Source organism: Fluviicola taffensis DSM 16823, from assembly GCF_943372375.1.
Lineage (GTDB): Bacteria > Bacteroidota > Bacteroidia > Flavobacteriales_D > Crocinitomicaceae > Fluviicola > Fluviicola taffensis_A.
Window position 1 is genome coordinate 1 of sequence record NZ_CALRYJ010000023.1, and the last position, 48,428, is coordinate 48,428.

Consider the following 48,428-nt stretch of genomic DNA (forward strand, 5'->3'; position numbering starts at 1 on the left):
TTAGCGCTGATGGTACTGCCCTTTTGAGGGTGGGAGAGTAAGTCGATGCCACTTTTAATAAGCCGTTCCCCAAAAAGGAACGGCTTTTTTGCGTTCAATAATCTCTGGTAGATGGATTTTACCAAGCTATTTCAATTAAAAACATTTAAGGAGTTTATGACTTTAATAAGTCAATTTGTTCAAGCAATTGATAAGGCTCATTCCCATTTCTTTTTAATAGAAGTACTGATTCACAAGTGAAACGCCCATTGTAGTCATAATCAGCAAGTGAAAGTTTAGTGAGAGATCGTTCCGGAAGGTTTCGGGCGATTGTCAGATGCGGAGTTTTAATCACCCCTTTAAAAACAGCTGATAATTCTTGCTGAAATTGCCGGATGCGCTCATCCTGATGGACTTTTAGTATGAAGGTTCCATTCTTCCATTTCTCACAACCCACTAAAAGAATATCAAAGGGCTTAATGGAAGAAATGGCTTGTTTCATTCTGGAAAGAATTAGTTCCTCAGAATAATTATTTGCTTCAAAGTAACATAAACTGATGTGTGGTTTCGATTGTAAGGAATCTGTCGTTAATGAAATTGTCTTATTCAACAACTCCTTCATTGCAATTACTCTATCTGTTGTTTTCAAATCGGGTTCGATAACAAGCAAGTACTCGTGTTTTTTTGTTCCAAAAATGTCTAATTGATTCATCGTTAAACCATCAATTTAATTCAGATAATATCAGTGCATAAAAAAAGCCTCACTAAAAGTAAGGCTTTAATTATTTTGAAAGAGATTTAATTAGAAAACCTCTGAATCAGCAAAATGGAATTTACCTTCAATTGCAGCGTTCTCATCAGAATCAGATCCGTGAACTGCATTTCTTCCTTTTGACTCTGCATAATATTTACGGATAGTACCTTCAGCAGCTTCAGCTGGATCTGTAGCACCAATTAATGCACGGAAATCAGCAACAGCATTGTCTTTCTCCAAGATTGCAGCAACGATCGGTCCGGATGTCATGTACTCAACCAATTCACCATAAAACGGACGTTCAGCATGAACTTCGTAGAATTTTTTTGCTTGTTCCTCCGTTAAACGAGTAAATTTCATTGCTTTGATCGAAAATCCTGCTTGGATAATCATATCAATAATTTTTCCCATGTGACCATTTTCGATCGCATCCGGTTTTAACATTGTGAATGTTCTATTGCCTGACATCTTAAATTGATTTGAATAATTTGGTGCAAAAATACAACTATTTTCTCAACCTGATAGCTTCGAGACCACTTAATTAATTGTGTTTTTAGACAAGTCTAAAAAAAAGTTTTATATTTGTAAAAAAAAAAGAAGCGTGTTAAGATTAACTCAGAGCGAAGAAAATTATTTGAAGGCTATTTTCACACTAAGTCAGGACATTGAAGGAGCAATCTCGACAAATGATTTAGCAGATAAGATGACTACTAAAGCCTCTTCTGTAACAGATATGCTAAAGAAGTTATGTGAAAAGGATCTGTTAGAGTATCAAAAATACCAAGGTTGTGCTCTAACGAATTTGGGGAGTTCTCACGCATTGGCAATTATTCGTAAACATAGGCTTTGGGAAACATTTTTGGTGGATAAGCTCAGTTTTGGCTGGGATGAAGTTCATGAGATTGCTGAACAATTGGAACATATCCAATCCACCGAGCTCACAGACAGACTTGATGAGTTCTTAGGCTTCCCTAAAGTTGATCCTCATGGGGAGCCAATTCCAGGTAAGGATGGTAGAATAGAATTTGTTTCGAATCGGATTCTTTTATCTGAAGCTACTATTGGCATGAAAGCCATCATTATGGGAGTGGAAGATGACCAGACAGAATTTTTGCAATACTTGAATAAGATAGGATTGCATTTGGGAACTCAAATAGATGTGATGGACAAACTAAGTTTTGATGGCTCCATTATGATCCAGATGGATGGTAAACAAGTACAATTTTCAATCACAATTGCCAAACAAATAGCTATAAAACCACTATGAGGAATTTAGCTTACATAGTAATTTGCATTTGTTTGCTAATAGGCTGCAAGGTCAGACAAACGAAAGAAAATGAAAAACTGATTGTTTGCTCCACTTCTATAACTGCAGATTGTGTGCGACAGGTCGTTGGGAATAGATTGACTGTTAAATCCCTAATGGGTCCGGGAGTCGATCCGCATACATACAATCCGAGGCCTAGTGATGTGGTTCTGTTGAATGATGCGAAATTGGTTGTTTATACCGGATTTCACCTGGAGGGAAAAATGGCTGAATTATTTAGTCGTTTGTCTGAAAGAAAAGCGGTAGTCTCCTTTCAATTGGATTTTCCAAAAGATAAGGTTTTATACACGGATGGAACAACACCTGACCCACATGTCTGGTTTGATACGGATTCCTGGGTTCATAGTATGAATGGGGTAGTAGATAAATTGGTCGATTTGTATCCGGATTATGAATTGGAATTCAGGGAAAACTACTATCAATTTCTTTTGAAGGTCCAGAAAAAAACAAGGGAATTGAAGTTGAAACTGAGCGAGGTTCCGAAAGAAAGAAGAGTCCTGATCACTTCGCATGATGCGTTTCATTATTTCGGGAGAACTTTTGATATTCAGGTGAAGGCATTGCAAGGAGTATCGACTTCACAGGAACCTGGAATGCGGGATGTTGTTGACTTGGTTGATTTCATTGTTCAAAATGATGTGAAGGCCATTTTTGTAGAAAATTCGGTAAGTCCGAAAGCCTTAACAAGTGTCTTGAGTTCTGTTGAGCGCAGAGGACATCACGTGAGAATCGGAGGAACCCTTTTTTCAGATGCCTTAGGTTCCAAAGGAAGTGGCGCTGATTCCTATATCGGTATGTTGAGTCACAATGTGAATTCCATTAAAGAAGGATTGAAATGAGAAAGGCAATTGAAATAAGTGGTTTAACAGTTTTATATCGGGACACACTCGCTTTAGATGATATTTCACTATCCATCAGTTCCGGAAAAATTACCGGGATCATTGGTCCGAATGGTTCCGGGAAATCAACCTTGTTGAAAGGGATTTTAGGAATTATTCCAATCAAGAAAGGGGAAGTGACTTTTTTTGGTGAATCATTGGAAAAATACCGTTCGAAAATTGCTTACGTTCCGCAAAGGGAATCCATAGATTGGGATTTCCCAATAACAGTGGAGGAAGTGGTGGCAATGGGAAGAATCATCCCTAAAAAATGGTGGGCACGAACCACTTTGACAGACAAGGAAATTGTAAAAGAAACATTGAAGAAAGTTCAATTATCCGAGTTTTCCAACCGACAGATCGGGCAGCTTTCGGGTGGTCAGCAGCAACGTGTTTTTTTAGCTAGGGCACTTGCACAGGAAGCTGAATTGATCGTAATGGATGAACCGTTTGTTGGAATTGACATGGCTTCTCAAAATTCGATCCTATCCATCGTTCAAAAATTAAGGGATTCAGGAAAAACGGTAGTAATCGTCCATCATGATTTATCTGTGGTGGCTCAATACTTTGATGATGTGATTCTGCTGAATAAGAAATTGATTGCAAATGGTCCGATCGATGAAATTCTGAAATCTGAGAATATTGAAAAGGCTTATGGAATGACTCTTTTGTTGAATAGAAAATAAGATGGATTTAAGTATTTGGATTGTATTTATTGGAACAGCACTCATCGGAGTTTCTGCGGCTTTGGTTGGAACGTTTACCTTCCTTCAGAAGAAATCGTTGATCGGTGATGCGATTTCTCATTCCATTTTACCCGGAATTGTTCTGGCATATATTGTTTCAGGGCAAAGGAATACCATCATCCTGATGTTGGGCGCATTTATAGCCGGTTGGCTTGCTACCCAGCAGATATCCTGGCTTCAGCGGAAAACAAAACTGAAGTCTGACACCATTGTGGCTGCTACCTTGAGTATTTTCTTCGCATTGGGATTAGCAATGCTTTCCTATATTCAGGGAAGACCGGACGATGGACAAGCGGGACTAAGCGATTTTCTCTTTGGTAAAATAGCGGCCTTGAATATCGAAGATCTTTACTTGTTTTCAGTGGTTTCTTTTCTGATCATCGCAATTACCTTTTTTAGGTACCGTGTCATGTTCAGTTTTGCCTTCAATAAGGAATTCATGATCAGTAAGGGGTTTTCCCTCCGTTGGAACGACTTTATTCTGAATTCGATGACCATTTTGGTTGTAGCAATGGGAGTTCAAGCAGTGGGGGTTGTCTTGATGTCAGCTCTTTTAATCATTCCGGTTTTGACGGCCAGAATGCTCACCTACAAGCTACGTTCATTAATTAGTCTATCGCTAATTTTCGGAACGTCTTCTTCCTTGATTGGTTCCTATATATCAATCCTTGGAAAAAATATCCCCACCGGACCTTGCATTATTATGGTTTTGAGTGTTTGTGCAATTTCAGTAGCTCTTTTGGTACGGATTCCATTTAAAAGTAGAAGAATAGGATGAACGATGTGTTAATGATATTGACCGCTTGCTCCGTTGCCATACCGGCATCTTTACTCGGAGTCTTGCTTGTTTCAAAAAGTATGGTTATGGTTGGCGATGCGATTTCTCATGCGGTCTTACCGGGAATTGTAGTTGCTTATTTGCTGAGTGGGACGAAAGACTCTGTTCCGATGCTTTTCGGAGCTGCAGTGACAGGTTTCCTGACGACTTTTTTAATCGATTTCCTCAGAAAGAAATGGCGAATCCAGGAAGATGCAGCAATTGGATTTACCTTCACCTTCTTATTTGCTATTGGAGTTTTGATGATTGCGCTTTTTGCGGGGAAAAATAGTGACCTGGATCAGGAATGTGTTTTATATGGAGATTTGGAAACATCTATTCTGGATCAGGTGATTGTGGGGGAATACCTTTATGGAACCCGTGCAATTTTACAATTATTACCTCTGACTGCAATTTTACTTTTGGTGATTACAATTGGATTCAAGGGATGGAAAGTTTGGGCATTCAATCCACAATTTGGTTCATTCGTCGGGATACCTATTCAAGCATTCCAATTGGTATTGATGTTGCTTTTAAGTATTCATGCCGTTTTGAGTTTTGAAAGTGTCGGAGTGATTCTCGTAGTAGGATTATTGGTGCTGCCGGCTGCAACAGCTTTGCAGTTTTCCAAAACTTTGGCGAAAACATTTTGGTATTCTGCATGTATAGGAATAGTATCTTGCGTTGTTGGAGTGTTTCTGGGAAAGTGGATCAATATTTCTATCTCTCCATTGATTGTATGCGTTAACGGCTCGATTTTTTTGATCTCTGTCCTGGTTTCTCCCTATAAGAAAAGCGGAGTTTCGAACCGAATTTGAGTCAAATACCTTTTTCAAGAATTCAAGAATAGAAGCTTTATTTGAATAAAAAAAAGGAAGATAAAGTTGTTATATCAATAATCCGGCTTACCTTTGTTTCAAGAACAACAATTTCATAGTTGTTAGTTTTGGGTTTTATAGTTTTAGCATGGTTTAGCAAAAAGAGGAGTAAGTTCTAGTGAATTTACTCCTCTTTTTGTTTTTGCATCTCATTGTCCACTACCGCGGATAAATTTATCGAAAGCAGTACTTTCTCTTATTTTTTTTGTTTCTTTAGGCTTCAAACTACAATTATGAAGCTAAAACTATTTCTGGTATTTCTACTTACTTATTCATTTTCATTTTCCCAAACACAGGGCGTTGCCTTTCCAACAGTTGGAAAAGGAGTTGCAACTCCATTCGTGACAGATTATCACTCCCTTGGGATCAATACTTCAGCACTTGGTTGGAGACCGCGTTATGCAGGAAAAAAATTCACGACCGGAACTTCGGAGTTTGCTTTTGGAGTTTCATCTCCGTCATTAAATTCCAAAAAACTTCAGAATCTGACGAGTACTTTGTACAATGCTGCTCAACATAAGAATCCGAACGAAGTGGATTACAAAAGACAATTACAGTCTGCCGGTGACTATGCAGAGTCGGGTGTTGCAATCAATTTTGATTACAACTGGCTTGGATTTTCATACTATGGAGAAAAATTTGGTGGAATTGCCTTCAATATCCGGGAAAACTACAGTTGGTATTCTAAAATGAATTCGCAGACTACTGATTTGTTATTCAGAGGAAAATTATCCTCCGTTTTCGACTCACTTACGGTTGTTTATGGATCAGATACTTCCAGAATTGCCAATAATGCGAGCCTTTCCGAAGATTCAATGGGACATGTTGTCAGCGGTTCATTGAATGTTCCGATCCGGATCAGTGAATTGACCAAGGGAACCCAAATCCAGATGGTCTGGAATAGAAGTTATAATGTTGGCTACGGACGAAAACTGTTCGGTAAGGATTCCGTGTGTGAAGTATATGCAGGTGTTGGCGCGCGATTGATCACTTCCATGGCGATGTTCAATATGACTTCGGATGACGACGGTTTAAGGATGTATTCTGCCATTACACCAACATTCGATATTGATTATGGAAATATCAGTGGTTCCAATTCGATCCCCAAGAAAAGCAAGGGAAATGCACCTGTTATGGGGTATGGATTTGGAGTAGACCTTTCTGCAAGTATCATCCTTTTTAACAAACTACGGATAGCTGCTGCTGTGAATAATATCGGTTCGGTAACGTATAAGCGAAATGTTTACAAAGTGAAAGATACTTTGTTTGCAAGCTTTAATGTAGGCGGCGTAAATAGTGATAACATTACCCAAACAGTCAATCAGTTGGTGCGGGATAATGGATTGCTGACCTTGGAGGGAGAACAAAAGTATACGGTGATCAATGCGTCTGATTTCAGATTTGGAGTAAGCTTTGAACCGATTAAATACCTTCGTTTAGGATTTGATGTGGTAGCTCCGTTCAATAAGGAAAATCCGGGATCCATTCAAAATCCGGTTTATTCATTCGGTGGAGATATCATTCCTGTGAAATGGCTTCAATTGAGTATCGGATATTACGGCGGCGGAGTTTATAAAAACAATATGCCACTTGGATTGACCTTCATTATCAAGGATGGAGCCTATGAATTCGGTGTAGCCTCCAGAGATGCGTTGAGTTTCTTTTTAAAGGATGGAACAAGCGTTTCAGCTGCATTGGGTTTTGCCCGTGTAAGATTCTAGGATAAAATATCCTTTAATTCATTTAAGATAAGAGCAGTTGCTCCCCAAATAAGAATGTCTCCCTGCTTGAAGTGGGGAACATTTTTCATGGTGAATTCCAGGTTGATTTTCAGATCGATGGTGACAACTGATTCGGACTTGTAAAGATCGAGTAAGTCCAGCTCGTGTATCGCCGCTACTTCGCGTTCAGAACGCATGTAATCGAATGATTGGTTGGAGGAGTAGAAAACGTAGGGAGTGATTAGAAACTTGCTTACAGGAACAAAAAGCGGGGTTAGTTCTTTTAGCAATTCAAAATTGCTTGCGTGAACCCCGATTTCCTCATAACATTCTCGAATTGCAGTTTCAAGCAGGTTTGCATCATCCAATTCTTTTTTTCCTCCCGGAAAGCTTATTTGTCCGCTGTGAGAGCCATCGTATTCTTGTCTTCTGGTTACAATCGTGCAAAGTTTGTTTTCGGAATTGTGGAATAGAATAATGGCAACTGCTGCATCCCGGAAGGCAATCCCTTTTTTAATTTCTTCCATCGAGCTGCCTCTGAATGGCATGAATGACAAATGCGATTTCTCGCCGGGTAATTCTTTTTCGAACCGCTTAATTAAATCCGCGTGTGTCATTTTGATTTCCTTACACTTTTCAAGATCTGTTCGAAGTCGTCATAAGTGTAATTCATGACCGGTTTGCTTGTAATCCATTGAAAAACATAGTAGTCATCCCCAACTTTCATGGTAGATGTGACATAATATGCCTGTCCTGAATAGGTTCCGTCACCGGAAATGGTTTGGATGACCCCTTTGTGTTTATACGTTTTCGGAAGTTCTTTCTTGATGGACACGCCGGAGTTATCCAATGATTCATACCTGCGCCAAACATACGCATCCTGAAAGGTGTTCAAGAGATCATCTTCGACTACAAAGTCGTAAACAAAATCCCGGTTTAAGTCAGAATCATTGAAGCGTTCCACTGAAAAATAGATGTTCAATGCATTGCATGTCCGTGTTAAAGAAGAATTCTTGATGGTATAATTATGCGAGTAATTTTTCTTGAAGTGTTCCGGAATTTTAAATGAGATCCCTTCGTATTTAAGGGTTTTATCCAATTTGAAATTGTAGTGGTTGGTTTTGAAAGCTTCCCTGATCTCCTTATTTTCTTTGTCATAATCAAAACATCCTGCAACCAGGAAGGTTGGAATTAACAAGAGTAATAATCGATGAATCATAAGACGGGTTTCGTTTGACTAAAATTGATTTGGATATAAATATAAAAAAAAGCCCTGATCCCGTACGCACGGGATCAGGACTTTTCGATTAGATATCAATTTTTGCGTACTTCGCGTTCTTTTCTATGAATTCACGTCTTGGTGGAACTTCATCTCCCATTAACATGGAGAAGATCTGATCACACTCGGCTGCATTTTCAATGGTAACCTGGCGCAATGTCCGGTGTTCCGGATTCATGGTCGTATCCCATAATTGCTCTGCATTCATCTCACCCAAACCTTTGTATCGTTGAACATTTACAGAAGAATCCGGACCGTTCCCTTTTAATTGTGTAACTAAAACGTCACGCTGATCTTCATTCCATGCATATTCAGCTTTCGTTCCTTTTTTCACCTGGTATAACGGTGGAGTTGCGATATAGATATAACCATTCTCGATCAACTCTTTCATGTATCGGAAGAAGAACGTTAAGATCAGTGTCTCAATATGTGAACCATCGACATCGGCATCACACATGATGATGATCTTGTGATAGCGTAATTTGTCCAGGTTCAGTGCTTTTGAATCTTCCTCTGTTCCGATTCGTACTCCTAAAGCAGTGTACATGTTTTTGATTTCCTCGTTCTCGAAGATCTTATGCTGCATGGCTTTCTCCACGTTCAAGATCTTTCCGCGAAGTGGCATGATAGCCTGGAAGTGTCTGTCGCGACCTTGTTTCGCAGTTCCACCCGCCGAATCTCCCTCGACGAAGTAGATTTCGCATAATGAAGGGTCTTTTTCAGAACAATCTGCCAGTTTTCCAGGTAAACCGGAACCGGTCATTACATTTTTACGTTGAACCATTTCACGTGCTTTACGTGCAGCGTGACGTGCTCTTGCAGCAAGAATTACTTTATCAACGATTATTTTCGCTTCAGCCGGATGTTCTTCTAAATAAATAGATAACATTTCTGAAACTGCCTGAGAAACCGGTGCTGTAACTTCACGGTTACCCAATTTTGTTTTCGTTTGCCCTTCGAACTGTGGTTCCTGAACTTTTACCGAAACAACAGCTGTCAATCCCTCGCGGAAATCGTCCCCGTCAATTTCGATTTTTTCTCTTGCCAACATCCCACTATCCGTAGCATATTTTTTCAAGGTATTTGTCAAACCACGTCTAAAACCGGAAAGGTGAGTTCCACCTTCATGTGTATTGATATTGTTGACGTAAGCCTGGATATTCTCTGTGTAAGAAGTATTGTAAGTCAATGCAACTTCAACTGGAATTCCTTCGCGTTCTCCTTCGAAATAGATTACATCAGCAATCAATGGCTCACGATTGCGATCCAGGTATTGCGCGAACTCACGAAGACCTCCTTCGGAATGGAATACATTCGAAACCGGTTTTCCATTCTCGTCAACATCTCTTAAATCCGTAATTGTAATGGTGATTCCCTTGTTCAGGAAAGCCAATTCACGCATACGTGCACATAGCGTGTCGTAATTATATTCGGTATAATCAAAGATGGTTGCATCCGGTTTGAATCGGACTTCCGTACCGTGATCAGGTGAATTCCCAACTTCACGAACTTCGTACAATGGTTTACCAATGCTGTATTCCTGTTCAAATATTTTTCCGTCGCGGTGAACAATTGCATGTAAGTGAATGGATAATGCATTCACACAAGAAACCCCAACCCCGTGCAATCCTCCGGAAACCTTATAAGTGTCCTTGTCAAATTTACCACCGGCGTGAAGTACCGTCATAACGATCTCCAATGCAGACTTTCCTTCTTTCTTATTGATACCGGTTGGAATCCCACGACCGTTATCCTTAACTGTAATCGAGTTGTCCTCATTGATCCAAACACCGATCGTATCACAATGACCAGCCAAGGCCTCATCAATCGAGTTGTCAACGACCTCATAAACAAGGTGGTGAAGACCTTTTACTCCAACATCACCAATGTACATGGCAGGACGCTTACGAACAGCTTCTAAGCCTTCTAATACCTGAATATTATCCGCAGAGTAATCCTGATTCTTTTTTTCTTCGCTCATAAATAAGTTGCTTAAAAAGTGCATTTTTCAATGCAGAACAAATATACGAAATTCAAGGCTTTTTTCAGAGCCAAAAAGGGTTAAGGCACCAGTACTTATCAACAAATTATTAAGAAAATCGAAAGAGGATGGAAGCTCCCTGATCCAAACCTTTTTAAAACAAAAAAGCCTCAATCACTTGAGGCTTTCGATGCAGTCTTTTTAGAATTATTTTGCGGTAATCCACGAAGTAATCTCTTCCGATAAGGGCTTTGTTCCCGGTGCGATTACTTTTTCCAATTTCCCTTCTTCATTGATCAGGTACTTTTGGAAATTCCATTTCACAGAGTTGTCTGAGAATCCGTTTTTCTTTTTCTCCGTAAGGAACTGATACAATGGATGCATTTCTTTTCCTTTCACTTCGATTTTACTCATCATCGGGAAACTCACCCCGTAATTTTTCTTGCAGAATTCCTTGATCTCATCATTGGAACCCGGTTCTTGCGACATGAAGTCATTGGATGGGAACCCGACAATCACAAAGTTTTGCCCCTTGTATGTTTCATACAACTTTTCCAATTCCTCATATTGCGGTGTCAAACCACATTTGGAGGCTGTATTGACAATCATGACCTTCTTTCCTTTCAGTGAAGCCAGGTCGAACTGGTTGCCATCGATATCCGTTACTTTGAAGTCGTAGATTGTCTGGGAGGAAGCAATTGCGCTTAGAAGGACGAAAAGAGAAAATAGTATTGCTTTCATAATCAAAATTTTATTGGTGATAAGCGACCAAAAAGGCAACTTTTTTCTAAAATTAACGAATAAGTGAACATGAAGTATCAACTTTTCATTTTTTCAATGGTTGTATCACTCATTACCAATGCTCAGGTAACCGGAGTTTGGAAGGGTGTATTGATTCGTGACGGTCAGAAAATGGACCAGGCATCGATTATTTATTTTGATTTCGGAAAGGAAATAAGTACCCGGGAAGAGTTGAACGGAAAGGATGCGTATGTGGTTCGGGTGCTTAAAACGGAAACGAAAAACGGAGTCATTAAAGGAAAGCAATCGACCATCATAAAAAAGAAGGATCTTTATGGAAATCGCTGGTGTGCACTCGATTTCGAACTGGCTTACGTGGATTCAACCGGTTATTTGCAAGGGAAATTCTATAGCCTGGAATGCAAAGGGGTAAGCGGGAAAATAGTCTGTTTTAAAGTAAGTGAAACGGTTTCACGGGAAAAAACAATTGTTGAATTGCAATCCTGGAGACCGATTTTTATAGAAGATCTGAAGAATGGTCGGAAGTCGAAAGAGATCCGGGATTCGGAGCGGAAAAACTTTCATTTTGAACCGATTTATTTTGATTATGACCAGGCTGAAATTCGCCCGGAATACGATGCGTTCCTGAAACGGATTGTCTACGTCATCAACAGTCACACCGACTTACGTGTTCGGGTGACGGGACACACGGACGCAGATGGCTCTGATGAATACAATGTCCAGCTCTCTGAACGCAGGGCTCAGGCAATTATCGACTTCTTCGTGAAAGCAGGACTGAAACGGGATCGGATCGTAATCGATTTCAAGGGTGAAAAGAACCCGATAGGCGACAATAAATCTTCCGAAGGAAAACAACTGAATCGAAGAGTAGACTTTGAGTTTATTTAGCGGTTAAACCACTTTAGAATCAATCCAGGAGTTCTTCACTCATTGACGAAGAAGAACGATTTGCTTTGTCCAGAAGCGCATTGATACGTGGTTGTATAAACCAAATTCCGACAGGAAAAATCCAGATCAGGAAAAAATACCCGACAAAGCTTGAAAAGCGTGCATTTATTTTCAGCTCCGCACTTCGAATGGTTTTCGCTGCAAAATAGATCGTATGAAGGATGCAGAAGATGCTTAAGAAGTGAAGGATGAAAACAAGAATTCCTAATAGACCTAGTTGCAACATTTGGTTAGCACTTGGATCAGATATGGCGGTTGTTTTGACTGCAAAAGCGATGAAAAACGGAAACACGCAGAAATAAATAATCGGAATAAAGAAAAACAGCTTGATTCTTCCCATTGGAAATTTGCCTCTGCGAGTTGGAACCAATGCGTTCAATTTGGTAATAACATTCCAGAACCAGGCAAATTGAATAAATCCACAAAGAGCAAAGATAAGAGGGAAAAAGTAGAAGATCCAAACAGCCTCCTCAGGTCCTCTTGGATTGCGATTGTGTCCTAATAGGATCATGGCAACTGCGAAACCAAAAACAAGCAAGGTGACAAATGGAATTGCTATCAGTGGGATAAATAATTGCCAGTGTTTCGCGCGAAGGAAGATTGAGTTCATCGGATGTTGATTTGGTATTGTTGGATTAAAGATTAAATGTAATAAAAAACCCCGATCCCGTATGTACGGGACCGGGGTCTATATTTAAGAAGTTAATTTCTTATTTGATGAAAGACATAGAAGCGTCTTCAGCATACTTCAAGAACTCACGATCTTTAGCAGCTTTAGCTTTCCATGCAGCATCTTTACCGATTGCATTTTTCAAGTTGCTAACCAAATCAGTCAATTTGCTTTGACGAGCAGCAGCAATTGCTTTCAAGTAATACCCTTGACCTGATTCTTTATCGTTAGAATCATCAATAGTTTTGATTGCAGCAGCAGCATCACCGTTCAACAATTGAGCTAAAGCTTTGTTGAAAGAAGCAGTTCCACCGAAAGAACTTACTGCATCAGCATACTTACCGTTTTGAATCGCCAAGATACCTTTGTTGTAGTTCACTTCGTCACCAGCACCACCAGCTTGACCGAATAGATCAGCAGCTTTTTTGCGGTCTCCGCTTGCTCCGGCAACAGCACCTAAGTTGTTTTTAGAGATTGCATTGTCTTTCAATCCGTTTGCTTTTTCGAATTGAGATTTTGCTTCTGCCATTTTACCTTGGTTGTACAATACAACACCAACGTTGTTTGCAGCACGGTAATCAGAAGGATCTTTTTTCTCAGCCTCACGGTATAAACGACCTTTCTCGTTCAAATCTTCTGTCAAAGTAGCTGTGAATAACAACTCCTCTAAAGTTAATTTTTGTGGATCTGAAGCAGAGATTGATTTCAATTCGTCATCAGAGTATCCTGTTAGATCGTAAACAACGCTAACTTCAGCACGACGCAACAATGGGAAAATTGTTTTGTCCAATTCTGTAAATGATTTACCTAAGTTTCTCATTTCAGTCTCACGTTGATTTGGATCAGCATACATTTGAAGTACACGTAAGATCAAATCTTTATCTTCTTGTTTGATAGAAGTGTTTTTAGCTAATTGAACTTTGAAACCGTCAAAATCCTCACCACGACCAGCCAAGTTGTAAATTTCACCTGAAGCTTTTTCGTTTTTAGCTTTCTTAGCTACTTCCATCATACCACCTTTACCAGAATTAGCACGGTCAGAAGACAATGTCTCATTCTTAGCAACTTCCCCTTCCGGAGATGCGTAACCAGTGATGTTGATAGATTTGATATTGATTTTAGGATTTGATTGAGCAGCAGCCAACCAGTTTCCTAAATTCACCATATCAGAATCCTTATATTCTGTTTTACGAACATCAAATTTACCTTTCAAATAGTTGAATTGAGCAGGAGCTGTGTGCTCGATTACTCTCTTGAACTCATCTTTCGCGTAAATACACTTGAAATCTTTGTTTACCAAGTAAGGAGTGATGATGGTACCTTTTGCGATTTCTTTATCCTCAAATTGTCCAGCTTTTTCCTTACCACCTTTGAATACTTTACCAGTTACGATTAACTCAGTATATTCAAACTCCGGTTTGTAAGCAACAACATCCGTATATGTCATTGTACCACCTGGTTTGTACTGAATTACTGTACCATTTGCTGTTGCTTTCTCTCCTTGTACTGTTACCGTTTTCAACGATGTTCCAGCTAATTTCGGAGTGATTTCAGCATATGCTTTTTTCTTAATTCCTTTCTCAGGGAATTTGACATCAACTTTTACGCGTACACTGTCAGCGTGCATCTCAAGAGGGCTAGGAGTTACTGTGTACTCTAGATCCTTTAGAAGATCACAACTTGATACAAGCGAACCAGCTACAGCGAAAAAAGCTAATCCTTTGATACTTTGCTTTTTCATATTCAATTGTTAGTTACTACCTTAATAAAATTCCTTGCAATAATAAACATTATTTTTTAACCTATGAAGATTAATGTGTATTTATTCATTGACAAGTGGTGGGTTATAAACGACGAATGGAAATTCCGGGTTTTTGAATTTAATTTTTAGGTCTTCAAAACTGCTCTTGAGTGAATGAAAGAAAAAGGAACCGGTCAGCTCGTGCATCGGGTCGATTACAAACTGTCTTTCAGTAATATAGGTGTGCGGAATTGTTAATTCGGGGAAACTGATTTGTTGATCTTTATAGAGTAAGATATCCAAGTCAATAATTCGGGATTCGTAACCTTCTTTAATGGTCTTCTGTCTGCCCATTTTTTTTTCCACAAATTGAAGGGCTTTTAAACAATCCATTGGTTTTATTGGGCTTTCGCACTCAAATACCGCATTTAGGAATAAATCGCCGGATTCAAACCCCCAAGCAGGCGTCTCGTAAATGGAAGAGGTTCGGATAACACGGATTCCCTGGGAGCTTATCTCCTTTATGGCAACCTTTATATTATCCAGTCTATTCCCCAAATTTGTACCGATACCAATATAGATGAGTTCGTTATAAACGCTTTCTTTTTGACTTACCATTCAAATCAATATTTATCCTTTTGATGGAGTAAAGATAACTTACATCATTAAAGATGAGAAGACTTTTTATTTGGGCGTATATTTGTTTCAAAGTTTAGTATCTATGTCTACAGTTAAAGTTTCTTTTTGGCGCATATTTTGGCCATCGTTATTAGCCTCAATGATCTTATCCGTTTTCGGTTGGATTTTTTGGCTGATTGTTTTTGGATCTCTATTTGGTGACGAACCAAATGCAAAGGATTCAAGTGTTTTACATATGACTCTTAGCGGCGCAATCGGAGAAAGAAGTTCATCGACGTTGAATGCTCCAAGCTTTTCAATGGATAAAACAACTGGTCTGTCCGATATCCTGACCGGTTTGGAAAAAGCAAAAGAGGACAAGCACGTGAAAGGGATTTATCTGGAGTTGGGGAATGTACAATGCGGTTATGCTACAGCAATGGAAATTCGCAATGCATTGAAAGATTTTAAGAAATCGGGAAAATTCGTAGTTGCCTATTTAAATGGTGAAGTGATCACTCAAAAACAATATTACATCAGTTCTGTTTCTAATGAAGTATATGGTTTTTCCACTTCCGCGATGGAATTCATCGGTTTGGGAGGCGAATTGATATTCTTCAAAAATACCTTTGATAAGTTGGGAATCGAGATGCAGGTTATCCGCGGTTCAAACAACGATTTTAAAAGTGCAGTTGAGCCATACTTCAGAACAAACATGAGTGATTCAAGTCGTTTGCAAACAGAACGTTATATGAGCTCCATTTGGTCGGATGTCCGTTCTCAGATTGCGGCAGACCGCAAAATAACGGTTGCTGAGTTGAATGACATTGCTGAGAACGCAAAAATTCAGCGCGTGGATGATGCCGTGAAATTCAAATTGATCGATGCAGCAAAATACCGCGATGAAGTGGAAGCTATTGTCTTGAAAAAATCCAAATTGAAAGATTTGAAGGATATCATGACGTTTGAGGAGTATGCAAAAAAGTCATTTAAAAACAAGCAATTGGCTTTTAGTGATGACTTGTCCAGTGCAAATGTGGCAGTCATTGTTGCGGAAGGTGCAATCACCGTTAATGGAGATGAGATGACTTCCGAGAAGATTTGTAAATATTTCCGGGAAGTTCGCAACAATGATAAGATCAAGGTGGTTGTTTTCCGGGTGAATAGTCCGGGAGGAAGTGCTTTGGCATCAGAAGAGATCTGGAGAGAAGTTTCGCTTACTACAAAGAAAAAGAAAGTGATCGTTTCCATGGGAGATGTTGCTGCATCCGGAGGATATTACATTTCAACACCGGCAAGCACCATTTTTGCGGAACCAACAACCATTACCGGATCAATTGGTGTATTTGGTGTGATTCCATACACAGGTGGTTTCATGGAAAACAAGTTGGGCTTAACGTTTGACCGTGTTCAAACAAATAAACACAGTGTGCTGTCAACCAATAGAAAATTGACCCCGGAAGAAATGAGTTTGATCCAGGCTGAAGTAGACCAGATTTACACGCAATTTAAAAAGCGCGTTGCAGATGGAAGAGGTTTGACGACGAATCAGGTTCAGGTAATTGCGCGTGGCCGCGTTTGGACGGGTACAGATGCATTGAAAATCGGATTGGTTGATAAACTGGGTGGAATGAATGATGCATTGGCTTTTGCAATCAAAGAAGCGAAAATCAAGGATGCGAAAGTTCAATACTATCCGAAAGTGAAAGAAGATCCGTTCGAAGATATTTTGGAGCAGTTGTCTCAAGAAGATCAGGAATCGGTAAAAATCAAACAGCAAGCCGTTCCGAAAGTAATTGATGATTTGACGAAAAGATTGATGAAATTGGAATCTTACAGTGGAATTCAGATGAGAATGCCTTACGAGATTGACTTTCATTAAAAATTGATCAGATATCACATAAAAAACAGTCGGGGCGAATAATTATTCGCCCCGACTGTTTCTCGACTGTTTTTTTAATTCCTTACTTTTGCGGCATGATTGAACACAATATTTCTTTAAAGCCTTATAATACGTTTGGAATTGACGTCAAAGCAAAGTCATTCGGACGTTTCGATTCAATTGATGGATTGAAAAGTTTATTGGCAAATAGAGATCCTGAAACTCCTTTGTTTATTCTTGGCGGCGGAAGTAATGTTTTGCTTACGCGGGATTTGCCGTTTTTCGTTATGAAGAATGAAATTTCAGGAATTGAAGCGGTCAATGAGACAGAAACAAGTATTGTCTTAAAAGTAGGATCCGGAGTAGAATGGCATTCTTTTGTTCGATACACGGTTGAAAAAGGATGGGGTGGAATAGAGAATATGAGTTTGATTCCCGGGAGTGTCGGTGCAAGCCCGATGCAAAATATCGGTGCTTACGGATCCGAGATAAAGGATTCATTTGTTTCGTTGGAAGCACTTCATATCGATTCATTGGAGTTGCATACCTTCAATAAGGAACAATGCCAATTCGGTTATAGAGAAAGTGTTTTCAAAAGAGCTTTGAAGGATCAATATGTCATTGTTTCTGTTTCTTATGAATTATTGAAACATCCGAAAATGAATACCACTTACGGAGCAATCCAATCTGAAATAGAAGTGATGGGAGTGGAGGACATTACGGTTGATACCGTTAGTCAGGCGGTGATGAATATCCGCAGAAGTAAGCTTCCGGATCCGAAAGAACTGGGGAATGCAGGAAGTTTCTTTAAAAACCCGGTTGTTTCAAAATCGGATTTTGAAAAGATCGCGACCAATTATCCCGATGCACCTCATTATCCGCAAGAATCCGGAGAAGAGAAACTGGCTGCCGGTTGGATGATCGAAAAGGCAGGATGGAAAGGTAAACGCATCGGAAACTGTGGTGTTCACGAGAAGCAGGCTTTGGTTTTGGTGAATTACGGAGGTTCAACCGGACAGGAAATTTTTGATCTGTCGACCATGATCATTGAAGATATCCGCTCCAAATTCGGAGTGACTCTGGAGCGCGAAGTGAATATTTTGTAGTCAACTAAATCCATTTAGGTATTAAATGAGCAGAACCCATTTGCGGATGAATATTTATGCTTGCATAATGATTAAAACTTGATTTAGGATGAATTGCGTGTTTTGATGATTGTTTTGCAACTATCAGTAAATATGCGGTTTGTTTCGCTGAGTTGATTTGTTAGAATTCCCACAGATTTGATTCCTACTTAAATAGTTTGTAGCTTTTAGATAGTTAATAATGAAAGCCATTATTAAGATCATCTTAAAACGCACTGCTATGAAAACTACCATTACCATTTTAGCTTTTCTCTGTATAAGCTTAGTAGGATTCTCTCAAACTAACACCATTACCCTTGTACAAAAATTCACGGATTGCGCACCCGTTACCCAGCGATTGATCCAAGTGAATTTTTCAACTGAACAACGCGCTGAATTGGAAAAGGATACGCGTAAGCTGGCTAAATTGAATTATGTCATGGCACAATCTTATCGTTTTGAAGACAATCAGATGGTTCTTCGTTCACAACGACAATTATTTGATGCCAAATCGTATGAGTCGTACCGCAAAAAAGATCGCCGTGTAACTATTTTCGATTCAACTACCGGATTGTATGTTGAATTGTATTCCTGGAATGAAATGGATGTCCAACTTTCTCAGATCGATATCCAATATGATATTGTCTCCTGTAATTAACTCTCATAGCGTAATTAATTGGAAAAGACTGTTTGGAAAGACGGTCTTTTTTTTGAATTACGAATTACGTCCCGATAGCTATCGGGATACGAATTACGAATGTATTTTTACACTTGTGAGAATTTTTTGGGCATTAGGATTTTAGGATGTCAGGATATTAAGACTTTGGAATAAGTTTAAAAACAGTAAACATTTATCTGAAGCAGACTAGTATATGTGTTAAATCCATAACATTTTCATACTCTATCTATGCTCTATCCATGCTCTATCCATACAGTATCTGTATAGTATGAGTTTGGTATTCTTTTTGTGACTAGCTAAGTATGTTTTGGTTTTACATTTGTGAGAAGTGAGTTGCCGCTCCGACAAAAAATCTCTTAATTCGGAATTCGGCACTGGGAATTCGTGATTAATTACCAGCTATCACTGGTTCCGTCTTCTTCATTTGCCTCGTCCAAGAGTTTCTTCCAATCGTAGGTCAAATCTTCCGTATCTCTTAGAATGGCGGAGTAGTCTCCTTTGCTGATTACAATTTCTTCGATATCGTATCCTAAGTACAACTCAAGCTCTTCCAGAATTTTTTCTTCGTCCTTGCTACAGAAGGAAAGCGCTTGTCCTTTATTCTCACCACGACCTGTTCTTCCAATCCTATGGACATATTGTTCCGGTTGATCGGGTAAGTCGTAATTGATGACATAATCAATGCCCTGGATATCGATACCTCTTGCAGCAACGTCTGTTGTGATGAGCACTTTGTTTTCGCTTGATCTGAATCGTTCCAATACTTTGAATCGTTCTTTTTGCTCCACATCACCATGCAATGCTTCAGAGTGAATTCCTACGCGTTCCATTGCGGCAACAACGCGTTCGCAACGAACTTTTGTCCGGACAAAAACGATGTATTTGAAGTCTTCATACTCCTTGATGATATTCTCCAGGAAGAAGCGCTTGTCATCCATTTCCACTTTGATGTATCCGTGCTCAATATTCTTTGCAACGGGATCTTTCGGGGAAATTTGAATCCGGATTGCATCCCGCACCAAATCATACGCTAAGGCCTTGATCTTTTTATCAATGGTTGCCGAGAAAAATAAGGTTTGGCGATTTCGCTGAGGAGAAAGTTTGTGAATTGCCTTCATATCGTGTGCGAAACCTAACTCTAACATGCGATCAGCTTCATCCAAGACCAAAAATTGAATGGAATCCAATGAAAGAAAACCTTGTGAACGCAAGTCGAACACACGACCGGGAGTTGCAACCACCACATCGGTTCCTCTTTTCAATTCCTGAATCTGTTTGTCTTGTTCCAATCCACCCAAAATTGCTGTAATACGAATGTCAGAACCTTTGGCAATACTTTCGAATGCCTGCTTGATTTGCTCTGCCAGTTCTCTTGTCGGAGCCATGACGATACATCTGGGACTTTTCGATTTTGCTTTCGAGCTGCTCAGTTTATGAATAATCGGAATGGCAAAAGCCGCCGTCTTTCCAGTTCCTGTCTGGGCGATACCAAAGACATCTTCTCCATTCAAAATAGGCGATATCGCCTTGAATTGAATGTCGGTTGGTCGTTTAAAACCTAAGACTTCTAATTGAGCTTTGATTTCTTTGGAGATGGGATAATCCGAAAATAACATGAAACAGTTTTTTACAAAGTTAACCCAAATTTTGGTCTCCCGCTGATTGCGCTGATTAGGCAGATGTATTGTTACTTTCTTGTTTGGATGGAATGTTCATGAATGCGTAGTTCTTATCAAGGTTAATTAGAAGATTCAATTGCATGAAGTTTATTTCTGTAAATGAGTTATTAAAAATACGAGTCCGTTAGGCGAGTCACTGATGAAATCTGAATTCGTGAATTCGTAGCTGTATTAGTTACTCCCGAAATGGTATATTTGCTTTATGTATATTCCCAAGGACTTTGAGTTGAAAGATCAGGAGTTGATTCTAGCATTTCTGGAACAACATCCATTTGGGTCTTTGGCTGTAAATGGTCCGGATGGAATTCCTGCAATCGTTCACATTCCTTTTACGGTTGAATTCGTGAATCCGGGCAAGTATCTGGAGTTCCATGTAGCGAAAGAGAATACCATCGTATCTGCTATTTCAGAAACAGGTCGCGGGAAAATGATTGTTTTGGGATCTCATGGATACATTTCTTCTTCGGTCTATACACATCTGAATGTTCCGACCTACAATTATGAATCGGTTCATGTATCCGGGAAAATAGAGCAGCTGACCCAATCGGAATTGAAGAACCATTTGACGAAGTTGGTGGATTCCTTCGAAGCAAACCGGGAAAATAAAGTACAGATGAGTCAGTGGCCAACCGATATGATCGATGCATACATGCAAGAAATTGTTGGTTACCGGATAGAAATCCAACAATTGGAAGCCGCTTTTAAACTTTCCCAAAATAGAAATGAAGTTGATTTCAATCGCATCCTGGCCGATTTGAATACCGGAACTGTAAATGACCAACAACTCGCTAAAGCAATGAAACAAACAAAATGCCCTGTCAAATGAAGAATACGTTACGGATCTTTTCACTAGTTATCCTTTTATTCTCTTGTACTGCAAAAAAATCGGAATCTGATTTTGCAGTAAAAGGCTTTCAATACGCCCGATTGGTTTCCATTGAACAGAAAGAGGGATACAAAGAGCTGATTATCAAAAATCCGAAGACATTAAAAGTGGAAAGCAAGTATGTTTTATTTCCACGAAATTCGAAAATGAAACGACCGCAAGGCGTTAAGATCATTGAGGTGCCCGTTCAAAATATGGCTGCGCTTTCAACTTCATTTGTTGGAATGCTGAATGCGATCGGTGGTATAGAAACCATCAAGGCGACAACTGAAAAGCAATACATTTCAAACAGTCGTCTTTTGAAAAGGATCAATGCCGGAAAAGTTATTACAGCAGGTTATGAAACAGGATTGACTCCCGAATCGGTCTTGAAAGCCAAGATTCCACTCATTGTATTCAGTGGTTTTGGTCAGCCGTTCCCGAATGAGGACAAATTTGCTCAATTAGGAGTGGTTTGCCTGGCGAATTACGATTGGGAAGAAAAACATCCACTTGGAAAAGCGGAGTGGATCAAGGTGTTTGGCGCTTTGATCTGCAAGGACAAGGAAGCGGACGCTTATTTCAGCCAGGTTGTTAGTTCCTATCAGGAATTGAGAAAGCAGATCACATCAGCGTCAGAAACAGAGCGTATTCAGAAAAAGGTGATGTGCGGAGGAATGGCCGGAGATGTGTGGTACGCACCAGCCGGGAAATCGTTCATGGCAGGAATCATGCAGGATGCAGACATGGATTATATTTATAAAAATACAGAAGGTACTGCAAGTATTTCACTCAGTTTGGAACAGGTTTTTAATGACGATCAATCATGTGATGTGTGGATCAATGCAGAGGCGCCGACTTTGAATGGACTATTCGAATTGAATTCAAAATTGAGCTATTTCCATACTGTAAAAGAAGGGAAAGTTTATGGATACATGCACGATCCGAATTATTACTGGGAGTACAGCCAGGTAAATCCGCATTGGCTCCTGGAAGATTTTATACGGATCAATAAAGGCAACACCCAATCCAAATTGCATTTTTACAAACAGTTGAAATAGTTTATGTGGAAGAAGCACATCTTGTCATTTATCCTGTTTATTGTGATCATCTTGATTACGATAGGTTTTCCGCATGGAGATGACGCTTGGTTTTCATTCCTTGATTCTAAGAATGAACAGGCTTGGCAACTCTTTGTGATTTACCGCATACCTGAAGTGTTTATTGCCATTGTTTCAGGATTTGCACTTTCCATTGCAGGTCTGCTCTTGCAAACAACCTTGAATAATCCACTTGCCGGACCTTCTATTCTGGGAATTAGTGCGGGTTCTCATCTGATGGTGGCTCTTACCATTATGGGAAGTTCCATTTTAGGTTTGGAGATTTTAGATTTAGGGATAACCATTTCTGCAACCATTGGCGCAATGATTTTTGGATTGTTGATTCTCCTGATTGCTGCGCGCATCCGTTCCATGGTTTCCTTACTGCTTGTGGGAATGATGCTGGGAACCTTTGTTTCTGCAATTACGAATATAATATTGATGAAAGCCGATGCAAATAGTGTGAAAGCTTTTTCAATTTGGGGAATGGGTTCACTACAGCAAGTAGGCATCGATCAGATTCCATTGATACTGGTGCTCTTTCTCGTTGGAATCGGCTTGGCATTCTTATTGACAAAACCCTTGAATGCCTTGGTGTTGGGGGAAAAACCGGCAGCTATTTTGGGAGTTAAAGTGAAACAGACCCGTTGGAAAGTCATTTTTGTTGTTTCCCTATTGGCCGGATTGGTCACCGCTTTTTGCGGTCCGATCGGATTTGTCGGTTTGATCGTTCCGAATTTGGTACGCATGTTTTACAAAACAGCGAATCACGGACATCTACTATTGGCTTCCGGATTAATTGGAGCAAGTGTCATGGTGTTTTGTGTGTTACTGATTCGTATTTTCGAACCCATCATGGTTTTACCGATCAATAGTTTGACTGCTTTGCTCGGCGCGCCTATTGTCTTGTTCCTTTTACTCAAAAACATCCGAAATGCTTAAGTTCGAAAATTGTATGATAGGGCACGGACAGCCCTTGTATGAAATTCCGGATTTGAAATTGGATCAGGGGGAATTTGTTGCATTGATCGGAGCCAATGGTTCTGGGAAATCGACATTGATGGATTCTTTGATTCAAGGCAAATTTCCGAATGGAAAAGTAACCGTCGAAGGCAAAAATTGGAACGATTTGAAGTTGATCGACCGTGCTCGTCAGATTACATTGGTAGATAATCACTTTTTGGGGTTTGATTACCTGAAAGTAAACGAGTACCTGGAATTAGGTCGACATTCCTATACCAATTTCACCGGTAGGTTGTCATCGGAAGATCGAATGATTGTCCGGAAATATAGCGACATACTTCACCTGGAACCGTTATTGGATCAATCCACTTCCACACTAAGCGACGGTGAACGTCAACGGGTGGGAATTGCTAAAGCCTTGATCCAGGAAACTCCCATCATTTTGCTCGACGAGCCGACCGCTTTTTTGGATTATCCAACCAAGAAAGAAGTGATGTCATTGCTGGGAAGAATTGCCAAAGAAAGTAACCGATTGGTCATTATCGCATCGCATGATATTGATTTTTGCATTGAATTTTGTTCGCGGATATTGATCATTGAAAAACAATCTAAAGTACTGCAGTCTTATGAAACCATTGCGCACGATGAATTAGTCGCTAAAGCTTTTGGGGTTTAAACAGTTTAATTATCCCCAATCATTTTCGCACTAACGTTTGTTATGATTGAGTCTTCAAAAGCTGCGCTTTTTCTTATCTTTGTTACAATCACACTGCTGTTACTGAATATCCTATTTAATATGAGAATTATGAAATACATCTTACTACTTGCACTCGTTTTTACAATCAATTCCCTATTTGCACAAAATCAAAGTGCCGGCAACCAAATGCGCTGGGATAAATTGATGCACTATGCAGCAACTTTCAAGAATGAAACAGGTGCTAGTAAGGAAGTAGTAGATGCCTTTCCGGTTTACCAAATTTCCGGGATTTGGTATGTTTCGCTTTACGGAAAACGGCTTCCAAATTGCGATTGGAATATCATTCCCGAAAACAATATCCTTTTGGGGAGTTCTGTTGGGAAAATTACGACCATGAAAGTTCCTTTGGAGAGATTAGATGATATCAATTTCTCAGAATTCTATTCCTACCTGGAGATTCCGGGTAAAATTGTTCCTCAGCTGGATAAAGCAGTAAAAGATACCCGAGCAGACAGTGTTCAGCATGGAATCAATTTACCGGCTGCTTTTACGGGAAAAGACATTTTGATCGGTGTTACGGATTGGGGATTTGATTATGGTCATCCGATGTTTTACGATACTTTATTGACGCAGTCGCGGGTTTATGCAGCCTGGGATCAGTACAAGCAAGTGGGAAATCTTCCGGTTGGTCAAACATATGGAGTTGAGTACGATACTCCGTTGGAACTAGCTGTAGCAGAATCAGACACATCAAACATTTATAGCTACAATACCCATGGATCTCACGTTGCGGGTATTGCAGGAGGAAGCGGTGCAGGATCAGTTTATCGCGGATTTGGCTTTGAATCGGAATACTTGTTTGCAACATTTTACATTGATCAGGCATCAGCAATTGACGCTTTTGTCTGGATGAAAGACAAGGCTGAAGCAGCTGGAAAACGCTTGGTTGTCAATATGAGCTGGGGAGTTTATTACAATCAAATGGGGAGTTTGGATGGATTTTCCTTACTTTCCGAGGCGATCGATGAATTGAGTGGAACGAACCATGTTATTTTTGTTGGTGCAGCCGGAAACAATAATGGAACGAATTTCCATATCAAGAAAACGTTCAACAATAACTTCTTTAATTCGTTGGTTGGTTTTTATTCGTATGCTGCCAATCCGAATATGTGGGGAGAATGCATCACGGCTTGGGGAGAGCAAGGTCATAATTTCTCCAACAAGATCTCGGTTTACAATAATTTGGGGACTTTGTTGGTTAGCAGTCCTTACTATTCCACAGCAACAACCGGATATCTGGATTCCATTCTGGTTGCCGGAACTGACACGATTGTCTTCAATATTTCTTCCGAAACTGCAAATCCGCTGAATGGAAAGCCGGGAATGCAGATTCGTATCCGTTCCCTGAATACGAATAATCGGATCGTATTAAACGGCTCGGCAGTTGATGGAACTGTTCACTATTGGAATCTTCCTGAACTGACAAATGGAGCGGGTAATTTCGGTCAGACTTTCACTACTTACGGAACAAATGGGATCACAGGTGATTCGTTTTATGCTATCGGGGAACCGGGTTGCACCAACAGTGTGATAACGGTTGCTGCTTATACCTCCAGTTACTTAAGCACCTCGGGGAATACGATTGGCGGAGCTCCGGCATCGTTTACGAGTATCGGACCTTTGCATAATGGAACGATGAAACCCGATATTGCTGCTCCTGGGGTAAATGTTGCTTCGTCCATTTCATCTTATACAGATGCGGCTTATACGGCTGTTGCTTCAATCACTTTCAATAATAAGACTTACGATTTTGCAAGATTTTCAGGAACTTCCATGGCCACACCATGCGTTGCGGGTATCGTTTCTTTGATTCTGGATGCAAACCCGAATTTGTCCAGTCAGCAGGTGAAAGAGATTATCAAAACGACTGCCCGATTGGACAATTATACCGGGACTATTGTTGCTCCGGGCGATACCAAATGGGGAATGGGGAAGATCAATGCCTATGCTGCGGTCAAACTGGCTTTAAATACGCTTTCACTGGATGAAAACAGCAAGTTGACTCCTTTTGTACTTTATCCAAACCCAACTTCAAGTGATTTACACATCCTGAACATGAATGATCTGCCAATATCAGTAGTATCTATCATCTCGCTTGAAGGAAAGGTAATTGAACCTCATTTGAATGAAAACGCGATTGATATTTCTGGGCTTAAGAATGGAATGTACTTCTTAAAAATTCAGACTGACACGGAAACTGTTACTCTGAGTTTTGTTAAGGAATAGTTTCTACCCCGCCCAGTTTTCCCGATCCAAATTGCGCAGTTGGATAGCTTCTGAGAGATGAACCGTTTCAATCTCCTTGGCTGCACATAAATCTGCAATGGTTCGTGCTACTTTGAGAATACGGTCGTAGGCTCTGGCGGAAAGTCCCAGTCTGTCCATGGCGTGTTTCAACAACTGTTTTCCTTCCGGAGAGATCTCGCAATATTGGGTTAATTCCCTGCGCTGCATTTGTGCATTGCAATGTGTTTGGGAATGGTGATAGCGTTTCAACTGAATCAATCTGGCTTGGATGACGCGTTCCCGAATTTCTGCGCTGGTTTCTGTCGGAGCGTTGAAAGCCAAATCATCAAAAGAAACCGGAGTGACTTCCACATGCAGGTCGATGCGATCCAAAAGTGGTCCTGAAATCTTATTCAGGTAACGCTGTACAGTTCCCGGTGCGCAAACACATTCTTTTTCCGGATGATTGTAATAACCGCAAGGACAAGGGTTCATTGCTGCTACCAACATGAATCCGGCTGGATAATCGACTGAAAATCGTGCGCGCGAAACAGTGACTGTCCGGTCTTCCAAGGGTTGCCGCATGACTTCCAGCACCTGTCGTTTATACTCCGGAAGTTCATCCAGGAACAAGACTCCGTTGTGGGCTAGCGAAATTTCTCCGGGTTGTGGATAAGATCCGCCGCCAACCAATGCCACATCTGAAATCGTGTGATGCGGTTTCCGGAAGGGTCTTTGTGTTACTAAACCGGTATTCTTTCCAATTTTTCCGGCTACGGAATGAATCTTAGTCGTTTCCAATGATTCCTCGATACTCATGGGAGGAAGAATGGTGGGCAATCTTTTTGCCAGCATCGATTTTCCTGCTCCGGGTGGTCCGATCAGAATGACGTTGTGTCCACCTGCTGCTGCAATTTCGAAAGCTCTTTTAATTCCGCTTTGACCTTTGACATCTTTGAAATCCACTTCGTTTTCATGCAGTTGACGCTGAAATTCTTCTTCGATGTTGAAACTAGCCGGAACAAATGGTCGTGAATTATTCAGGAAATCTATCACTTCCTGCATGTTTTCCATTCCGTAGACTTCAATACCTTCTACAATTGCTGCTTCGGATTCATTCTGTTTGGGAAGGATAATGCCTTTGAAGCCATCTTTCTTCGCTTGCATCACAATGGGCAAGACGCCCTTGATGAGCTGAAGTGTTCCGTCCAGAGATAATTCCCCAAGCAGGATGTATTCTTCCAGTTTGGAAGCTGAAATTTGTTCGGAAGCTGCCAGTATTCCAATTCCAATTGCCAGATCGAAAGTAGATCCTTCCTTGCGGATATCTGCCGGAGCCATGTTTACCGTGATCTCTTTTCCCGGATAATTGAGGTTGTTATTTTTTAGAGCAGCTTTAATTCGCTGGTGACTTTCCTGAACCGCTTTGTCTGGCAATCCGACCAACATGAAATTCACTCCGTTTGCAATGTTAACCTCAATGGTAATGGTGGTTGCATCAATTCCAAATACGGCACTTCCAAATGTTCTTACTAGCATGACTTGTTTCGTTTTTCACTTTAAGTTATGCAGAAAGATGATTTAAAACAAGATTTTTGATTAAAAAATTGTCAATTTCAGATGAGAAAATGGTTTTTTATTTAAGATTGCTTTTAATTAATTTCTCCTGTTAATTATTTATAATTGAATAATCATAAAAACAAAAAGCGCTCGATTGTAACGAACGCTTTTCAACTTAAATTTTTTCCAATGTGAGGTAATCCGATTTGTTGGGTTCGTCATCATCCAAATCTTCGAGTGTGATTTTCGAATCGGAATAATTGACAATGTGCCAGTCGTCGGACAAGGATTCATGGGGAGTTGGAACCGTAATCACAAACTCCAAATCATCATCTGATGAATCGTCATCACTACTTGAGTCATTTCTAACACTCCAAGATCCCGAATAAGTGTTTCCATGTGTTAGAACCAGTGTACCGTCCGAATTAAATACCAATGCAGCACCAGTATATGACGTTGTTTCATCATCGCCACTGTCAATAAACCGGGTGATTTTCCAGGTTCCTTCCGTAATGACTTTTTCTACCTTCTTAACCTGACGCTTCTTGCACGCAGTCAATCCGATAAACAATACTCCTAATAAAATTGCAATTCTCATTTCTTTATTTCAATTGAGCAGCAAAGTTAATGGAATTAGATTAAAAAATTAGTTTATCGATCTGAAATTAAACCCGTAACCTTCAATAACGATGTTAACTTGTCTGTCCTAACAGATGCACTGCGACAGGTAGAAAAAAATAATCTGATTTTCGTTGTTTCCCTTGGTCCTAAAGGTTCAGCCCAATTCCAAATTGAATTCCCCAAGAGGTGTATCTTCTGCGAATGACCTCACCGGAAACGGACGGATTGATCATTGATTGGAAGTAGGGATTTATAAATACGAACCATTTATCAAAATTCCTTCGCGCCTCCAATTGGATGAGGTAGGAAATGTTGAATTTGGCGGGTGGATATTGAACGGTATTATTAAAAGAAGCATTCGGATAGGTTCCTCTTTTTTGTGCAATTCCAAAGTTGAAAGCTGCTCCTAGACGCGGAATAAGCTCGTATTTTCCCAATTCAAAACGATAGCCGAAATGAAGAGGAATAGAAATCCAGGAATAGCGATTTTGAAAAGATCGGGACGTCAAGGAAGTATCCATGTATTGGACGGTAAAGTAAAGAGTGGTGTCGTGAAGTATCGGGATCCATCCGCTCGTATCCTGAACCCAAATAGTGTCCTGGACCAGTTGGGAGTATGTGGAATCTTTCAACTCACTATTTTTTAGATCCACTTTGAATTTTTCTCCGGTCTGTTCGTAAGTTAAGCCCGTTCCGAAAGTGAATTTTTTATAGGAAAGGTTTGCACTTACACCAAAAGATGGAGCAAGAATAGAGGACTGATTTTCTTTGATTTTTGCTAAGTATTCCGAATTTTTTGGAGAGTCCTGCATCCTATTTGCTCCCAATCCTGCAAAAAGCTTGATTTCCTTCTTCCATTTGTCAGTAGCAGATTTGGGCGTAGTTCCCTCTTTTTCCGGTTGACTTGAATTGGCTTGCTGTGTGGTATCGACCGCGTTTTGAGTGATTGCTGAATCGGTTTCTTTTTCCGGGACAGATTCTTTCGAAAGTTCTTTATCATCCGGTTTTGCTGTTGATGAAGTATTGACTGCTGGATCAGGAATTGAAGCCGGTGCAATCTTTTCCTGGATCTTTTTTTCATCAACACCTGGATTCAAACTATTCTGATCCTTCTTTTTGGAGCTTGGTGTTTTGCTATTAACCGGTTTCTGAAGTGTTCCATTCGCCTGCGATTTTGCCTGTTTTGTTTGCTTGTCGGCATGGATTGCAGTAGGTGATTTTCCTTTTTCGGATTTTCCTTTTTTGGAAAGTGAAAGTTGCCCGGTTTGATTCTTTTTGGCTTTAAATGTTCTTTGGTTTAAGTCAATCTGCTTGGAAGAATTCGTTTGGTTCGTTCCCTTTTCGGATGCTTTCACTTGTTTCTTCTCCACTTGACTCTGCTTCACTGCAGATAAATTTTTGTCGGTCGTTGGAGTGGAAACCGAATCCACCCGAGATTGGTTCTTTTGATCCGGCTCGCTTAAAAGGATTATGTCTTCCGCTTTCAGATCTTCCTTGTATTCCTCTTTTGCAATTGTTTTATTGGCAAGATTAGAAGGTGTCGTCACTTTCGATGAATCAAAACTTTGGAAATAAATGACAGCGATTGCCCCGAGTGAAACAACGGGTAATAAGAACCACAAAAGGAAGCGTCTTCTCTTCTTCGGTTCATTATTGTTATTGTCCAAACGCTTGTTCAAATCCTCCAGAAAAGCTTCCGGAATATCAAATTGACGGTCATTCAGTGACTCGAACAATTGATCGATATGTTCTTTATCATCTTTCATGACTTCATTTCTTGGGTTTGATGAATACTTAGCACGCTTTTTAAACGCTTCCGTGCTTCTTTAATATGCCATTTTACCGTTTCATAGGAAATCTGGAGTTCGTCCATGATCTCTTTGGAAGTATAGCCGTCAATAGCATACAAATTGAAGACCATTTTGGTTGCCGGGGGCAAACAATCAAGCAATTGCTGTAATTCTTCTGCTTGAAATGTCGTATCAATTTCCGGTTCACTAACCAATGAATCGTTTTTATAATCATCCTCGTAGGAGAACAGTTCCTTGTAGCGTTTATTTTTTCTAAAATCGTCTATAATCTCCCGTTTCACAATTTGTTTGGCCCATGAAAAATAAGCTGTTCCCAATTGAAATTGATCAATATTTGCTACAATTTTCATAAACGCATTATTTACGATTTCCATTTGTTTTTCCTGATCGTTTGAATACCGGACAGCATTTCCCATTAACACTTGAAAAGTATAGCGATATAAATCCAGTGTGACCTTTCGATCACCCTTTTTTATAGCATTAATGGAATCATGGTTTAATTCAAACAAAGGAGTACGGAATTATTTCAGTCAAAAATGAAATGCAAAGGATGTGCAAAATACACACCCTTTAGCACAAACGAAATTTAGTTAAGGAAGGTTGTCAAGCAATGCATCTAATTGTGAAAGAGAATACGCATTCAATGAATTAACCACCTGTAAGTGATTGGTTGTAATGATCGCCGGTACGACTGCAGCATGGATTTCATTATTATCCAAATTGATGATGATAAAGTGCACAGCCATTCCAACCGGAAGTTTGTAGTAATCTCCGGAGGTGAAAATTCCTGATTCTACATCATAAATTCCCGCCATTGAACTGGAGCCATCAATTGAAACAAATACGCGCGTATTCCCTGTTGTAAATCCGGACGGAATTTGGACATTCAATTTAGATAAAGGTCCTGAGTTGTTCATAAAGTAATCCAAATTCACCCATCCTATAGAGTCCGGGAATGCCGAATAAATTCCGGAATTGCCACTAACAAATGATGAATCCACTGGTGACCATTCCAATTGCTCATCATCAATCTGACCGTAAAATAAACCCATCATACCGGTTGTTCCGTTTGGAGCCGGGGCATCAATCTGATAGTTCATTCCGGGAGCCAATTTCAATTTTTGTCCGTTTTGCTTTGCTACGATACTGAACTGTCCACCTGAGATCAATGGACTGACACCATTCCCGGTTTTACCAACGGTTTGTTTGTTCATTAAGATCATGTCTGACTTACTGTAGATTTCAACCAGTTCGATTTGAATAGTTCCTGTAACGGGAGAACCATTCGCTGTCACAAACGAATTCGCATTGAAATGAACCACCGTTCCTTTTTCAGCCGTAATGGTCTGAGCTTGTCCGGCATTGATTGTGAATGTCTGTGTTCCATTACTCAGATTGTTGTTGAAGAACGCAGTTGCATAGTTGGTTGCCGGGTTTGTAAGATCCGGGCTAGTTGGTTGCGTTTTATCCTTTTTACAAGCAGTTGTAAAAATCAGGACAACTCCTGCCATAAGTAAGGATGAAAAATTGATGTATTTCATATGATTCGATTTAATTTATTTTAAACAGAAACGGAAATGATGCAGTGTGAGGGGGGGAAGGATCATTTATTTTTTTACCGTTTGAATAGATTATTTGTAACGAAGTCATATTTCAGGGGTTGTTGTTGGTATTAATCTTGTAACTTCGACCCACTAAAATTCAAATGAAACGTACGCTCATCCTTGCTTGTATATTACTTTGCTCCATGGAATTGTTTGCCCAATCCCAATGGATTCGTTTTTCGTTCGTTTCGAAGGATTTTCCTTGTGAAGACGTCTCGAAGGAGTTGACGATCTCAACATTCCTGTCAGGGAAGGACAGTACCATTTTTAAACAGCAATTTTCCGAATGTTCCCGGTTGATTGAAATACCGAAGATTGCCGGAACTTATTCCTTTACCGTAAAAACACAGTTATACCAGCCCATTTTATTGAGTTTCGAGATCCAGGCAAATACTGCGGATACGGTTCAATTGGGGGAGTTGGTCCTGAAAGAAACCGTTTCGGTACTGGATGAGGTGACTGTTACCGGAATCCAGCGCAGATTTATTCAGGTTGATGCGGATAAGACAACCATTACCGTAAAGGACAACCCGGTTCTGACGGTCAGTAGTATTTACGATGCCGTTTTAAAAATTCCCGGGGTTGTTCCTTATCCGGGGGGCGGTTTTGCTATAAGCGGTCAGATTGCCAGTGTTTACTTTGAAGGAATTCCGAGTAGTTTGTCGACGGATGATTTGGTGAATTTGCTGAAGAGTCTACCGGCAACTTCCGTGGAAACCATTGAGATCATTTCGAATCCGGGAGCCTCATACGATGCAAATGTAACAGGGGCGATCATCAATATTGTCAGTTTAGGAAAGGTCACCAAATGGTTATCCGGTACATTCACCTTGAATTACGGATTGAATCAGAATAACAAACTTTCTCCCTCTTTAGTTATGAGCGGAAGACGTTCACGTTGGAATTGGCAGTTCCAGGCGGGTTATTCCTACAATGAGCGTTCCAATCTGACTACGGCTAATAAAACATATACTTCATTCAATCCGGTTGCAAGTCTAATCTCGGAGCGAAAGGAACAAACTGTCAGCCAGTATTATTATTTCAAACCTTCAGTGAATGTCCGGTTGACCAAACGTTCCAACCTGATCCTGAATTACAACGGATCTTATAGTGACAATATTTACAATGGAAATTCCACTACCAACAGTCAGGAAATTACTCCGGCAGTGGATCTGCAAACGAAGTATTGGTCTCAGAATAAAGGTCAGAACAACGAATTCATTGTGAAATACAGAAACGAATTCGATACCCTTCACCGGGTTTTGAATATTACTGCATTCTATTCAACGTATTGGAATAATTCCAGGAGAAATAATACGCAACGGGAATTTGCTTCGGAGGATTTTAGTGTGCTGAATTACCGGTTGAAAATTCAGAAGTTCTATTTCCGTGCAGATGCTGAAATCCCATTCGAAAAGATCAAGTTCTATTTGAATACAGGAATCAAATACCAGAATTTGAATACGAACAATATCGGATCGTACAATCTGCAAAACACATCTGAAGAGATCTTTGCAAATCCGTTTTATACTTCCAGTATTGATTTTAAATACCGGGAAGACAACTTAGCGGCTTATGTGGAATTGAAAAAACGATTAGGCAAGAAAGTTTCCATTGGGGCAGGAGTGCGGGCTGAAAATTTCAGTCTTACGAGGAGTTCCAATATAACCGTTTCGGCGCAGAATAATTACTTCAATTTTTTCCCATCGTTCAATGCGATATACCGTATCAGTTCTGATATCAATCTGATCGGAACCTATTCGCGTAAAATCGGGATTCCGAATTTCAGCCAGTTTGACCCGAATAATTCCGGTTATTACGATACCTACAATTCCTCTACCGGGAATACCCAGTTAAAACCCAATTTTTATGACAATGCGGAGTTGAAATTCACCGTTTTCGATTATTTGCAATTGTCGGTAGATTACACGCATTCCGGTTCTTTAAATCTTTCCGAAATCGTTGTTCAACCGAACTCGCTGCAGTCGACCCAAACGTTCAAGACTTTCAATAATGTGAATACGGTTTCTTACTTCATGTCGCTTCCGGTTCCATTCGGAATTTTCAAGAAGGGGTTGAAGTTCTTTGATGAGCCGGTTGAAATCGACAAAATTTCGTTCATGTACCTGTACGGTGAATTTACCAAGACCCAAATATCGGGATACAATTACCTGGAGCGGAATAAAGGAATCTGGACGGCGGGTGTTTACTCTCAATTTATTTTGCCCTGGAAAATCAGAATGAATGTGGATTACTACATTTCGGCAAAAGGGAATTACCAGATTTATCAATTCATCAAGAATCGTTCGGCTTTGGAAGTGGTTTTCAGCAGGGAGTTTTATGACAAGAAGTTGAAAACGTCTTTATCTTTTGAGGATATTTTCAATACCGATCAATCCACAACGCGCCTTGCATTTCAGAATTTGAACATGGATAGTTATTCCAAAAATGACACACGGATCATTTGGTTCAAGGTTTCCTATTCATTCGGTAGGTATGAAAAGCCGGAGTCGGATGCAGGTGGACCGCCGGAGAAACCGAATCTGAACGGAGGATTGTGATAATCGCAATGTATACCCATTCTTTTTTCTCCCACAGATGCACAGATTGAAGCGAGCTTACCAGACTCGCTATTTTTTAAAACAGACGTTTTACCTTTCAGTTAGGATAACTCTTTTGTATTGCAACTTTGGTTTTCTAAAATTCATGATTAAACCAACTTCCATTCCTGAAATTGCCAGGTAATTGATTGTTTGTTCGAAATGCTCATTAGTTAAATCGGATATTGCTTTTACTTCTAAAATAATAGAATCAAAAACAACAAAGTCTGCAAAAAATTGATGTGGTAGAATAATGTCTTTGTATTTTACCTGATATTGGACTTCACGCGCGAACAAAATTCCGTTTTTTCTGAATTCATACTCTAAGGCGTCCTTGTAAACAATTTCGGAAAATCCAACTCCTAATTCAGTATGAACTTCCGTACAGCGACCAATAATTTGATAGGTTTCTTCTTCTAATAAATAATGTTCCATTCTTTTTAAGTTAGTGAAAAACATCATTTCTTTTATAGGGAAATAGATTTTTCTCGCCTATATTTTTTGATTAAAGTTAGTTGCGGGTCTTACTAAGTTTAATGATTAGAAGAGAAGAGGCGACCGGTAGGGGGGGGTATGTACTTAACACAGGTAATCTCTTAAACAAACTTTTTTTGAACGGTTTTGCAAAAAAAATCAATTGGTAGTTTCTCGCAGATGCACAGATTTTTATGGCGCTTATCAGTCGCCATTTAAGCGAGACCGGTAGGCTCGCTCTAATCTGTGCATCTGCGGGAAATAAAGCATTTGTGGGAAATAAAAAAGCCCCGAATCACTGGTGAAACGGGACTTCCAAAATCTATTTCAATTCTTACAATGCAGCCAGTGCAGCATCATAATTCGGTTCATCCTTAATATCCGGAACCAATTCAGTGTAAACTACCTGATGATTTTCATCCAAAACAACAACCGATCTTGCATGCAATCCTTTCAACGGACCATCCAATAGCTCCAAACCGTAGTTTTTTCCAAATTCACCATCTCTGAAATCAGAAAGTGTTACCACATTCTCGATTCCTTCAGCACCACAAAAGCGTTTTTGAGCGAAAGGCAAATCACGGGAAATACATAAAACGGTTGTATTGTCCAAAGATGAAGCTTTCTTGTTGAATTCGCGAACTGAAGTTGCACATGTTCCCGTATCGATACTTGGGAAGATGTTTAAAATTAATTTTTTGCCTTTGTAAGTGTCCAATGAACTAGTGCCTAAGTCTGCATTTACCAAAGAAAAATCTGCTGCGTGTGATCCTGTTGCCGGTAATTCACCGCTTGTGTGTAGAGGATTTCCTCCTAATTTTACGTTTGCCATTTTTGTGTCAATTTTTGCTGGTTAAAAATACTATTTATTTAGGATCAGTGAATTTGTGAAGGTGCAATTCCAGAAATATTAGGTCTTTTTATGAGAAAATGAAGAACAGTCAAAAAAAATCCCGTTCAACAGTTGCAGAACGGGATTACAAGGATGTGGTAAATCAGGTATTTAAAACTGAGCTATTTCTGTAGAGTCTTTCATTGCAACCGTAGATGATAAACCTGCTGTAACAGTACTTTGAATTTCATCGAAGTAACTTGTTCCCACAAATCCTTGGTGTTTCACTGCGCGGAAACCATCTGCTTGAAGAGCAAATTCACGTTCTTGTAATTCAGAATAACCGGCCATTCCACGACGTTTGTAAGCCAAAGACAATTCAAACATGGATGTATTCAAAGCATGGAATCCTGCTAGTGTAATGAATTGGAATTTATAACCCATTACTGCCAATTCTTCACGGAATGTTTCCATTTCTTGTTGACTTAATTTTGCGGCCCAATTGAATGAAGGTGAACAGTTGTAGGCTAATAATTTTCCTGGAAATTTTGCGTGGATAGCTGTTGCAAATGCACGTGCTTGTTCCAAATCGGGGGTTGATGTTTCCATCCAGATCAAATCTGCATAAGGTGCATAAGAAAGTCCGCGGTCAATTCCTTGTTGTAAGCCATTGTTTACGTAAAAGAAGCCTTCAGGGGATCGTTCGCCGGTAACGAATTTTAGATCGCGTTCGTCAATATCACTAGTTAATAAGTTGGCTGCATCTGCATCAGTTCGGGCTACAATCAATGTTGGAACTCCCATTACATCTGCTGCCAAGCGTGCTGCAATTAGTTTGTTTATTGCTTCTTGTGTTGGAACCAATACTTTTCCACCCAAATGCCCACATTTTTTTGCAGACGACAATTGATCTTCGAAATGTACGCCTGCAGCTCCGGCTTCAATCATTCCTTTCATCAATTCAAAGGCATTCAAATTTCCACCGAAACCTGCTTCTGCATCTGCTACAATTGGAACCAAGTAGTCTTTTTTAGTTTCAATTTTATTTACACTTTGAATTTGATCTGCACGAAGTAAGGCGTTATTGATACGTTTCACTACTAATGGGACGCTATTGGCAGGGTACAAAGATTGATCGGGGTACATTTCTCCAGCTACATTTGCATCAGCTGCTACTTGCCAACCAGATAAGTAAATGGCCTCTAAACCCGCTTCCACTTCTTGAATTGCTTGATTTCCAGTCAAAGCTCCCAAGCCGGCTATCCAATCTTGATTGTTTAATTTGTGCCAAAGTATTTCTGCTCCTCTGCGCGCAATGGAGTATTCAATTTGGTAGGAACCTTGTAATTCAATCACTTTTTCAGCTGTGTAAGGTCTGGTAATTCCATTCCAACGAGGATTCGTGTTCCAATCTGCTAGTAATTGGTTTATTCTTTCTTGTGTTTTCATAACTTTGTATTGGTTTTAAATAGTTATTTATTTAATTATTTGAATGAAACTGTCGGATGTTACAGCATTCGGCAGTTTTGCTTTTCTCCTTTTTTATTCAGGATATTTTTAGTTTTTATAAATGTATTCGTATGCTTTGAGTGTTAAAAAATCATCCAATTCCTCATTAAAAATCAATTGCTTGAATAGTTCTGTTGCGAGTTCAAATTTTCCTTGGTTGTAGCGTTCCTGTCCGACATAATCAACAATTTTTCTAAGTTCTTCGGCAATATATACCAGGTATAAGCCTTGCGTACACAATTCGCCGGTTTCTAGCGATACATTCTTTTTTAGCCAAAGCCACAACTGTGCTCTTGAAATTTCGGCAGTTGCAGTATCTTCCATTAAATGATACAAAGCGGCTGCTCCGGTTCCCATCAACCAAGATTCTAAATAGAGAATTCCTACGTTGATGTTTTTTCGGATTCCTGCTTCTGTAATTGTTCCTTGCGGAATCTGCAATAAATCACGTTCTGAAATAAAGAGTTTGTCGAGTTTTAGACTAATCTGATTGGGTGTGGTCATTTCACGGTCGAATATTTCTTTTGCTAAAGGAACCAATGCAGGATGAGCTACCCAAGTGCCATCATGTCCATTTTTAACTTCTCGTTCTTTATCGGTGCGTACTTTATTCAGGGATATTTCATTGGCTGTGGAATCATTTTTAATAGGTATTTGAGCGGCCATTCCTCCAATTGCATGAATATTTCTTCGGTGACAACGTTGAATGACTAATTGAGAATAAGCAGCCATGAATGGACTTGTCATAGTTACCTGGTCGCGGTCCGGAATAGCAAATCCAACCGTTTTGTTTAGTTTTTTAATGAAGGAAAAAATATAGTCCCAACGTCCGCAATTCAATCCTGTGATATGATCGCGTAACTCATAAATAATTTCGTCTAATTGAAAACTTGCAGTTATGGTTTCGATCAGAACGGTTGCTTTAATACTTCCTTTTGGAATGCCAAAATAAGCTTGCGCAAAAACAAAGACATCATTCCACCAACGAGCTTCTTCGTAATGTTCCAATTTGGGGAGGTAGAAGTAAGGTGCTGTTCCACGGGTAATTAGTTCGTGGTAGTTATGAAAGAAAAACAATCCGAAATCAACCAAAGAACCAGCGGCAAGACCTTGTTGAAAACGGAGGTTGTTTTCTGATAAATGCAATCCGCGTGGACGTACTTTTAAAACAGCTACCTTTTCATTCAGTGAATAAGATTTACCATTTTGACTCCATGAAATCGTTTGTTGAATAGCATCTTTTAAGTTTTGTTGGCCTTCCATGAGATTATTCCATGTGGGGCTCGTTGCGTCCTCAAAATCAGCCATGAAAACAGAGGCTCCTGAGTTTAATGCGTTGATAATCATTTTGCGGTCAACAGGTCCGGTGATTTCTACGCGACGATCTTGTAAGTCTGCTGGAATGGGTGCTGCAACCCAATCGCTTTCACGAATGTGTGTTGTTTCTTTCGGAAAAACGGGCAGTTCTCCGGAATTGAAAATGACTTGTTGTGCTGCACGGTTTTCAAGCAATTTCAATCTGCGAGTATCAAATTGTTCGTGCAGTGCAAATAAAAAAATCAATGCGTCATTGGTTAAAATTTCAGGGAATGTTTGTTCATGAGATACTTCAATCATTTTTTTGAGACGTTTTGTTTCCATTTGTCGAACCGATTTTAAAATTCTTTGACAATAATAAATAATATTTTTACACAAAATAGCGAACGTTCGCTATTTTAACAAAATTGTTTTTTGTGATGAATTCGCAAAAAAAAAGTCATATTTGTAAATCTCCTTGAAAACACAAGGAAAAATAGTTGAAATTCACGTTGTAAGCGATTGAGATATGATAGAAGAAGAATACATTCGGTTGATTTTTGGTTTGAAACTGAAACAAATTCGAACGGATAAAAATCTTTCCTTGTTTGGACTGGCTAAGATTACTGGTCTGTCTAAATCATATTTAAACGAAATTGAAAAAGGGAAGAAGTATCCCAAGCGTGATAAGATTGTCACCTTGGCAGATGCACTGGATACAACTTATGATCAGTTGGTTTCTCTGAAACTGGATAAGAACCTTGCGCCGATTGGTGAAATTTTACAATCCCGTTTACTGAAAGAAATTCCATTGGAATTATTCGGAATCAAGGAAAGTGATTTGATTGACATCATAGCTGAAGCTCCTCTGAAAGTAAATGCCTTTATTTCGACTTTGATTGAAATCTCCAAACATTACAATGTTAGTAAGGAAAGCTTTTACTTGGCGGCATTGCGTTCGTATCAAGAAGCACAAAACAATTACTTTGATTGGATCGAACAAGAGGTTGAGCATTTTGCAAAAGCATATTCCATTCCCTTAAATCAAAAGATAAAAGCGAGTGATCTGGAAGAAATCCTGATTGAAGAATACGGCTACACGATCAATAATGAAGAATTGAATCAGCATCAAGAATTGACAAACCTACGTTCTGTTTTTATTCCCAAAACAAAGCTGCTTTTGATTTCTAAGGAAGCGGATGAATCGCAAAGAACGTTCATATATGCCAAAGAAATTGCTTACAACTTTTTGAAATTAACGGATCGGTTGTATACTTTTTCGTGGATTAAATTTGACACTTTTGACCAAGTGCTCACCAACTTTTACGCTTCTTACTTTTCCGGAGCATTGATCATTCCAAGGAAAACCCTCGTAGAAGCACTGAAATCTTTTTTCGAACAGGAAACCTTTAATGAAGATGAATTGTTTCAGCTGATTGATCGTTTTACAGGTTCGCCAGAAACATTTTACCAACGTCTTACGAATATCCTTCCAAAGGATTTTAATATGAAGAACCTCTTCTTCTTACGGTTTCGATACAAGCCAGAACGAGATGATTTCCAAATGACCAAGGAATTACACATTACTTCGACACAAGAGCCACATGGGAATGAAAATAACCAGCATTATTGTCGCAGATGGATTTCGATCAAGAATTTGGCTAGAATTCCCAATTCTGAGAGTAAGCACTTAATTGGCGCACAGATTTCATCTTATAACGACACGAATAATAAATACCTCGTGCTTAGTTCTGCTACGAAAGATCCTATTCGCAGAGGATATTACCGTAGTATCGCTTTGGGAATTCTCATTTCGCCTCATTCACAAGGGAAAATTAGTTTTCTAAATGATTCTTCGATTCCTCAACGTTTGGTTGGAGTAACTTGTGAATCTTGCTCGATTGCTGATTGCCGTGAACGTGTAACTCCTCCGTTGGTTTTAGAACGTTTAGAGCGTTTTGCGAAAACAGATGCTGTTGTGGAATCGTTGATGGAGAAATTTGGAGGGACTACAAGGTCTTAATTGCCTTAGTCATTTCCCGTTTTCCCGGAGGACCAGGTAAAGCAGTCACTTCAAAACCGACCGATTTCAAATCGCGTTTCACCTGGCCTTTGGCGCAATAAGTAACCAAAATTCCACCCGGACTGAGCCAGTCGTAGATCTTTTGGAAAATCTCAACGCTCCACAATTCAGGCTGAACACGAGGTCCGAATGCGTCGTAATAACAGATGTCGATCGTTTCTTTGCCCAATTCCAATTCCTGGATCTGCTTTTCGATTTTCTCCAGTACAAAATGTTCCGAAATCTCGCGAGCCACGTTCCAATCGACCTGGTGCATTTTCTTGAATACTTCTTCTGCATCTTCGTCGCGCGAAAAAGAGGTGTAATTCATCCCTTCAATTTCTTCCATACTTGGCGGAAAAGCTTCCAAACCGATGTAATGAATGTATTGATTCCGTTTTTCTGAAGCAAAATAGGTTAGAAGAGCATTCAATCCTGTTCCGAAACCCATTTCAAAAATCGTGATATAATCTCCGGGTTTCGGATTCAGCCCATGCTTGATGAAAACGTGCTGAGCTTCCTGCAATGCCCCATGACTTGAATGATAATGCTCATTCCACTCGGGAAGGTAGATTGTTGTGGAGCCATCTGCGGTTTTTACCAATTCACGTTTCATTCGGTAAAGCTAGTTAATGTATTAAGAAGAGACAAGACTATTAGAGTCGAGAGTCAGGACATATGCAATTTTTAGCCACTTTCAATCCTGACTCTCTCAGTCTTGTATCTTGTCTCTCTGCGGCGGTGGATCAATTTACTTCCATTTGCGCTCTGAAATCCACATTTTACCTAAAATTAAAGTTCTATTCTTCGACTACTAAAATGAATCCGTAATTTTGTCGCATGAGTGAAAAACAGACCAAAGGCTTAATTTTTATTTTAATTACCATTTGTATCGATTCCATTGGATTGGGAATTATCATTCCTTCTCTTCCAAGTTTGATCGCTGATGCGACTCATTTGTCAATCAATGAATCTTCCAAATACTCCGGAGTTGTATTGGCAACTTATGCGTTGATGCAATTTCTGTTTTCACCGTTGATTGGGAACTTGAGTGATCGCTACGGACGCAGACCGATTATCTTGATGTCGCTTTTGGGTTTGGGATTGGATTACGTATTCATGTATTTCGCACCGAGTTTGGCTTGGTTAATTATTGGTAGAGCTGTTTCCGGAATGTTTGGGGCGAGTTTTACAACGGCTGCGGCTTACATAGCAGATATTTCAACAGATAAAAACAGAGCGCAGAATTTCGGATTGATCGGAGCTGCTTTTGGAGTAGGATTCATCATCGGACCTGCAATCGGTGGCGTTTCTTCCGAATTTGGATTGCGCGTTCCATTCATGGTTGCTGCGTTCTTGTCATTGGCAAACTTCGTTTATGGGTTGATCTTCCTGAAAGAATCCTTGCCTGTAACCGACCGCAGAAAATTCGAGCTTTCACGAGCAAATCCAATAGGGGCAATCAAGCAAATTGTGCGTTTCCCGAAATATAGAGGGTTGTTTGTCGTGACATTCATTGTCTTATTGTCGAATATGGCGATTCATTCCGTTTGGAATTATTACACGATTGCGCGTTTCGGATGGGAAACGAAAGACGTAGGAATTTCCCTGGCTGTCGTTGGAGTTTGCTTTGGGCTCGTTCAGGGAGCAATGGCAGGGCCGATTGTAAAACGAATGGGGGAGAAGGGAGCCGCCACTTTGGGCTTGGTCATCCTAAGTGTTGTGACACTTGGAATTGGACTGCTTCCTTATGGTTGGATGATGTATGTGATTATTCTTCCTTATGCTTTCTCAGGAATTGTGGATCCAAGTATTCGTTCCTTGGTTTCAGGAGAGGCAAAGAACAACGAGCAGGGAGAATTGCAAGGAATTTTTACGTCGCTCATGAGTTTGGCAGAAATGATAGGACCAGTCTTTATGATGTGGATCTTTTATAAGTCCGTTCCATTTGCAGAGAAGAATTCTGTTTTTTACGGAACGCCATTCTTTGTTGCTGCACTTTTGGCGGTTATCGCATTGATTTTACTGCGTTATGTTTTCAGTAAGATTGCATTTAAAGCCAATGAAGCGCTTTTGGATGAAGCATTGGAGTCCGAATCTTTAGACAGCGAAAAAAGCCCCCACTAGCTAGCAGGAGGGCTTTCTTATCTTTCATTTACTCAGCTGTAAAGCTGTTTTTTTTCTTCATCCCCTCGCAGGAGTTCGTTCGTTTTGCTTTGTTAAATGCTGAAGCATCTCAACTTATCTTACCTAACCGTACTCTATATCTCCATAAAAACTGAAGCGAGACCACCCAATCCGGGTTGAAGAAATATCTGAAGTTACTTTTTACCGAAAATCGCGAAAAGATCGATAATGCTTAGTTGTTGTGAGAACCAGTGAATCATATCCTTTTATTTTATTTGTTTCTCCAAAAATCAGTGTTTTTAGTTGGTTTTTTATTGTCTGTTTTTACCCGAATTTGTAAGCGGTTCGGAATCAATGACAAGTGGCAATATAAAGTGATTTCGAATTATTAATTGATGTATCAATAATTACCTTTGTTTAGGTAATCTTTTGACGATGAATAAGATATTGCACCCGGAAGACTGTAAGGCAATTGAAAAGCTGATTGCTTACATGAATGAACATCCGCATGAACATTTCGATATAGCGAATCATGCCCGGATGATCGGCTTCTCCATTTCAAAATTGAATAAAAGTTTCAAAGCATATATGGGAATCGGTCCGGCCAGTTACTTCCGGAATCTTAAGATGGAGAAGGCTAGAAAGTTACATACGGAAGATTCTTATACCTGGACCGAAATCAGTTCCATTTTTGGGTATGCGGATTTGGCTTCTTTTAGCAAGGCTTTTAAAAGAATTCACGGATTTTGTCCACGGAATGCAACTTACAGTGAGTAATTGACGTTATTACTATAACTCAATTTATCATGTACTACAACAACCTTTTACAAGTGGAAAAACTAGATTCGATTATTTTTTATAAGATCGACAGAGCTATTAGAACTTATCGGCAATTCGCACAAGCCCGTTTAAGATCTTTGGGGCATCAGATTACGATTGATCAATGGCTGGTCATCCGTTGTTTGATTGAAAACCCCAAGATCCAGCAAAACGAGATTTCAGAATTGGTTTTTAAGGACGCAGCTTCTGTAAACCGTATGATTAACCTGTTGGTTGAGGCAAAGTACCTCAAGCGTAAGATCAACAAATCAGACCGTCGCAAGATGGACATCCTGGTAACTCAGAAAGCATTGGATGCCATGGAAGCGATGGACGAAGTAATCCCTACCAATCGTGCAACCGCTTTAACCGGGCTTACTCAGGAAGAAATGGAAATTGCTACGAAGGTGATGACCCAAATTGCAAGTAATTGTAAGAAATAGAGTCCTTTCGTATCAGTTTTGAAACACCGCTTGGATTTGGTCTGGGCGGTGTTTTTTGGTTGGGGAATTTTAAAACTATTTTGTTTCTGAAATTGAAAAATAAAATAGTAATGAGGTTTTTATGCGATTTATCCTTAGAAAAATGAAGTTCATCTGCAACAGGAAACTACTGTCAAACCTAATATCAAAGATGTTTCAATTGTAAAATTCATTTTTTATATCCTTTTACTTTTGTTAATTTCATCTAATGCTTTAATTACTATTTGTATTGCTTCTTCAGCCTCTGGCAATGATATATCAATACCATGAACTGCTTTATTGCAAACAGAAACAGCATATTTGAGGTCATTAATAGTAGAAGGTGAAATTAGGTTCATCGATCCCAGAATTGAAAGTGTCTGAGTTATTGGCATAAACTCTTTTATATTAATGTCATAATTCTTTACAATATCTCTCAAACTAATTTCAATATGTCTACGTAATTGAGCTAAAGCATTCCAAGGTTGTCCAAATGAGAGTTCTTTAATAATTGAGTGAAACTCATTAGGAACTTCGTAATTATAGATAATCTTTGTTTCGTGGGATTCAATATCTGTTTTTTTAATATCCTCTTCTGTTCCAATGAATGAAATAATATTTTGAATATAATGATTTACTTTCTTTTGGATTTTGGTATTTGTTGAAAATTCCTTAATTGTCACATTTCCAATATTGTTATCGAGATATTTACCTAATTGTTTTATATCAGCTGATGCCAGAGCTTGCTTAAATAAATTGCCATCAATTTCTTCAAGCGTTTTTCTTTGTTTGATATAATTAAACAAATAAGTAAAAAAAGTTATTGAAGTAGAAAGAAGACCAAGAATAGCTGCTATTTTACTAATAATACTCATGTAGTTTGTCTGATCCATTTTCAATCTTGATTTAATATTGAACGATAAAGTGATAGGAAGGGTTTTATTTTTTTTAGATCACTCAAAAGCTTTAATGCGGCTATATACTGTCTTGTGATTTTTCTTAATTGATACATTTTATAAAAACCGAATGAGGCAGTTAGAACTGAAAAAGCTAAAGCAATGAAAAGTTCTTTGTAACTAACTTTAAACTCTTGTTTAAAATATGAAATAGCTAGTGCTACAATAAGTGATGCAGCTGCTCCAATTGTTCCTTTTATTGTCATGGTAGTTCTATCATAATACCATTCAAAAGTTTTAGTAACTTTTGTTTCTACATCCTCTATGTCTTCCGAAGCGAGGTCAATTAATTCTGAAATTCTTATGTCACTCATTATTTACTGATTTGGAACTGTTGCTAACAAACAATCACCATCAACCAATCAAAACTGGTCCTTCTACACTGAAATTCAAAACTTATAGGGGAGTTTTCCTTCAGCAAATAGTGTTCGTCACGTTATCACTTCAATAGTAGCAAAAAAAATCTGAAATAGGATGTTTTCTGTGTAAAAGGAAAGGCTTTTAAGCTTCGGGGTTTGTTATTTACGGAAGATTGGAGTTTACCATCCTCCTCGGTCCTCCTTCAAAGGAGGAAGACGAATAGACCGCTTAACAAGAATTGAATCCTCATTCTCATTCTCGCTCTGATTTTTTTCTGAATATTCCGGTTGACCAGAGAGCCCATAAAATTAGCACCGGTTGGAAAAATAACCGGATCAATCGTTTCAGGTCGGTATCCAATCCGAAAGCGTCAATTCCATTGGTGTATTGAGAGATGTTTCCCGGGAAAACAAGGACATAGAAAATGGCTAAGGCTATCCCCACTTTGATCTTCTGTTTTACCCAAAAGATCATGGCTAATCCAAAAAGGATTTCCACAACTCCGGAGGAGACCACCACAAAGTCCATAAAACCGGGGCTGTCGGGAAGCCAGCGGGGAACTTGTGCCAGGAATTCTGTTCGTTGAAAGGTTAAATGACCGATACCTGCCAATAACATGAATGACCCAAGCAGGATTCTCATGATGTTTTGAAAGAGGGATGTTTTCATATCTGATTCGTTTGGATTGCATGAGATTAAGTTACGTTTTTTTTAACCAGATATATATTCTAGTAATTCTGCATAAGCAGCATTTTTCATTTGTCTTGAGCGAACAACTCCAACTTGTTCTAATTTGTTGATTAAGGTCTGTTCAGTGGTATTAATTAATTCTTTTATTGTTGAAAGTCCAGCTTGATTTATTAATTTTTTTTTCTGCCAATTTGAAAGGTCTAAGGTTGAGATGGGCTTGTCCAAAATATTATTAATTGAAGCAACAAGTGTTTCATCATCCTCCAAAACAATATTTTTATCAGTCAGATCTTTATAAGCTGAGTGATTTTGGCCATATTCAGAAAAATTATTGATTTGGAGTTTTCCAATTAATTCTCTTGAGTTTCTTGTTGGATTATTTACTTGCGATAAAAACACACCATAGTTTACCTCATAGCGTGTCCCTATCAATGATCTGGTTCCTTTTACACCATCTTCCATTTTTTTTATTATACCCGTATAGGTCAAAAGTCTGAGAGCTTCGCTTACTTGAATTGGTGAATCTTTATGTATCCAGAAATAAATACTAGTCTCAACTTTAATTGTTCCATCTTCATTAAAGTTCTTCTTTATTAAACTAGGTATAACAATGTCTTCAAGAAATTTCCTGCCCCAATCTACAAGTAGTTTATGCCCTTTGAATTTATCTCCTAATAATGTGTGCTCAGCCCAAATTTCGTTGCGATAAAAACTTCGAATTAGTGAATCAATTTCACTAGTATTAATTTTTTGAAGTCTTTCGGTTGTTTTTAATAAAATTCTTGGATTACCATTTGAGCAAAAAATGACAGTATTATATAGTTCTTTGTTTTGATTAATAATTAAAATTTTGCTCTTATCAGCTTGTTTTTCGACCATTGAATTCATGAAATTCAAATAAACAGAATCTTGAATATTTCTATCTAATTTTTTGTATACAGAATCATGAATCGCTTCAAAAGTATCGCCATAATGGGTTACTCCAGGATAAACTGCTGCTTTAGAAGAAACATAGGGTGAACGAAAGTCTCTAAATAATGTAAAGAATTGCCTTTGTTGTTCAGGTCGAAAAATATGAGCTGCTTCATCAAAGAAAAAATAAATACCCTTAATTTGATTTTCTTCACATAAACTATTTAATGCATCGATAATATCATTAAGTTCAGGAAGAGAGGTTGCATCAATTGAAACTCCGGGATTTTTATATGAGTCCTCATAGGCTTTTATAATTGTGTCAAGGCTATTTGTTTCAGGAGTTGTTTCTGTATTTAATAGGGTTGAAGCATATTTGGAAAATACTAATCCTTTTTTCAGACTACTTTTTATAAGTTCTCTTAAAGAACGAGCCACCATCCAGTTTCTAAATTGGAAAGTATCCGTTGTATGAATAAGTGTGCTTGCCATAAAAGTAACATATACAGGAAGAATTCTGTCCAAAACAAAATTTTGCTCTAATTGATAGCATGCATATTTCATTAAGAATGATTTTCCTGTACCTCTACTCCCCTCAAGTATCAAATTCGAATTTGATTTCAAAGACTCAATTATCTCGTTTTCTAATTGTGATTTAACGATTAGATTCGGTAACTCTTCTGGACGAATATTCTCGGTTCTAAAATATATTTCTGCCATTTTATTTTGATGAAGTTAAATGTTGAAGAATAGAAGGGACATGATTTAATGTTTGCATGATAATTGGCTCGACTTGTTCAAGTTGACTTCGATTTAAACTTTTTAAATACCTCAAACAAAGGGCGAAATTAGCAATCTCAAAAAAAGACTTTAAAGATTGGTTGAAAAGATTAATTTCATCGATTTCGATTTTAATTGCTTCGCTACCAATAATCCAAGTGTGATGATTTCCATGAACATATTCTGAGAGATCTCTATATAATTCTTTTGCCTTAGTAAAGTATTCTTCATTCTTTTCTTTGAGTTCCGAGAAGAATGCATTACAAAAGCGATGTGAAAGTATTCCATTATCAAAATCGTTAATTGTACTCCAATTTAAATCCTTTGATGATTTTGTCCATTCAATAAAATCAAGTGTGGCAGTGCTGAAATAGATTCCTCCAAATAACATTTCCATTGAAAGCCTTAAAGAACTAAAAGCATTTCGATATAAGCAATATGATTGAGAAATTATTGAAAGCTCTAAAGATTGAATACTGTTAGTTAATAAAGTTTTATAATTATCCTTGGGTATTATTTCTAACCATGTTTGAAGAGGCTTAGAAAAATCTATGCCATTATCAATTACCTCTTTATTTTT

General features: G+C 39.1%; 45 protein-coding genes. 20 read left to right on the plus strand and 25 right to left on the minus strand.

What is annotated here, in order from left to right; all coding sequences use genetic code 11:
• Positions 1-154: 154 nt before the first annotated feature.
• Complete coding sequence (locus AAG807_RS19570) at positions 155-691, minus strand: 2'-5' RNA ligase family protein (RefSeq protein ID WP_341907816.1); 537 nt, start codon at positions 689-691, stop codon at positions 155-157.
• Positions 692-781: 90 nt separating this feature from the next.
• Complete coding sequence (locus AAG807_RS19575; RefSeq protein ID WP_341907819.1) at positions 782-1,201, minus strand: nucleoside-diphosphate kinase; 420 nt, start codon at positions 1,199-1,201, stop codon at positions 782-784.
• 133 nt (positions 1,202-1,334) lie between these two features.
• Here AAG807_RS19575 and AAG807_RS19580 point away from each other — a divergent pair, with 133 nt between their 5' ends.
• From AAG807_RS19580 to AAG807_RS19605, 6 genes are all read left to right on the plus strand, one after another.
• Positions 1,335-2,000 carry a metal-dependent transcriptional regulator gene (locus AAG807_RS19580; protein ID WP_341907932.1) on the plus strand — a complete coding sequence of 222 codons (666 nt, stop codon included), beginning with the start codon at positions 1,335-1,337 and terminating at the stop codon, positions 1,998-2,000.
• Positions 1,997-2,899, plus strand: a complete 903-nt coding sequence (locus AAG807_RS19585) for a zinc ABC transporter substrate-binding protein (protein WP_341907821.1) — start codon at positions 1,997-1,999, stop codon at positions 2,897-2,899. Before AAG807_RS19580 ends, AAG807_RS19585 begins: the two co-directional genes overlap by 4 nt.
• Complete coding sequence (locus AAG807_RS19590; RefSeq protein ID WP_341907825.1) at positions 2,896-3,624, plus strand: metal ABC transporter ATP-binding protein; 729 nt, start codon at positions 2,896-2,898, stop codon at positions 3,622-3,624. Before AAG807_RS19585 ends, AAG807_RS19590 begins: the two co-directional genes overlap by 4 nt.
• 1 nt (position 3,625) lies before the next feature.
• Positions 3,626-4,462 carry a metal ABC transporter permease gene (locus AAG807_RS19595; RefSeq protein ID WP_341907828.1) on the plus strand — a complete coding sequence of 279 codons (837 nt, stop codon included), beginning with the start codon at positions 3,626-3,628 and terminating at the stop codon, positions 4,460-4,462.
• Entirely contained in the window at positions 4,459-5,319 is an 861-nt protein-coding gene (locus AAG807_RS19600; RefSeq protein ID WP_341907832.1) for a metal ABC transporter permease, read from the plus strand. The genes AAG807_RS19595 and AAG807_RS19600 overlap by 4 nt, the downstream gene beginning before the upstream one ends.
• Positions 5,320-5,612: 293 nt before the next feature.
• A complete protein-coding gene (locus AAG807_RS19605) occupies positions 5,613-7,100 on the plus strand; it encodes a DUF5723 family protein (RefSeq protein ID WP_341907835.1) in 1,488 nt (495 codons plus the stop codon).
• Here AAG807_RS19605 and AAG807_RS19610 read toward each other — a convergent pair.
• The 4 genes from AAG807_RS19610 to AAG807_RS19625 form a co-directional block, all read right to left on the minus strand.
• Positions 7,097-7,717, minus strand: coding sequence for a CoA pyrophosphatase (locus AAG807_RS19610; RefSeq protein ID WP_341907839.1), 621 nt, complete (start codon positions 7,715-7,717; stop codon positions 7,097-7,099). The genes AAG807_RS19605 and AAG807_RS19610 overlap by 4 nt on opposite strands.
• The gene (locus AAG807_RS19615) at positions 7,714-8,319 is read right to left on the minus strand and encodes a hypothetical protein (RefSeq protein WP_341907841.1); all 606 of its coding nucleotides are present in this window, start codon (positions 8,317-8,319) and stop codon (positions 7,714-7,716) included. Before AAG807_RS19615 ends, AAG807_RS19610 begins: the two co-directional genes overlap by 4 nt.
• Positions 8,320-8,407: 88 nt before the next feature.
• A complete protein-coding gene (gyrB, locus tag AAG807_RS19620; protein ID WP_341907845.1) occupies positions 8,408-10,360 on the minus strand; it encodes a DNA topoisomerase (ATP-hydrolyzing) subunit B in 1,953 nt (650 codons plus the stop codon).
• 207 nt (positions 10,361-10,567) lie between these two features.
• Positions 10,568-11,101 carry a glutathione peroxidase gene (locus tag AAG807_RS19625; protein WP_341907847.1) on the minus strand — a complete coding sequence of 178 codons (534 nt, stop codon included), beginning with the start codon at positions 11,099-11,101 and terminating at the stop codon, positions 10,568-10,570.
• 69 nt (positions 11,102-11,170) lie between these two features.
• Between AAG807_RS19625 and AAG807_RS19630 the strand changes: the two genes are divergently transcribed.
• On the plus strand, positions 11,171-12,010 hold the full coding sequence (locus tag AAG807_RS19630) for an OmpA family protein (RefSeq protein ID WP_341907850.1): 840 nt from the start codon (positions 11,171-11,173) through the stop codon (positions 12,008-12,010).
• A 19-nt stretch (positions 12,011-12,029) separates the two neighbouring features.
• Here the strand turns inward: AAG807_RS19630 and AAG807_RS19635 are convergent, their stop codons facing one another.
• From AAG807_RS19635 to folK, 3 genes are all read right to left on the minus strand, one after another.
• Positions 12,030-12,680: a hypothetical protein gene (locus tag AAG807_RS19635; protein ID WP_341907852.1), complete on the minus strand. Its 651-nt coding sequence runs from the start codon at positions 12,678-12,680 to the stop codon at positions 12,030-12,032.
• 100 nt (positions 12,681-12,780) lie between these two features.
• Positions 12,781-14,481 (minus strand): hypothetical protein, encoded by a 1,701-nt coding sequence (locus tag AAG807_RS19640; protein ID WP_341907854.1) that lies wholly within the window; start codon positions 14,479-14,481, stop codon positions 12,781-12,783.
• An 81-nt stretch (positions 14,482-14,562) separates the two neighbouring features.
• Positions 14,563-15,099 (minus strand): 2-amino-4-hydroxy-6-hydroxymethyldihydropteridine diphosphokinase, encoded by a 537-nt coding sequence (gene folK / locus AAG807_RS19645; RefSeq protein WP_341907857.1) that lies wholly within the window; start codon positions 15,097-15,099, stop codon positions 14,563-14,565.
• 103 nt (positions 15,100-15,202) lie between these two features.
• On the opposite strand from folK, the gene sppA reads away from it, so the two are divergent.
• The 3 genes from sppA to AAG807_RS19660 all read left to right on the plus strand — a co-directional run bounded on the left by sppA (position 15,203) and on the right by AAG807_RS19660 (position 18,763).
• Positions 15,203-16,981 (plus strand): signal peptide peptidase SppA, encoded by a 1,779-nt coding sequence (gene sppA / locus AAG807_RS19650; protein ID WP_341907859.1) that lies wholly within the window; start codon positions 15,203-15,205, stop codon positions 16,979-16,981.
• Between the two features lie 95 nt (positions 16,982-17,076).
• Positions 17,077-18,087, plus strand: coding sequence for a UDP-N-acetylmuramate dehydrogenase (gene murB, locus AAG807_RS19655; RefSeq protein WP_341907861.1), 1,011 nt, complete (start codon positions 17,077-17,079; stop codon positions 18,085-18,087).
• A gap of 259 nt (positions 18,088-18,346) precedes the next feature.
• The gene (locus tag AAG807_RS19660; RefSeq protein WP_341907862.1) at positions 18,347-18,763 is read left to right on the plus strand and encodes a hypothetical protein; all 417 of its coding nucleotides are present in this window, start codon (positions 18,347-18,349) and stop codon (positions 18,761-18,763) included.
• 413 nt (positions 18,764-19,176) lie between these two features.
• Here AAG807_RS19660 and AAG807_RS19665 read toward each other — a convergent pair whose 3' ends face one another.
• Positions 19,177-20,400 (minus strand): DEAD/DEAH box helicase, encoded by a 1,224-nt coding sequence (locus AAG807_RS19665; RefSeq protein ID WP_341907865.1) that lies wholly within the window; start codon positions 20,398-20,400, stop codon positions 19,177-19,179.
• 265 nt (positions 20,401-20,665) lie between these two features.
• On the opposite strand from AAG807_RS19665, the gene AAG807_RS19670 reads away from it, so the two are divergent.
• From AAG807_RS19670 to AAG807_RS19690, 5 genes are all read left to right on the plus strand, one after another.
• The gene (locus tag AAG807_RS19670; protein ID WP_341907867.1) at positions 20,666-21,289 is read left to right on the plus strand and encodes an FMN-binding negative transcriptional regulator; all 624 of its coding nucleotides are present in this window, start codon (positions 20,666-20,668) and stop codon (positions 21,287-21,289) included.
• A complete protein-coding gene (locus tag AAG807_RS19675; RefSeq protein WP_341907868.1) occupies positions 21,286-22,389 on the plus strand; it encodes an ABC transporter substrate-binding protein in 1,104 nt (367 codons plus the stop codon). The genes AAG807_RS19670 and AAG807_RS19675 overlap by 4 nt, the downstream gene beginning before the upstream one ends.
• Before the next feature lie 3 nt (positions 22,390-22,392).
• Positions 22,393-23,370 carry an iron ABC transporter permease gene (locus AAG807_RS19680; protein WP_341907871.1) on the plus strand — a complete coding sequence of 326 codons (978 nt, stop codon included), beginning with the start codon at positions 22,393-22,395 and terminating at the stop codon, positions 23,368-23,370.
• The gene (locus tag AAG807_RS19685) at positions 23,363-24,067 is read left to right on the plus strand and encodes an ABC transporter ATP-binding protein (protein WP_341907873.1); all 705 of its coding nucleotides are present in this window, start codon (positions 23,363-23,365) and stop codon (positions 24,065-24,067) included. Before AAG807_RS19680 ends, AAG807_RS19685 begins: the two co-directional genes overlap by 8 nt.
• 129 nt (positions 24,068-24,196) lie before the next feature.
• The gene (locus AAG807_RS19690) at positions 24,197-26,374 is read left to right on the plus strand and encodes a S8 family peptidase (protein WP_341907876.1); all 2,178 of its coding nucleotides are present in this window, start codon (positions 24,197-24,199) and stop codon (positions 26,372-26,374) included.
• 3 nt (positions 26,375-26,377) lie between these two features.
• On the opposite strand, the gene AAG807_RS19695 is transcribed toward AAG807_RS19690, so the two are convergent.
• The 5 genes from AAG807_RS19695 to AAG807_RS19715 all read right to left on the minus strand — a co-directional run bounded on the left by AAG807_RS19695 (position 26,378) and on the right by AAG807_RS19715 (position 31,907).
• Positions 26,378-27,913 (minus strand): YifB family Mg chelatase-like AAA ATPase, encoded by a 1,536-nt coding sequence (locus AAG807_RS19695; RefSeq protein WP_341907880.1) that lies wholly within the window; start codon positions 27,911-27,913, stop codon positions 26,378-26,380.
• Positions 27,914-28,109: 196 nt separating this feature from the next.
• Entirely contained in the window at positions 28,110-28,532 is a 423-nt protein-coding gene (locus AAG807_RS19700) for a hypothetical protein (protein WP_341907883.1), read from the minus strand.
• Positions 28,533-28,701: 169 nt separating this feature from the next.
• Positions 28,702-30,321 carry a hypothetical protein gene (locus AAG807_RS19705; protein ID WP_341907886.1) on the minus strand — a complete coding sequence of 540 codons (1,620 nt, stop codon included), beginning with the start codon at positions 30,319-30,321 and terminating at the stop codon, positions 28,702-28,704.
• A complete protein-coding gene (locus tag AAG807_RS19710) occupies positions 30,318-30,875 on the minus strand; it encodes a sigma-70 family RNA polymerase sigma factor (protein ID WP_341907889.1) in 558 nt (185 codons plus the stop codon). The genes AAG807_RS19705 and AAG807_RS19710 overlap by 4 nt, the downstream gene beginning before the upstream one ends.
• Positions 30,876-30,956: 81 nt before the next feature.
• The gene (locus AAG807_RS19715) at positions 30,957-31,907 is read right to left on the minus strand and encodes a hypothetical protein (protein WP_341907891.1); all 951 of its coding nucleotides are present in this window, start codon (positions 31,905-31,907) and stop codon (positions 30,957-30,959) included.
• Positions 31,908-32,071: 164 nt separating this feature from the next.
• On the opposite strand from AAG807_RS19715, the gene AAG807_RS19720 reads away from it, so the two are divergent.
• On the plus strand, positions 32,072-34,531 hold the full coding sequence (locus AAG807_RS19720) for a TonB-dependent receptor (RefSeq protein WP_341907893.1): 2,460 nt from the start codon (positions 32,072-32,074) through the stop codon (positions 34,529-34,531).
• A 90-nt stretch (positions 34,532-34,621) separates the two neighbouring features.
• Here AAG807_RS19720 and AAG807_RS19725 read toward each other — a convergent pair whose 3' ends face one another.
• The 4 genes from AAG807_RS19725 to aceB all read right to left on the minus strand — a co-directional run bounded on the left by AAG807_RS19725 (position 34,622) and on the right by aceB (position 39,026).
• Positions 34,622-35,005, minus strand: a complete 384-nt coding sequence (locus AAG807_RS19725) for a GxxExxY protein (protein WP_341907896.1) — start codon at positions 35,003-35,005, stop codon at positions 34,622-34,624.
• A gap of 373 nt (positions 35,006-35,378) precedes the next feature.
• Positions 35,379-35,876: a thiol peroxidase gene (gene tpx / locus AAG807_RS19730; RefSeq protein WP_341907899.1), complete on the minus strand. Its 498-nt coding sequence runs from the start codon at positions 35,874-35,876 to the stop codon at positions 35,379-35,381.
• A 171-nt stretch (positions 35,877-36,047) separates the two neighbouring features.
• Positions 36,048-37,325, minus strand: a complete 1,278-nt coding sequence (gene aceA, locus AAG807_RS19735) for an isocitrate lyase (RefSeq protein ID WP_341907901.1) — start codon at positions 37,323-37,325, stop codon at positions 36,048-36,050.
• A gap of 108 nt (positions 37,326-37,433) precedes the next feature.
• Positions 37,434-39,026: a malate synthase A gene (gene aceB / locus AAG807_RS19740; protein WP_341907904.1), complete on the minus strand. Its 1,593-nt coding sequence runs from the start codon at positions 39,024-39,026 to the stop codon at positions 37,434-37,436.
• A 187-nt stretch (positions 39,027-39,213) separates the two neighbouring features.
• Between aceB and AAG807_RS19745 the strand changes: the two genes are divergently transcribed.
• Positions 39,214-40,704 carry a helix-turn-helix domain-containing protein gene (locus tag AAG807_RS19745; protein ID WP_341907934.1) on the plus strand — a complete coding sequence of 497 codons (1,491 nt, stop codon included), beginning with the start codon at positions 39,214-39,216 and terminating at the stop codon, positions 40,702-40,704.
• On the opposite strand, the gene mnmD is transcribed toward AAG807_RS19745, so the two are convergent.
• A complete protein-coding gene (gene mnmD, locus AAG807_RS19750; RefSeq protein ID WP_341907906.1) occupies positions 40,691-41,359 on the minus strand; it encodes a tRNA (5-methylaminomethyl-2-thiouridine)(34)-methyltransferase MnmD in 669 nt (222 codons plus the stop codon). The genes AAG807_RS19745 and mnmD overlap by 14 nt on opposite strands.
• Before the next feature lie 224 nt (positions 41,360-41,583).
• Between mnmD and AAG807_RS19755 the strand changes: the two genes are divergently transcribed.
• The 3 genes from AAG807_RS19755 to AAG807_RS19765 all read left to right on the plus strand — a co-directional run bounded on the left by AAG807_RS19755 (position 41,584) and on the right by AAG807_RS19765 (position 44,132).
• The gene (locus tag AAG807_RS19755) at positions 41,584-42,870 is read left to right on the plus strand and encodes a TCR/Tet family MFS transporter (RefSeq protein ID WP_341907909.1); all 1,287 of its coding nucleotides are present in this window, start codon (positions 41,584-41,586) and stop codon (positions 42,868-42,870) included.
• A gap of 435 nt (positions 42,871-43,305) precedes the next feature.
• Complete coding sequence (locus tag AAG807_RS19760) at positions 43,306-43,647, plus strand: AraC family transcriptional regulator (protein WP_341907911.1); 342 nt, start codon at positions 43,306-43,308, stop codon at positions 43,645-43,647.
• Between the two features lie 29 nt (positions 43,648-43,676).
• Positions 43,677-44,132 carry a MarR family transcriptional regulator gene (locus AAG807_RS19765; RefSeq protein ID WP_341907914.1) on the plus strand — a complete coding sequence of 152 codons (456 nt, stop codon included), beginning with the start codon at positions 43,677-43,679 and terminating at the stop codon, positions 44,130-44,132.
• Positions 44,133-44,347: 215 nt separating this feature from the next.
• On the opposite strand, the gene AAG807_RS19770 is transcribed toward AAG807_RS19765, so the two are convergent.
• The 5 genes from AAG807_RS19770 to AAG807_RS19790 all read right to left on the minus strand — a co-directional run.
• Positions 44,348-45,043 carry a hypothetical protein gene (locus AAG807_RS19770; RefSeq protein WP_341907917.1) on the minus strand — a complete coding sequence of 232 codons (696 nt, stop codon included), beginning with the start codon at positions 45,041-45,043 and terminating at the stop codon, positions 44,348-44,350.
• Positions 45,044-45,045: 2 nt separating this feature from the next.
• On the minus strand, positions 45,046-45,420 hold the full coding sequence (locus tag AAG807_RS19775; RefSeq protein ID WP_341907919.1) for a hypothetical protein: 375 nt from the start codon (positions 45,418-45,420) through the stop codon (positions 45,046-45,048).
• A 298-nt stretch (positions 45,421-45,718) separates the two neighbouring features.
• Positions 45,719-46,135, minus strand: a complete 417-nt coding sequence (locus AAG807_RS19780; protein WP_341907923.1) for a hypothetical protein — start codon at positions 46,133-46,135, stop codon at positions 45,719-45,721.
• 42 nt (positions 46,136-46,177) lie between these two features.
• Positions 46,178-47,788, minus strand: a complete 1,611-nt coding sequence (locus AAG807_RS19785; RefSeq protein WP_341907926.1) for a hypothetical protein — start codon at positions 47,786-47,788, stop codon at positions 46,178-46,180.
• Position 47,789: 1 nt separating this feature from the next.
• Positions 47,790-48,428, minus strand: a 639-nt coding sequence (locus tag AAG807_RS19790; RefSeq protein WP_341907929.1) for a hypothetical protein, incomplete at its 5' end; no start/stop codon positions are given.

What these genes read in the sequence shown, in the direction of transcription:
- AAG807_RS19570 (WP_341907816.1), bottom strand. Translation starts at nt 691, where the DNA reads ATGAATCAATTAGACATTTTTGGAACAAAAAAACACGAGTACTTGCTT.
- AAG807_RS19575 (WP_341907819.1), bottom strand. Translation starts at nt 1,201, where the DNA reads ATGTCAGGCAATAGAACATTCACAATGTTAAAACCGGATGCGATCGAA.
- AAG807_RS19585 (WP_341907821.1), top strand. Translation starts at nt 1,997, where the DNA reads ATGAGGAATTTAGCTTACATAGTAATTTGCATTTGTTTGCTAATAGGC.
- AAG807_RS19590 (WP_341907825.1), top strand. Translation starts at nt 2,896, where the DNA reads ATGAGAAAGGCAATTGAAATAAGTGGTTTAACAGTTTTATATCGGGAC.
- AAG807_RS19595 (WP_341907828.1), top strand. Translation starts at nt 3,626, where the DNA reads ATGGATTTAAGTATTTGGATTGTATTTATTGGAACAGCACTCATCGGA.
- AAG807_RS19600 (WP_341907832.1), top strand. Translation starts at nt 4,459, where the DNA reads ATGAACGATGTGTTAATGATATTGACCGCTTGCTCCGTTGCCATACCG.
- AAG807_RS19605 (WP_341907835.1), top strand. Translation starts at nt 5,613, where the DNA reads ATGAAGCTAAAACTATTTCTGGTATTTCTACTTACTTATTCATTTTCA.
- AAG807_RS19610 (WP_341907839.1), bottom strand. Translation starts at nt 7,717, where the DNA reads ATGACACACGCGGATTTAATTAAGCGGTTCGAAAAAGAATTACCCGGC.
- AAG807_RS19615 (WP_341907841.1), bottom strand. Translation starts at nt 8,319, where the DNA reads ATGATTCATCGATTATTACTCTTGTTAATTCCAACCTTCCTGGTTGCA.
- gyrB (WP_341907845.1), bottom strand. Translation starts at nt 10,360, where the DNA reads ATGAGCGAAGAAAAAAAGAATCAGGATTACTCTGCGGATAATATTCAG.
- AAG807_RS19625 (WP_341907847.1), bottom strand. Translation starts at nt 11,101, where the DNA reads ATGAAAGCAATACTATTTTCTCTTTTCGTCCTTCTAAGCGCAATTGCT.
- AAG807_RS19630 (WP_341907850.1), top strand. Translation starts at nt 11,171, where the DNA reads ATGAAGTATCAACTTTTCATTTTTTCAATGGTTGTATCACTCATTACC.
- AAG807_RS19635 (WP_341907852.1), bottom strand. Translation starts at nt 12,680, where the DNA reads ATGAACTCAATCTTCCTTCGCGCGAAACACTGGCAATTATTTATCCCA.
- AAG807_RS19640 (WP_341907854.1), bottom strand. Translation starts at nt 14,481, where the DNA reads ATGAAAAAGCAAAGTATCAAAGGATTAGCTTTTTTCGCTGTAGCTGGT.
- folK (WP_341907857.1), bottom strand. Translation starts at nt 15,099, where the DNA reads ATGGTAAGTCAAAAAGAAAGCGTTTATAACGAACTCATCTATATTGGT.
- sppA (WP_341907859.1), top strand. Translation starts at nt 15,203, where the DNA reads ATGTCTACAGTTAAAGTTTCTTTTTGGCGCATATTTTGGCCATCGTTA.
- murB (WP_341907861.1), top strand. Translation starts at nt 17,077, where the DNA reads ATGATTGAACACAATATTTCTTTAAAGCCTTATAATACGTTTGGAATT.
- AAG807_RS19660 (WP_341907862.1), top strand. Translation starts at nt 18,347, where the DNA reads ATGAAAACTACCATTACCATTTTAGCTTTTCTCTGTATAAGCTTAGTA.
- AAG807_RS19665 (WP_341907865.1), bottom strand. Translation starts at nt 20,400, where the DNA reads ATGTTATTTTCGGATTATCCCATCTCCAAAGAAATCAAAGCTCAATTA.
- AAG807_RS19670 (WP_341907867.1), top strand. Translation starts at nt 20,666, where the DNA reads ATGTATATTCCCAAGGACTTTGAGTTGAAAGATCAGGAGTTGATTCTA.
- AAG807_RS19675 (WP_341907868.1), top strand. Translation starts at nt 21,286, where the DNA reads ATGAAGAATACGTTACGGATCTTTTCACTAGTTATCCTTTTATTCTCT.
- AAG807_RS19680 (WP_341907871.1), top strand. Translation starts at nt 22,393, where the DNA reads ATGTGGAAGAAGCACATCTTGTCATTTATCCTGTTTATTGTGATCATC.
- AAG807_RS19685 (WP_341907873.1), top strand. Translation starts at nt 23,363, where the DNA reads ATGCTTAAGTTCGAAAATTGTATGATAGGGCACGGACAGCCCTTGTAT.
- AAG807_RS19690 (WP_341907876.1), top strand. Translation starts at nt 24,197, where the DNA reads ATGAAATACATCTTACTACTTGCACTCGTTTTTACAATCAATTCCCTA.
- AAG807_RS19695 (WP_341907880.1), bottom strand. Translation starts at nt 27,913, where the DNA reads ATGCTAGTAAGAACATTTGGAAGTGCCGTATTTGGAATTGATGCAACC.
- AAG807_RS19700 (WP_341907883.1), bottom strand. Translation starts at nt 28,532, where the DNA reads ATGAGAATTGCAATTTTATTAGGAGTATTGTTTATCGGATTGACTGCG.
- AAG807_RS19705 (WP_341907886.1), bottom strand. Translation starts at nt 30,321, where the DNA reads ATGAAAGATGATAAAGAACATATCGATCAATTGTTCGAGTCACTGAAT.
- AAG807_RS19715 (WP_341907891.1), bottom strand. Translation starts at nt 31,907, where the DNA reads ATGAAATACATCAATTTTTCATCCTTACTTATGGCAGGAGTTGTCCTG.
- AAG807_RS19720 (WP_341907893.1), top strand. Translation starts at nt 32,072, where the DNA reads ATGAAACGTACGCTCATCCTTGCTTGTATATTACTTTGCTCCATGGAA.
- AAG807_RS19725 (WP_341907896.1), bottom strand. Translation starts at nt 35,005, where the DNA reads ATGGAACATTATTTATTAGAAGAAGAAACCTATCAAATTATTGGTCGC.
- tpx (WP_341907899.1), bottom strand. Translation starts at nt 35,876, where the DNA reads ATGGCAAACGTAAAATTAGGAGGAAATCCTCTACACACAAGCGGTGAA.
- aceA (WP_341907901.1), bottom strand. Translation starts at nt 37,325, where the DNA reads ATGAAAACACAAGAAAGAATAAACCAATTACTAGCAGATTGGAACACG.
- aceB (WP_341907904.1), bottom strand. Translation starts at nt 39,026, where the DNA reads ATGGAAACAAAACGTCTCAAAAAAATGATTGAAGTATCTCATGAACAA.
- mnmD (WP_341907906.1), bottom strand. Translation starts at nt 41,359, where the DNA reads ATGAAACGTGAATTGGTAAAAACCGCAGATGGCTCCACAACAATCTAC.
- AAG807_RS19755 (WP_341907909.1), top strand. Translation starts at nt 41,584, where the DNA reads ATGAGTGAAAAACAGACCAAAGGCTTAATTTTTATTTTAATTACCATT.
- AAG807_RS19760 (WP_341907911.1), top strand. Translation starts at nt 43,306, where the DNA reads ATGAATAAGATATTGCACCCGGAAGACTGTAAGGCAATTGAAAAGCTG.
- AAG807_RS19765 (WP_341907914.1), top strand. Translation starts at nt 43,677, where the DNA reads ATGTACTACAACAACCTTTTACAAGTGGAAAAACTAGATTCGATTATT.
- AAG807_RS19770 (WP_341907917.1), bottom strand. Translation starts at nt 45,043, where the DNA reads ATGGATCAGACAAACTACATGAGTATTATTAGTAAAATAGCAGCTATT.
- AAG807_RS19775 (WP_341907919.1), bottom strand. Translation starts at nt 45,420, where the DNA reads ATGAGTGACATAAGAATTTCAGAATTAATTGACCTCGCTTCGGAAGAC.
- AAG807_RS19780 (WP_341907923.1), bottom strand. Translation starts at nt 46,135, where the DNA reads ATGAAAACATCCCTCTTTCAAAACATCATGAGAATCCTGCTTGGGTCA.
- AAG807_RS19785 (WP_341907926.1), bottom strand. Translation starts at nt 47,788, where the DNA reads ATGGCAGAAATATATTTTAGAACCGAGAATATTCGTCCAGAAGAGTTA.